We start from the raw sequence: 50,580 nt of genomic DNA, 5'->3' as shown, positions 1-50,580 counted from the left end.
GCGGCGCGGGCGGCGCGGGCGCGGGCGGGGCCGCCGCCGACCCGGGCCGCAACGAAGGCGAGGCGGAGGTGACCGAAAGCCTGGAGGACCTGCTCGCCGAGCTCGCCGGGCTGGTCGGGCTGGAGCGGGTCAAAAAGGACGTCGGCGCGCAGGTGAAACTCATGCAGACCGTCCGGCGACGGCAGGAGGCCGGCCTGCCGGCGCCGCCGCTGAGCCGGCACCTGGTGTTCGCGGGAAACCCCGGCACCGGGAAGACGACGGTGGCGCGGCTCTACGGCCGGCTGCTCGCCGCGCTCGGCATCCTCGAACACGGCCACCTGGTCGAGACCGACCGCTCGGACATGGTGGGCGAATACGTGGGCCACACCGCGCCGAAGACGCAGGCGGTCTTCCGGCGGGCGCTGGGCGGTGTGCTGTTCATCGACGAGGCCTACTCCCTCGTCCCGCACGGGCTGGGAAACGACTTCGGCCAGGAGGCGATCGCCACCCTGGTCAAGCTGATGGAGGACCACCGCGACCGGGTCGTGGTCATCGTGGCCGGATATCCCGCGGAGATGGGCAGGTTCGTGGCCTCGAATCCCGGGCTGGCCTCGCGGTTCTCCCGCACCCTCACCTTCGAGGACTACAGTTCGACGGAGCTCACCGGGATCGTGGCCAGCCAGTGCCGGCAGCACGAGTACCAGCTGCCAGAGCCGACCGTCGCGGCCCTCGACGCCTATTTCGAGGTACTCCCCCGCAACCGTGGTTTCGGCAACGGCCGGCTCGCCCGCCAGGTCTTCCAGCGGATGACGGAGAACCAGGCCCAGCGGGTCGCGGAGCTTGCCACACCGACCACGGACGACCTGCTGCGGCTGGACCCCATGGATCTGCCGAGCGGCGGCGCGGAAATCTGAAAAGGCCACCGGGCCGATTCTCGGCGACCTGATCAGATCTTTCCGGCTCGCGCCGGTCGTTCGGGAGCATCGGCGCTCCCGAACGACAGGCCCGCATCTCGGCACTTCCGACCAGGGCGGAAATCCTAAACAGGAAATGACCGCCGACCGCCCATCGTCCGAACACGATGTAACTTTTCTCCGCCAGCGGCTGAATTATGTTGAAACGGGTAGTCTGGCGCTACGCGGCCGGTCGCGCACGTCCGGTGGTGGTGTCCTTCCCTGACGAGGAGGGCCGGGAGGATGGCGGACCCGTCCGGCGGCACGGCCCCACCAGGCCGGGAACCCGCGGCCCGGTTCGTCCGGGCCCTCTTCGACGAGAACTCGGCGGACCTGCTCCGGTACGTCCGGCGAATCAGCCCGGAGGATCCGGGCCGGGCCGAGGACCTCGTCCAGGAGACGTTCCTGCGCGCGTGGCGCCACCGCGACGGCCTCGCCGCGCACGGCAGCGCCCGCGCCTGGCTGTTCCGGGTGGCGCGCAACCTCGCCGTCGACTGGCACCGCCGGCAGGCGGTGCGCCCCGGTGAGGCGGAGGCGCTCGTCGAGGACAGCACCCGGATGGCCGACCGGCTGGCGGAGGACAGCCTGGAGGCCGTCCTGCTGCGCACCGACCTGGTCCAGGCCCTGCGGACGCTCTCGGCTGCGCACCGGGAGGCCCTCGTCCACCTCCACCTCTTCGACCGCAGCCAGTGGGAGACCGCCAGCGTGCTGGATGTCCCCATCGGAACGGTCAAGTCCCGCCACCACACGGCCGTCCGGGCGCTGCGCCGAGCACTCGACCAACGCGGGATCGACGGCCGCTGACGAGGTCGGGTGCCGGCTCGCACCGCGGACGCCGACGAGGACGATCAGCGCCGGAGAGGCGTCGGCGGCCAGCGCCACCGGGCGCTCGTCCCCCGCGCCCACCCGGCCTGACAGGAGCACTCAGCCGACGAGCCGCCGCGCGCGCTGAACGGCCGGATCGGGCACGGGAATGGCGTCGACCAGGCGCCGGGTGTAGTCGGCGCTCGGCCGGCGCAGGACGTCGGCCGCCCGGCCGACCTCGACCACCCGGCCGTGCCGGAGCACGGCGACCCGGTCGGCGACCTCGTCCACCACAGCCAGGTCATGGCTGATGAACAGGCAGGCGAAGCCGTACTGTTCCTGCAGATCGCGGAACAGGTCCAGAACAGCGGCCTGCACCGACACGTCCAGCGCGCTCGTCGGCTCGTCGGCGACGAGCAGCTCCGGGTCCAGCGCGAGCGCGCGGGCCAGCCCCGCCCGCTGGCGCTGCCCGCCGGACAGTTCCGCCGGCCGCCGGTCCGCGTACGACGCCGGCAGCTGGACGGACTCCAGCAGTACGGCGACCCGTTGCCGGACCGCACGCCCCTGGGCTCGGCCGTGCACCTCGATCGGTTCGCCGACCGCGTCACCGACGCTGCGCCTCGGGTCGAGAGTGGTGGCCGGATCCTGGAAGACCAGGCCGATCCGGCTGCGCACCGCGCGCAGCCCACCCGCCGACAGTCCGCCGATGTCGGTGCCGAGCACCTCCGCCTGCCCCGCCTTCGGCCGGAGCAGGCCGACGACGACACGGCCGAGCGTCGTCTTGCCGGAGCCGGACTCGCCGACCAGGCCTAGCACCTCTCCGGGGGCGAGGGAGAGGGTGACGCCGTCGACCGCGGTGAAGGCCGGCCGCCCCAGCCGCCCGGGGTATTCGACGACGACATCGCGGAAATCCACCACCGGCCGCACGGCACCCGGCGCCTCCGTGGCCTCCCCTGTCACCGCGGCATCCCCTGTCACCGCGGCCTCGGGCGGTTCCGCGGAACCCAGCCGCTTCACCGCGCCCAGCGGTCTCACCGCGGCCGTCTTCCCGCCCGCCGTCGAGTCCGAGTCCGAGGTCGAGTCGGACGTCGAGTCCGTCGAGTCCGTCGAGTCCGAGGTCGTCGGGACGCGCGGGACGGCCGCGAGCAGCTCGCGGGTGTAGTCCGCCTGCGGCCGGGCGAACAGCTCGAGAACGTCGCTCGTCTCGACGACCCGCCCGGAGCGCAGCACGACGACCCGGTCGGCGAGGTCCGCGACGACGCCCATGTTGTGGGTGATGATCAGGACGGCCCGGCCGAGGCGGTCGCGCAGATCGTGCAGCAGCCGGAGGATCTCGGCCTGCACGGTGACGTCGAGCGCCGTGGTCGGCTCGTCGGCGATGATCAGATCCGGTTCGTTGGCCAGTGCGAGCGCGATCACAACCCGCTGCTTCTGGCCGCCCGAGAGCTGGTGCGGGTAGTAGCCCACCCGCTTCTCGGGCTCCGGAATGCCGACGACCTCCAGCAGTTCCACCGCGCGGCGCCGGGCGTCGGCCCGCTTCACCTTCCGGTGCGCGCGCAGCGCCTCGCCGATCTGCCAGCCGACGGTCTCGACCGGGTTGAGCGCGGTCGAGGGCTCCTGGAAGACCATCGCCGCCCGGCTGCCGCGCACCGAACGCAGCGCCTTCTCGTCGAGTCCGAGCACCTGCTGGCCGGCCAGATCGATGCTGCCGGTGGCCCGGGCCGTGTCGGGGAGCAGGCCGAGCACCGCCTTCGCCGTCAGCGTCTTGCCCGAGCCGGACTCGCCGACCAGGGCGACGATCTCCCCGGGCGCGACCTCGAACGACACGTTGTCGACCGCGCGCGGGTGGACGGCGGCGGCGGGGAACTCGACGGTGAGATCCCGGACACTCAGAACCGGTGTGGCCACGTCGTTCTCCTGTGCGGGGTCTGCGGTGCCGAGCGTTGGACGCGGGACGTGGTGGCGCGCCATCAGATGCGCCGGCGGGCGCCGACCGCCTGGGCGATCAGCTGGAAGCCGAGGACGAAGCCGGTGACCAGCAGCAGCGGTCCGACCGCCTGCATGGGCGCCGTGTCCAGGTCGGACACCGCGTCGGCGATGATGGTGCCCAGCGACGGCTCCGGCGGGCGCACACCGATCCCGAGGAAGCTCATCGCGCTCTCCAGGAACACCGCGATCGACATCGACAGCGCGAGCTGGACGAACAGCGGCTCGGCCGAGTTCGGCAGGATGTGCCTGCGCAGAATCCACCACCGTGAGGCACCGATGGCCTCCGCGGCCTCCACGAACGGCAGTTCCCGCAGCGTCAGGATGGACGAGCGCAGCAGCCGCCCGAAGTACGGGATCTCGACGGCCACGACGACCACGAAGATCGGCGTGATGCCGGCGCCCAGGATGGCGGTCACCCCGATCGCCAGAATGATCGGGGGGAACGCCAGGATCACGTCGAAGATGCGCTGCACGGCGACGTCCGCCGGCCGGATCAGCGCCGCGAGCGTACCCGCGGCCGTGCCGAGCAGCGCACCGAGCGGAACGGCGACGAACACCACCAGGACGTCCACCCGGATGCCGTAGAGGGCACGGGTCAGCACGTCCCGGTTGACCTCGTCCGTCCCGAACAGGTGCCTGCCGCTGGCTGGGAGGAGGTTCGCACCGGGGATCTGCTCGGTCGGGCCGTAGGGGGTCAGGAGCGGGGCGAACAGGCCGAGCAGCAGGATGCCACCCACCAGCAGCAGACCGAACAGGCCGCGCCCGTGCAGGAGAACCCGTCGGCGGCGCGGGGCGGTCGCGACAGCCGCCACGTCCTCTGCGGGGGTGACGCTCGCGGGGCCGGCGGCTGCGGGGGTGGCGGCTGCGGGGGTGGCGGTCGGGAGTTGCTGCTCGGGGGCCGTGGGCGCATCCGCCGCGGGCCTGGTGGGGGTCTGGACTGTGTCGGTCACTGGGCACCTCCGATGCGCACGCGCGGGTCGAGAAGGGCGTGGACGACGTCGGTCAGCAGCTGGATGACGACGAAGATGAAGACCGACAGCAGCAGAAGCACCTGGACGACCGGGTAGTCGCGCCGGCCGATCGCCTGTTCGATGAGCTGGCCGATCCCGGGCCAGGCGAAGATCGCCTCGACGAGCACGGCACCGCCGAGCAGGCTGCCGGCCTGCAGGCCGATCACGGTCACGGTGGTCGGCAGCGCGTTGCGCATCGCGTACCGCAGCAGCAGGCGCCGGCGCGGGACGCCCAGCGCGGTGGCGGTGAGGACGTACGGCTGGCGCAGCTCTGTCCGCAGCGTCTCGGCGAGGAAACGGGACAGCACCGCCGACACGGGCAGCGCCAGGCAGAGCGCCGGCAGCACGAGGTACTGCGCCGTGATGTCCAGGCGGGCGAACATCCCGTCCGGCGGAATGCCTGCGCTGGGCAGGACCGGGAAGATCACGGTGAGCAGCAGCACCAGCAGCACACCGCTGACGAACGTCGGCAGCGCCACCGAGATCGTGTTCACGACCGTGATCGCGCTTTCCAGCCAGTGATTTCGTGTTGTCGCCCAGATCGGCCCCACAACGGCCGCGATGAGAATCGCCAGCAGCAGCGCGCTGAGCGTGAGGATCACGGTGTTCCCGAAGCCGTCGGCGACGAGCGAGGTGATCTCGCCGCCGACGCTGTAGGACTGGCCGAAATCGAGGGTCAGCACGTTTCCGATCCAGCTCAGGTATTGGGACGGCACCGACTGGTCGAGGCCGAGGTCGTGCCGGATGGCGGCGACGGCCTCGGGACTCGCGTCGGATCCGGCGAGGCTGGTGGCGGGATCCCCCGGTATCAGCCGGATGATCGCGAATATCAGCACCGACGCCAGGAAGAGCACGAGCACCGCCGAGGGCACGCGCCGGACGAGATAACGCAACAACGAATGCCTCCGGGGCTCGATTCGGTACCGGTCGGGTCCAGGCTGGTCCGGATCGGGGTCAGGGATCCGGCCCGGTCAGGCGAGGTAGGCGTTGGTGACGTCGAGCTCCCAGCGCTTGGTATAGGAAAGCCCGGACAGCCGGGTGGAGCTCACCCACTGGAAGGGAATGACGCCGATCTCGACGAGGAACAGCGCCTCGAGCAGCTCGTCGCTGACCTTGGCGTATTCGGCGATGGCGGCGTCCGACCGGCCGTCGGGCTGCTTCCAGGCGGCCTGCGAGGCGCTGGTGTAGTCATCGGAGGTGAAGTGCGAGGCGTTGTGCAGCGCGTTGAACGGATACGCGCTGACAACCAGGGTCGAGGGCGTGTACTGCGCCCAGGAGTGGAACGTCGTCCAGATGCCCTTGAACTCGGCGCCGATGAGCTGCTTGACGAAGGTCGCCGCGTCGACCGGCTCGAGCTCCACCTTGATGCCGACGGCGGCGAGGTTCGCCTGGACGATCTGGGCGGTCGCCGCGTAGACGGGGAGTGCCGTGTTGTAGGTGTACGGAATCGTCGGCAGTGTGCCGATCTGCGCGACGAGCTCCTTCGCCTTGGCCTGGTTGTACGCGTACCGCTTGTTCTTCTCCGCGTCGTAGGCGACCGAGTACTTCGGCCACGGCAGGTTCGTCGCATAGCCGTTGCCGCGGAAGACCTCGGAGATGATCCGGTCACGGTCGATCGCGTACGCGATCGCCTGGCGCAGCCGGACGTCGCCGAGCGCGGGCGCGGTCACGTTCGTCCCCACATAGATCTGCTGCTCGGCGCCCGCCAGCGTGGTCTTGTTGAACTTCTTGGCGTCCTTGCTCAGTTCCTCGATGTCGCGCGGGCTGACTCCCTCGGCGAAGTCGACCTGGCCTGACTTCAGCTGCGCGGCGATCGCGTTGGTGTCGGGAACAATGCCGATCCGGACCCCGTCGAGATAGGGGCGGCCCGGCTGCCAGTACTTCGGGTTCTTCTCGAAGACCAGCGAGGAGTTCGGCGTCCAGGACTTGAAGGTGAACGGCCCGGTGCCGACGAATCCCTTGCCCGTCTTGATGTCCTCGACGGTTTCGCTGTCGATGATGAACACCGTGTCGAGCAGGTCGAAGATGTTGCCGAGCGGGTGCGCGAAGTGCAGCACGGCCTGGTGCGGGTCGGTGGTGTCGACCGAGGTGACGGCCTTGGCGGTGCTCTGCAGCTGGCCCTGCGCGTGCCAGCTCGCGTCGGCGTAGGCCTTGATCGAGAACTCGACGTCCTTGGAGGTGAAGGCCCGCCCGCTGTGGAACACGACGTCGTCGCGCAGCTGGAGGGTCAGGCTGAGCCCGTCGGCGCTCGCCGTCCACGACTTCGCCAGCCGCGGCTTCGGCTCGATGCTGTCGTTGGGGTAGCGGGTCAGGCTCTCGTATACCAGCCCGATCAACGCGGTGATCGCCGTGTTGGAGTTGGTGAAGAGGTTCTTCGGGATCAGGTCGTCCGGGATCGCGACTTTCAGGGTGCCACCGGCCTTGGGCGTCGGACCGGCGCTCGCGCCGCTGCCCGCCTCGTCCACCGCTGACGAGCAGGCGGCGAGGAGCAGTGCGCCGCCAGCCCCGAGGCCAGCCAGCAGGGACCGACGCGAGATGCCGTTATTTTCCATCGACATTGTAGGGAATCTTTCGTCACGATGCCAGGGCAGCAAGCCAGCATGAAGGCGGAGGCCCGCTCAGCCCGAGGCAACGCGACCGAGACGGGCCAGGAGGACGGACGGCCCGGGTGCCGCGCGGCCCACGATCAGGCTCGCGGCGGTAGTGCTCCTACCGACAGGATCGGCGGAAGTCCCACCGATGACAGCGCCGCCGACAACAGGACCGCGGCATGGGCCAGCGCGCGGCATCGGCGACATCGATCACGCCGGCATACAAACGCCGCGACACCGGAACAGTCAAGCGACATCACCATTTTGTTGCCTACTTCACTTTACCCATCAGTCCGATCGAGAAGGGGTTGTTAGCTCGGTACCGTCCCCCCAACCAGGACCGGGCACCCCCACCAGGAAGGACCAGCGGAGATGACCACACAGCTGCGCGCGTACCGGGAGACTGCCGCGGTCACCGGGTACCGTTCGATCACCGTCGACCGGGTCTCGGCGAACATCGGCGCCGTCATCGGCGGTGTCCGCATCGGCGGCGACCTCGACGCGACGACCGTCAGCGAGATCAAGCGCGCGCTCGTCGAGCACAAGGTCGTCTTCCTGCGCGGCCAGCAGCACGCGGACGACGCGACCCAACGGGCCTTCGCCAGCCTGCTCGGCACCCCGACCCTGCCCCACCCCACCGTCACCGGGGCCGACAACTCGGTCCTGCCGATCGACGCGGCCGAGGGCAAGGCGAACAGCTGGCACACCGACGTGACGTTCGTCGACCGCATCCCGTCCGCCAGCGTGCTGCGGGCGGTCACGCTGCCGCCCTACGGTGGCACCACGACCTGGGCGAACACCGCCCACGCCTACTCCACGCTCAACCCGGCGCTGCAGGCCCTCGCCGACCGGCTGTGGGCCGTCCACTCGAACCTCTACGACTACGCCGCCGAGCGCACCGAGAAGGCGATCGGCGGCATCGACGTCAAGGAGGAGGCGTACCGCGCCGAGTTCGGTCACATCGAGTACGAGACCGAGCACCCCGTCGTGCGGGTCCACCCGGTGACCGGCGAGCGCAACCTGCTGCTCGGCCACTTCGTCCGCCGGATCGTCGGCCTGTCCACCCGCGACTCGCAGGACATCTTCAACCTGCTCCAGCGCCACGTCATCCGGCTGGAGCACACCGTCCAGTGGAGCTGGCGCGACGGCGACATCGCCATCTGGGACAACCGGGCCACCCAGCACTACGCGATCGCCGACTACGACGACCAGCCCCGCCGCCTGCACCGCATCACCCTCGCCGGCGACATCCCGGTCAGCGTGGACGGCACCCCCAGCCGCCCGCTCAAGGGCGACGCCTCACACTTCTCCCCCATCGCGGCCTGACCCGCACCCAGCCCTCACCAGCTGGAACGCCCGACGAGCCGTGCCAGCCGCGCCACGGCTCATGCGGGTCACCGGCGCCGCCCGCACCGCCGAACCACACCGGGCCGTTGTCCGCGCCGTTGCCGAAGAAGAAGGAGAAGCCGGTCGCCGGGCTGCCGGGCCGCCTACCGACCGGCATCGGACCCATCCCCGGCGCCCGGCCGCCCTCGCGCCCGAACACCTCGGCCAGCCAATCTCGTCGGCGGTCCTGGCCCAAGTCACGGCAGCCCGCCACCGCGGGAGACGAAGACCATCCGACCTGCGGTGTCGCCGGCCCTGCGGCCTGGTGGGTCTGATCAGACCACCGGCCAGGTACACCGGTCACGCGCGACAGAAAAAATCAGCTCGACATCCTCGGCCGTCCACCGGCCCGCGACGCCGTCAAAAGCCTGGCGCAGATCGTCGTGGTGCGCCACGAGGACATCCGTGAGTGACGGCACGACCGTCAGGCTCTCCGCCTCGACGAAAGCCAGCACTCCGGCGACGCCAACACCGAAACCGCAGGCACGGCTCAGCGCCTCGGACGCACGCACCGCCTCCGCCCTGGCTTTCAGCACATACGGATGAAACCCGTCGCCCACCCGCACCGCGTCGTCACCCACCCATATTCGTCGACCGCGATGGTATTTCGTGTTGATGGTGAAGACGCCGCCCGGACCGATGAGAAGATGGTCGATATCGACGTTGCGCGGTAACGGAATCGAATGCAGCACCCGCCAGCCGCGGGCCGTGAGCGGTTCCAGCTCCGCCGCCACCATCTGTTCGCCGGCGAGCCCCGTGCGCCAGCTTTCCGTCTCCGGCCGGACGCGCCGCAGCAGGCGGTCCGCAAGCGCTCGCCAGAACCCGGGCCGCAGCTCGCGAAGCTTCGCGCTGACCGCCTCGCCAGGACGGTGGGCTGCGAGGTCCATCGGGTGTGCCGTCGCCGCCGGGAGGTTCACGGCCGCGGGGTCGGCGATCCGCCGCTCCGCCCGCGACCTGCCCACCCCACTCCTGGACGGCCCATGTGGCACAGCCATTCCGCCCGGCAGATCCGGCCCGACCGGCTCCGCGGGGCCGTCCGGCTCGGCCGGGCCGACGGGGGTGACGGGCACCGCGGACTCCGACACACTCACCCCGTGGGCCGCGAGCACCGCCAGCACCGCGTCGCGATCCACCTCGTCGAGCAGCATCGTGAGTTGACCGGTCAGATGGTCGAAGCAGGCGACGCTCCTGCCATCCGGAAGATTCACATAGAGTCTGTGCTGCCCGTACCGTTTCCACAGGCGCACCAGCAGCTCATCCATGCATCGCCCTCCAACAACTGCCCACAGCACGGGCCGCGAATTCCGCCGCCTGATTCGACCGGGGCCACCCGCCCAACAACCATGAACTGTCCGGCCGCATCACGTTATCCTCCCGGAGCCGACACAGGTGCCGAAGCGCGATTTTCGCTCCGACCCGAAGCGCGGGCTTCCCTGTCATCTCGACCGCGACCCGCGACCCGCGGCCTCCCATTCAGGCTGAAGCAACGAGTAGAGGATGCTGTCCCGCCAGGCGCCATTCGTGAAAACGTGATCCCGAATCCGCCCCGCAGCGGATACCCGGGCTGGCGCGGATGCGGGGTTTTCACGGCCCTACCGTCGCAGAACGGTCACCGCGGTGCGGGTGAGGCCCCCTTCCCGTTCCCGCGCGTCGGCTGACCCCACGCGGGCCGATCTACTGGGGCGGGCAGCCCCTTGACCTTCCAGGCGCAGCACGCAGGGCATGACCACGCCGAGCGGATCTAGCGGCGGACGGCGTCGACGACCTGCGGGTGCCCCGTGCCGCCGGGCGCGGCGAAGACACTCGGCCGCCAGGCGAACTCGGCCTCCGGGCTGAACCGTTCCTCGAGACCGAGGGCGAGCCCGCGCAGCGCCGCCGCGCCGTCGCCGCGGAACGACGTCCCGTGCATGACGGCGAGTGTGCGCGGTTCCAGTTCGGCGAGCAGTCGCAGGGTGGACGTCGCCGCCGTCAGGCAGGAGGTCTGCCGCAGGGCCGCTTCGGCGTCCAGGCAGCGTTCGACCAGGTCGGCCGGGTCGTCGTCGGTGACGGCGGGGCCGTCACCGAGCTGGGCGAACAGATCCCCGCAGAACAGCGTTCGGGTGGTCTCCTCGAACAACACCCGGGAGTCCCAGCCGTGCGGGACGTGCGGCGTGTCGAAATGGCGGGCCCGACGGCTCACCTGCCGGTCACCGAGGTCGAGGACCTCCCCGTGCGCGAGCGAGCGCGGCGGGCGGTCCGCGAGGTCACGCAGCGAGATCTCGCAGCCCAGCTGGCCGTGCGCGACCTGGGCGCGGGGCGCCGCGGCCAGGAACTCGTTCATGGCGCCGGACTCGTCCGCCTCCAGGTGGCCGAAGGCGATCCAGCGCAGCCGCTCGACGGGCACCACCTGGGCTACCGCGGCGGAGACCTCTGGGAAAAGCTGCCGCATACCGGTGTGGAACAGCAACGGTTCCTCGGCGGCGATCAGGAACTGGTTGAAGGTGAACCCGGCCGGCCCGGCCACCTTGGGGAAGAAGGTGGAGATCCGGTAGATGCCATCGGCGATCTCGTCGACCCTTGTGCCCATGGCGCATCGTCCTCCACTCGCGAGCCGCCCACGACCCGGCCGGACGCTACCCGCGCACCTCGGCCCCCGCTACCGGGGGCCGAACGGATCGAGCTGCGGTGCCCGGGGCCGCGGGAGGAACGCACCGACCACGGTGATCACCATCCCGACCGCGACCACCCATCGTCAGGGCGCCGAGCAGCACCACCGTGACGCCGGCGGTGCTCGGCCCGTCCCCTCCACCGCCGGCGCCCCCGCCCCCTCCCCCACCCGCGCCGGGACCGGGGCCCGGGCGGAGCTGTACCGGCCAACCGGACTCGGGCCCGTGCCAGCCGCGACCGTCGTCGATCTCGTCCGTCCAGCCGCTGCCGTCGAAATAGCGGTGGGCGAAGCGCCCCTGCGGGTCGGGATACCAGCCGGGTGCGGCGGGCCCGCCGCCCGGTGTGGTCACCGGCCGCGGTTCGCAACCGTGCGAGGCGACATAGCGGCCGAGTGTAGGGCGCAGGCGAGCCCGAAAACCCATCCTGGGATGGGGTGTCCGGATTCAGCTGATCACGATTCGATCGCGACATCCACTACGGAAAATCCATAGATTGCGAGGAAGCAATCAGAACAGTACGGCGACGTCCGCGGCCTTATGCGTTCTGGGCGAGCTCGGCCGGTTCGGGCAGTGGACGACCGTCGCGGGCACGGCGGCCGGCCGCATGGACGGCGCCGACCGCGACCAGAGAAGCGGCTCCGCCGAACCACATCGTGGCCCGCGCGTTGACCGCCTCGGCCAGCGCGCCGACCAGCAGCGAGCCCAGCGGCGTCGAACCGATCATGATGGTCGAGTAGATCGACATCACCCGTCCGCGGAACGCCGGGTCGCTGCCGAGCTGGATCCGGTGGTTCGCCGCCTGCGCGAAGAAGATCACCGCGAACCCGGTGGCGAACAGGCCGACGGCGGCGGTCGCGAACGTCGGGGCCCAGCCGGTCAGTGTCATCACCACGCCGAGACCGAGCGCCGCGCCGTTGACCAGTTCCGCCGACGGCCGGGTGCGGCGCCCGGTCGTCACCAGCGCCGCCAGCAGCGACCCGCCGGCGAAGGCGGTCGTGAGCAGGCCGAACGCGGCCGCGTCCGTGTGGAACACCGTCCTGGCCAGCAGGGGCAGCGTGAGCTGGAAGTTCATCGCGCACAGGCCGACCGCCCCGACGAGCACCAGCGGGAGCAGCAGGTCCTCGCGCGACCGCACGTAGCGCACCCCGTCGATGATCCGGGCCCGTGCCGCCGGGCGTGCGGTCCGGCGCAGCTCCTCGGGACGCATCATGCGCAGCCCGACCACGGTCGCCAGGTAGCTCACCGCGTTGAGGAGCATCACCGGCCCGGCGTCGACGGCGGCGATCAACGCACCGGCCAGCGCCGGCCCCACCACCCGGGCGACGTTGAAATACGCGGCGCTCAGCGCCGAGGCGTTCGGCAGCAGCTCCGGCCCGACCAGCTCGCTGATGAAAGCCATCCGGGTCGGGGTCTCCACCGCGCTCACCACACCCAGCGCCAGCGCGAACAGCTGGATCTGCCACAGGGTCACACCGCCGCTGAGCACCAGCACCGCGAACACCGACGCCACCACACCGGAGGCGACATTCGCCGCGGTGAGCAGAAGCCGCTTGTCGTAACGGTCGGCGAGCCGGCCACCGACCAGCATCAGCAGCAGCGACGGGGTGAACTGCAGCGCGGTCACCACGGCGAGCGCACTCGCCGAGTCGTCGCTCAGGTCGAGCACCAGCCAGTCCTGAGCGACCACCATCATCCAGGTGCCGGCGACGGAGAGGATCTGACCGGCGACGAAGAGCCGGAAGTTGCGCACGCGCAGCGAACGGAACGGGTTCACGGTCCTCCTCCACGCGGCCGACCGCCGCCGGCGGCGGGGGACGACCGCCCGTGCTCCAGATCCTCCCCGAGAATCCCGCGTTCCCGACCCGACCGGCCGGACGCCTGCGAAAGTCACATCATGGATGTCGATCCGGCGAGCACCGAAGTGCCTTCGGTGGCGGTGGCGGAGGGCGGCCCGCTCGACGGCCGACGGCTCGGCGATGCGCAGGCCGCGGAGTTCGAGGTCGTGATGGCCGATCGCTCACGCCATCTGTATCGCGCCACCACGAGCCTGGCCCGGGCGGCGCCGGCCGGCGAGCTGCACAGGATCTTCCGGTGGGAAGGCCGTGTCGATCGGGGCGGGCCGCCGGCGCAGAGCGGGCCCGCCGGCTGAGAGCGGGCCCGCGGACGCCGGTCAGGAAAGCGCGGCCAAGGCTCCGAGGGTGAAGCCGACCGCCGCGAGCCAGATCAGCGTCGGCAGCATCCGCAGCAGACCAGCCAGAGCGGGCGTCGGGGTTCCGGTCCCCGCGGGCGCGCCGGCCGGCTGTGGCGGCGGCGAGCCCGCCGGGCCGGCCAGGCCGCCGGGAGCCCCGGCCAAGGCACCGGCAGGTACCGCCGGGGGTGGCGGCGCCATCCGGGCGCCCGAACCGGCGAGAACGGTCTGGGCCTCGGAGTTGTCCTTCACCGGCGGTGCCGGCCGAGCGTCTCTCGGGTGGGGCTCGGGCCGCGGCTGCGGCGCCCACAGCACGATCCGCGGGCCGCTTGCGCCGCCGAGGTGAAGGACGACCTCACCGTGGACGACCACCTGTCGGGTCCGGGTTCCGTCCCGCCACATGCCGTTGGTGCTCAGGTCTCGGGCGATCCACCCGCCCGGCTCCGGGACAAGCTCGACATGACGGCGGGAGACCTTGGTGTCGGCCAACGAGACGTCGGCCTCCCGGCCACGGCCGATGACGTGCGAACGGTCCGGGCTCAGTTCCACCGTGCCCTCGGGCGTGATCACCCGGATGCTGGTCAGATTCACGTGTCCGTCTCCCTCTCAGGCACCGAAGACAGCACCATCACGCACGCTGACGTTGACCGGCGGCAGCTGTTTCCTGGCGGGGCCGGCCACCGGCTGACCGGTGGCGGCGTCGAACCTGCTCCCGTGGCACGGGCAGATGATCTGGCCCTGGGCGACCGAGGAGACCGTGCACCCCTGGTGCGTGCAGACCGCGGAGAACCCCTGCACGTTGTCCCCGCCGTCCCGGGTCAGGACGATTCCGGAGTCGCGCAGGACCAGCCCTCCGTTCTGGGGTACGTCGGCGAGCTGGGCGAGCACGCCCTGGGCGCCCGGCGCGGTCCCACCGCCGTTGGCAGCCGCGGTAGCGGGTTTGGCGTCCGCCGCGCTGCTGCTCCCCGCCACCGCGTAGCCGGCGGCCGCCGCGACCACAGTCACCGCGAGGCCGGGCAGCACGGCACGCCGTGTCGCTGCTTCCTGTGCCATGTCTCTGTCGGCCTCTCTCAGAACTTCGGAATGTCGGGGCGGGTGAAGAACCACAGGGACGCGCTGAGCCAGAGCACGAGCAGGCACAGGAGAACCGTGGAGCCGAGGACCGGCAGGGCCCAGGCGGGCAGCCGGCGGGTCCGCAGACCCAGCATCTTCGCGGCGTAGGCACCGTAGAACCCACAGCCCACGAGACTGTGGACGAGGGTGCGGGTCTCGTCGCTGGCGAACCCGAGCGCCCAGATGCAGTGCAGCGCCACGGGTAGCGTGAGCACGAAGGCCAGGGTGCCGCTCCACCGGTGCACCGGCGCCGTCCACGCCGGAGCGCTGCCAGCGCCGGGAAGCCGCCCCCACATCCACAGTGCGGTCGTGAGCTGCACGAGGAGGAGCACCGCCGCGGCGGTGGTGAGCCACGCCTTCATCGGAAGCATTCCGGAGAAGCCGAGTGTGAACAACGGACGCGCCGCCGGGTCGTGGGCCTTCGCGTACACACCCAGCGAGAGTGCGACCGCGGCGCCTGCCAGCAAGGCCACGGCGAAGCCGGCCCCGGCTGAGTGTGTCTTCTCCCCTGAGCGTGAGCCGTCGGTCTTGACGCCGAGCTCCATCCGCCCCCCTTCGGACAAGGATCATGTTCGGCGAACTATGCAGGAAAAGACGAACTCGAACGCGGGAGCGTCAATCGGACGACAGGCAACCCTAGGAAAAGAAAAGGTGCTGCGGCGTCGGCGGTCTCGGCGAGGTCCCGGGAGATCACCCAGCGTGGTCGGGCTGATGTGCGGACCACCGGCCCCCGGACCCCGTCCGGAGTTCCGCGACATGGCCGCGAAGCATGGTCTTCAGCGCACGGAGCAGCTCCTCGTCCCCGTTCGGGTCGGCCCGGAACGCCTCCTGGATGACGGCGTCGGTCGCCAGCTGCAGCACCTGGCTCACGCGCGGCAGGTCGTCGCCGTCGAGGCCGGTCACCTGCGCGACGAGGACGGCGAGCCGGCTGGCCATGGCCTGCTTGTGCGCGCGGTCGAGCTCGCGGGTCTCGGCGGTCAGGTGCCGGCCGAACCACAGGGCACGGAAGCCCGGGTGGGTGCGGTAGAAGTCGGCGAAGGCGTCGACGGCGTCGCCGACGAGGTCCGCCCGCCCCCACTCGCCAGCTTCGAACGCGCCGATCAGGGCTTCGAGCTGGGCTTCGAGCAGGCCGAGGTAGTGCTGGGCCAGCGCCTCGATGACGGCGCCGCGGTGCGGCAGGTAGCGGTACACGGTGCCGACGGAGATGCCGGCCTCGGCGGCGAGCCTGGTCGTGGTGACCGCGTCGGCGCCTTCGGTGGCCATGATCTGGTCGGCGGCGGCGAGCATCCGGGCCAGTTTCGCCCGGCCGCGGGCCTGCTGCGGTGTCGTACGCAGCGAGGGGAGCCGTGCCGTGGCGAGGGCCTCGCCGTCGGGTGCCGTCATCGCCGTGTCGCCTCCTGATGTCCTGTCGCGTGTCTGGTGTGTCCGGTATAGCCGGTCGCGACCGATGTCCTGGTCGCACCGAATGACGTACTTGAAGGTGAATCAGTTTCAGGTTAATGTCCCGCGCATCGTTCCGGCGAGGCCCAGCCCGGGACGGACCACCACCGACAGGACGCGCGATGAGCACTGCGACGTACACCGGCCGGTCGCCCCGCTCCGACGACCCGGCCACCGGGTTCGCCCGCCTGTGGCGGCGCGAGCTTGCCCACTTCCCCGCCCACCGGGCCCGGCTGACCTACCTGTCGATCGCCGTCCTGACGACGATCTTGTTCTACTACCAGTATTACCTGATCAGCGGCGTCAGCGAGCAGGTGCTGCAGAGCACCGGGATGTCGTTCCGCTTCTTCGTCAACATCAACGTCGTCTCGGCGCTCGCGAGCGCGCTGACGTCCGTCGCCGCCGGGGTCTGTGACCGCTACGGGCGGGCGAACGTGGTGACCGTCGGAGTGCTCCTCTGCGCGCTGACCTGCCTGGTCGGTTTCCCTCTCGCCAGCGGTGCGTGGGCGGTCGCGGTCTGCTACACCCTGCTCGGGGCGTTCGAGGGCACCGTGCTCGTCGCGACGGCCGCCCTCGTCCGGGACTTCAGCCCCCAGGTGGGGCGCGCCACCGCGATGGGGTTCTGGACGATCGGCCCGGTCGCCGGCAGCCTCGTCACCAGCGCCGTGGTGAGCAACACCGCCGACGAGATCCACGACTGGCAGGACCAGTACGTCATCGCCGGGCTCGTCGGGCTCGGCGTGTTCGTCCTGTCGCTGCTGTTCCTGCGGGAGCTCGCGCCGACGCTGCGCGACCAGGTGCTCGTCACCGAGCGCGACCGCGCGCTGGTCGAGGCGCGGGCCCGCGGGCTGGACGTCGAAGCGGCGCTGCGCCGCCCCTACCGCCAGATGCTGCACGTCGACATCGTCGGCTCGGCGATCGCGATCAGCGTGTTCCTGTTCATCTACTTCGTCGCGGTCGGCTTCTTCCCGATCTTCTTCCAGACCGTCTTCGGCTTCTCCACCTCGCAGGCCAACGCGCTCGGGAACTGGATGTGGGGAACCCAGACCGTGGCACTGATCCTGATCGGCCTGTGCTCGGACCGGCTCGGTGTGCGCAAGCCGTTCATGCTGGTCGGCGCCCTCGGCGCGATCGTCACCACGCTGCTGCTGATCGACCGAACCGGGCAGTCCGGGACGAGCTACTACACGTTCGTCGCGATCCTCGTCCCACTCGGGCTTTCGCTGGGGCTGGCGTTCGGGCCGTGGATGGCCGGGTTCACCGAGACGGTGGAGCGGCGCAACCCGGCGCTCACCGCGACCGGGCTGTCGGTGTGGGGGCTGACGATCCGCACCGTGGTGACCCTGTCGACGTTCCTTCTCCCGTATGTCGTCACCACCGTCAACCCACTGGTGCAGGACGGACCGGCAGTCCAGGCGATCGTGGCGGGCACCGACCCGCGCCTGAACGCGGCGCAGAACGCCGTGGTCAAGGCGGTCGCCGCCGATCCCGGCATCGTCGACCGGGCGCAGACGCTGGCCGAGCGCTACCAGGCGGAGATCACGACCGCGGGCGCGCTGAGCCGTGCCACCCAGGAGGCGCTCACCGCGAAGCCGGACGATCTGATGGTCCAGGCCGGCGCCGTCAGCGAGCTGTCCGGGCGCAGCGTCGACGATGTGGTCCGAGCGGTTCTCCTCAGCGAGTCACACGTCGACGAGACCGCCGCGCTGCGGGCACTCGACCCGGCGACCCGCCAGTCGCTGGTCGCCGACCCCGCAGGTCCTGCCGACTCCACCGACCCCGCCGTGCGGGCGAAGGCCGCCGACCAGCTCACCACCGGTCTGCGCCTCGCTCCGGAGCAGGCGCAGGCCCGGCTGACCGCCCTGCTCGCACTGCCCGGCGACGACCTGCGCTTCCTGCTCTCCGACGGCGTCGCGGTCCTGAAGTCCGCCGACGATCTGACGGCGCTGGCGGCGGTGCCCGCCGCCGACCTCGCCTTCCTCGACGAGTACGGCACCGCACTGGAGAACCCGACGGTGCAGGACGTCCTGCGCTACCTCGAGAAGCAGGGCCCGCGGGTGCAGCAGGCCGCCGAGGACTCGCCTGGTCAGTGGCAGACCTACTTCTGGATCGCGGTCGCCGGCGAGGTCGTGTTCATTCCGATGATCTTCCTGATGGTCGGGGCCTGGCGGCCGCGGACCGCACGCCGGATCGCCGCCGAGCACCAGGCAGTCGTCGACAGCGAGCTCGCCCGCCTCACCGCGCCCGCCACGCCGTCGACGGCGCAGGCTCCGCCCGCGCAGCAGCCACGTGAGGAGGACTAGGTGTCGTCGATGGACATCGAGGCCGCGCGGGCCGAGATCGCCGCGGCCTGCCGGAGCCTGGCCGCCCGCGGCCTGGTCGTCGGCACGGCGGGCAACGTGAGCATGCGCGTCGGCGCACGGCAGGTCGCGATCACCGCGACCGGGGCCCGTTTCGAGGAGCTGGCCCCCGAGCAGGTCACCGTCGTCGACCTCGAGGGCCGGATCGTGCACGGCGACCTCGCCCCGACCTCGGAGCTCGCCCTGCACCTGGGCATCTACCGCCGCTACGATCCCGGCGCCGTCGTGCACACCCACGCGCCGCTCAGCACCGCCGTCGGCCTGGTCGTCGACGAGGTCCCCTGCGTGCATTACCAGATGCTGCTGCTCGGCGGCAGCGTGCGGGTGGCGCCCTACGCCACGTTCGGCACGCCCGAGCTGGCCGAGGCCGTGCTGGCGGCTCTGGACGGACGGGCCGCCGCGCTGATGGCCAATCACGGCGCGGTCACCCATGCCGCCACCCTGCAGGGCACCGTCGAGCAGACCGAGCTGCTCGAATGGGCCTGCGAGCTGTACTGGCGCGCCGCGGCGATCGGCACCCCGAAGGCCCTGGACGCCGACGCACAGCTGGCGGTGATCAACGCCGCGGCGCAGCGTGGCTACGGCACCACCCGGTCCGCACATCCCACCGCAGCCGAGGAGCGTCCACCACGATGACCGCGACATCCGAGCCGGACGCACCGCGCGAGATGAACGTCGTGGCGCTCGGCGCGCATGTGCTCGACACGCTCGTGCGCCCGGTCGAGGGCATTCCCGCCGGGCAGGACGGGCTGCTGGTCGACCAGATCAGGGTGTCCGCCGCCGGCCCCGCCGGGGGCACCGCGCTGGTGCTCGCCCGGCTGGGCGCGCGGGTGCGCAGCGCCGGTGCCGTCGGCACCGACCCGATCGGGGACCAGTTGCTCGCACTGCTCGGCCGCGCCGGGGTGGACACGTCGCTGATCGTGCGGCGTGACGGGGCGCAGACGTCCGCCAGCGTGCTGCCGATCCGCCCCGACGGATCGCGGCCGGCGTTCCATGTGATCGGCGCCAACGGCACGTACGGCCCGGACGACGCGCCGTGGGACGCCATCGCCGCCGCCACCCACCTGCATCTGGGCGGGCCGGAGTTCATGGGTGGGGAGGCCGCCGGCCGGATCCTCGCCTTCGCCCGCGAGCACGGCGTGACGACCTCGCTGGACTCGCTCGCTCCCGCCGACCCCGGCATGCTCGACTGGATCGCGGGCGCCCTCCCGCACGTCGACTACCTGCTGCCCAATGATGAGCAGGTCCTCGGCTGGACCGGCGAGCCCGATCTCGTCGCCGCCTGCCGGGCACTGCTCGCCCGCGGTGTGGGCTGCGTGGCGGCCACCGCGGGTGCCGCCGGAGCCGTCGTCGTCACCGCCGACGAGGTGCACCGCATCCCCGCGTTCGCGGTCGACGTCGTCGACACGTCCGGCTGCGGCGACTCGTTCTCCGCCGGGTTCCTGCGCGCGCTCGCGCTCGGCCGGACGCCACGGGAGGCCGCCGTGCTCGGCTGCGCGAGCGCGGCGTTCACCGCGGGCGGTCTCGGCACCGACCACGGCGAGTTCGACCTGCGAACCGTCGAGGAGTTCGCCGCGACCGTCGCCACCGTGGCGCTTCCCGGCGGTACGGCGCTTCCCGGCGGTGCGGACGCGGTACGGCCATGACCAGCGGTGCCACCGCCGGCGCTGCCGTGGGCGGAACTCCGGTCAGCGTGCCGAGAAGGGTCGACGTCGCCGTGATCGGCGCCGGCCTCGCCGGGCTGACGGCGGCGGACGCGCTGACCGCCGCCGGCCGCGACGTCATCGTGCTGGAGGCCCGTGACCGTGTCGGTGGGCGCCTGCTCAACCACGATCTCGGCGACGGGCAGGTCGTCGAGGCCGGCGGGCAGTTCGTCGGGCCCACCCAGAACCAGGTGCTGGGCCTGGCCGCCGATCTCGGCGTCGCGACGTTCCCCGCCTACGCCCGCGGCGCCAGCGTGTACGTCCACCGTGGCCGGGCTCGCCGGTTCGGCGGCGACATCCCGCCGGACCCGCTGGCGCTGCCCGGCCTCGGGCTCGCGATGGCCCGAATGAACCAGCTGGCCCGCACGGTGCCGATCGACGCGCCGTGGACGGCCCGGCACGCCCGGCGCTGGGACGCGATGACCTTCGCGACCTGGCTGCGGCGGGTCACGGCCGGCACCGGCGGGCTGGAGCTGGTCGACGTCTTCCTCGGCTCGGCCTACGGCGGGACGGCGGCCGAGGCGTCCCTGCTGTTCAGCCTCCACTACATCGCCGGCATGGGCGACGAGCGCAACCCCGGCACGATCGACCGGGGCATCGCCGGGGCGGGCGGCGCCCAGGAGCTGCGCTTCCACGGCGGCTCCCAGCTGCTGGCGCTGCGCCTGGCCGAACGGCTCGACGGGCGGGTGCAGCTCGGCACACCGGTACGCGGCATCGAGCAGGGCGACCGGTCGGTCACCGTGCGCTCGGAGCGCGGCACGTGGACGGCTCGGCACGCCGTGGTCGCGACCCCACCGGTGCTCGCCTCGCGGCTTGCCTGGTCCCCGCGGCTGCCACCGCAGCAGGACGCCCTGTTCCAACGGCTGTCCTTCGGAGCGCTGGCGAAGTGCGAGGCCGTGTACGACGAGCCGTTCTGGCGGGCCGACGGGCTCAGCGGCCAGGGGGTGTTCCGCGCCGGGTCGACGGTCTGTTCGATGTTCGACAACTCGCCGCCCGGCGACGGCAGCGGCGACGGCGGCGGCCCGGGGGTGCTGATGGGCTTCCTCGGCGGCCCGCAGTGGCGGGCGTGGGCGCACCGGCCGGCCAGGGAGCGCCGCGGCGCCGTGCTGCGCGCGTTCGCTCAGGTCGTCGGCAGGCGGGCGCTGCGGCCCCGGTCCTACTTCGAGCAGGATTGGACGGCCGAGCCGTGGACTCTCGGCGGCCCCACCGCGATTGCCGCCCCGGGGGTGCTGACCGCGTTCGGGCCCTGGCGCGACCGGCCGTTCGGCCGGGTCCACTTCGCCGGTGCCGAACACGCCGACTACTGGAACGGCTACATGGACGGCGCGGTGCGCTCGGGCCGGGACACCGCCCAGGCGATCCTCGCCGCCACGGACTGACCCAGGATCACGTGCCACACCACCAACCGCCCAGCAACCGCGAGGAGCAACGAGATGAGTGAGGTGAGCGAGGTCAGCGAGACGGCCGTTCTCGCGGTTCCGGCGGAGCGGGTCTGGGAGGTCCTCAGCGCCACCGGCCGGTACGCAGAATGGGTCGCCGGAGTTCTGGAGGTCACCGACCACCACGGCGAGGCGACGGTCGGGCGCACCTACTCCGAACGCAACCGCACCGTCGGCCCGCTGACGACCCGATCGACCTGGACGGTCCGCGAGCTCGATCCACCCCGGCGGCGGGTCGACACCGGCACCGGCTTCGCGCCGATGCACGACATGACCAACGTGTTCGACGTCGAGCCCGTCCCGGTCGGCGACGGCCTGGGCACCAGGCTGACCTACACGGTGCGCTACCGGCCTGGCCTCGGCCCGATCGGCCGGCTCATCGACCGCCTGCAACAGCCCGGCCTGCGCCGGTCGTTCCAGACGTCGATGCGAGCCCTCGAGGATCTGATCATCGCCGAGGGCGACGAGCACGAAGGGCACAACGGCTGATCAGTCCACAGCCTCCAAGCCGACGAGCCGCACCTGCCGGAAGGCGGCGACCCGCTCGGCCTGGGCGTCGATCGGGGCACGCAGGACCTGGGTCAGCGGGCGCCACATCGTCAGGTTCAGCCGCAGCTTCCCGGCGGTCTGCCGCGGGCGCCACAGGCCGGCGACCTCCCCGCCGACGAGCACGGCGCCGGGCCGGCCGAGCACCGGCCACAGCGCCTTCGCCCGAGTCCGGTCGCCGACCAGCAACGCCCTGTCCCGAGCCTGCAGGAAACGGTCCGGGTGCCCCGGGTCCGTGGTCATGCCACCCCCGATGGCATGACCACAGGCCTGGGGCACCCGGCACCGGTGCCCGGGCGCCGGTGTGCCCGGCCGGACGGTCGCGCCGGGCCTGTGCCGGCCATCCAGGTGAGGTGGCCACGGCCGTGGCTGCACACGGCCGGCGCCTGGCGCGAGCCGTTTCACGGATATTCCTTCTCGACTTCTTCACGCCCGCCGGAACAAATTCCCTCGCGCCAGTTCCTCCGCAGTCCGAGGTGGATTTCCACACTTCACATCACACGTTTTGGAATTCCTTCGGGACACCCTCGGATGTTCTGGCCACCGGAGCCCGCCCGAAATTGTGTCAGCCGCGCGGCGCACGTGACAACGCGTCCGGGGCGGAGGCGCGGGATGGGACGACCGACCCGCACTGACCTGCGGTAATCTTGGCGATGTGGGACGTGGTCCGTCACTGACGCGACCCGACGGTAACAGGATGTCCACTGTTCGACACCGTGCGCATTTGCTGGGGGGCCAGTCCGGATGGCAAAACACTCCGAGGAGCTGGGTGCCCTCCTGTCGGAGCTGAAGCGGCGCAGCGGCCGCAACTACGAATGGATCGGCCGGAGAGTCAACGCGAGCAAGTCCACCGTGCACCGCTACTGCACCGGCCGGACGATTCCGGTGGAGTTCGGAACGCTGGAACGCATCGCGCGGTTGTGCGGTGCCGACAATGAGGAGATCGCCCGGCTGTTCCGGCTCTGGGAAGGCGCCAACGTGCCTCCTTCAGGCACCGGGCCGGCCGACGCTCCCCTGAATGACGGCCAGCCCGCGAGCACCCCGGAGCGGCCCGCCGGGAATCCGGCCGGGCCCGAATCCCCGCCCGAGCCGCCTGAGCACGAGCCATCCGCGCACGGGACGGCCACGCCTGGGGCGTCCGGTCCGCAGGCGGGCCGCGGCCGCCGGAGCCTGCGGACGGCGCTGGGGCTCGGGCCGGGCCCACGGCGTCGGCGACGTGGTGCCGCGCTCGCGGCCGTCCTGCTGTTCCTCGGCACCGCCGGCGCGGCCGTGGTGGTGACGGCCCTGCCCGACCAGGACGCGGCGGTGGCCGGGCCTGCCGCACATCCGCTCGGGCGTCCGCTCACCGCGGGCGGCGACTGGGCGTTGTCCGCCGTGTTCTCCGCGGACGGGCAGCTGATGGCCACCAGCAACCGGGACGGCGAGGTGGCGCTGTGGGACGTCACCGACCGGGCGTCGCCCCGGCGCCTCGCGCTGGAACTGACCGGGCCGCAGGCGGGTGTCACCACGGTCGCATTCTCCCCCGACGGGCGGACCCTCGCGGGCGGCGACTGGCAGGGCAACGTGTGGCTCTGGGACGTCACCGACCGCAGGAAGCCGACATCGGCGGGGCAGGCGCTCACCGGGCACACGAAACCCGTCTGGTCGGTGGTGTTCTCCACCGACGGGCGCACCCTCGCCACCGGCAGCGACGACCGGACGGTCCGGCTGTGGGACCTGGCGGGCAGTGGCACCCCGCGCCAGACCGCCCAGCTTTCCGGTGACACCACGTACGTCACCTCGGTGGCCTTCTCCCCCGACGACCGGATCCTGGCCGGTGGCGGCAACGGCGACACGATCCTGCTGTGGGATGTCTCCGACCGGCACGCGCCGCGCAGGCTGCCGCCGGGGCCCGCGACGCCGACGCCCGCCTACGCCGTGGCGTTCGCTCCGAGCAAGCCCGCGCCCACCACCGACGGCCCGGCGCGCACCACCGACGGCCGGCCACCCGCCGCGGCCAGCCGGGTGCTCGCCGTCGGCGAGGCCGACGGCTCCGTCCAGCTGTGGAACCTCGATGACGCCGCGCGGCCGCGTCTGCTCGCCGGTCCGCTGCGCGGGCACACCAACCGGATCTGGTCCCTCGCCTACTCCCCCGACGGCCGGACCCTGGCCACCGGAGGCTTCGACGCGGCGATCCGACTGTGGGACGTCTCCGACCCAGCCCGCCCGAAGCCGCTGAGCCATCCGCTGACCGGCCACAACGGCTGGGTGCTGTCGGTGCGGTTCGCTCCCGACGGCCACACCCTCGCCAGCGCGGGCATCGACCGCACCACCCGGCTCTGGTCGGTGCCCTGAACCGGACGCCGATCCGGTGACGTGCCAGGGCGCGGCGGACCCATCGGCGGCCTTGCCGGTTTCCCGGGAATGTCGGACCCTCCGGCTACGGTCCGTGGGGACGGCGCCCGCGGCGTCCGTCCGGCCCGCACCCACCGGCCTCGCACCCACCGGCATGGAGGAGAGCGCGTTGACGCCACCGACGCAGCCGCCGTCCGCCGTCGTGTTCGACTGCGACGGAACCCTGGTCGACAGCGAGATCTGCTGGCACCGGGCCTACACCACCCTGTTCGGCCACCACGACCGTGTCTTCACCCCCGACCATCACGACACGCTCATCGGCCAGCCGCTGCCCGTCGTCGGCCGCGTCCTCACCACCGCGCTCGGTGTCCCCGACCACCACGGCAGCAGGCTGATCGGCGACATCCTCGACCTCGTCACCGCCGAGCTCGCCGCCGGCGCGCCGGCCCGGCTGGGGGCCGTCCACCTGGTGCGCGAGCTCGCCGCGCTCGGTTACCCACTGGCCGTCGCCTCCAGCGCCCCCCGCGATCTCGTCCACCAGCATCTGGCCGGCGCCGGCCTGACCGACGCCTTCACCGCCGTCCTCGGCGGGGAGGACGCCGACCAGCCCAAACCCCATCCCGACATCTATCTGCGGGCCTGCGCCGCGCTCGGCGCGACGCCGGCACGCAGCATCGCCATCGAGGACTCACCTCCCGGGGTCGACGCCGCCCGCGCCGCCGGCATGTACGTCATCGGCGTGCCCGGGCGCCCGCAGCTCGTCCTGGCCTCCCACCTCACCGTCCGGGATCTCACCGCCCCGCATCTGCGGCGCGTGCTCGGCCTTCCGCCCGCCGCACCGACCGCGCGGCGGGCCGCGCCGACCGCACCGCCGACCTCGGTCGCGGGTGAACATCGGGCCGCTCACTAGGGTGGGGCTTATGGAGAAGCCCGAAATCGATTTCGTCGACCCGACCCCGCCGACCGACCTGGTCGTCCAGGACATCACCGTGGGCAACGGCGCCGAGGCCACCGCGGGGCAGACGGTCTCCGTCCACTACGTCGGCGTCGCGCACAGCTCGGGTGAGGAGTTCGACGCCTCGTACAACCGCGGTCAGCCCTTCCGCTTCCGGCTCGGTGCCGGCCAGGTGATCTCCGGCTGGGATCAGGGCGTGCAGGGCATGAAGGTCGGCGGCCGGCGCCAGCTCGTCATTCCCCCGCACCTCGGTTACGGCGCCCGGGGCGCCGGCGGCCAGATCAAGCCCAACGAGACCCTCGTCTTCGTGGTGGACCTGCTCAGCGTCAACTGACGCGCCGGGCATTCGTCCCGCCGGCCCGTTCTCGCCGGGTTCTGTCCACGCCGCACACCGTTGCGCGGGTGCGTGGCGCAAACGCGGGAACGGGCCGCGCCTTGCCTCGGGGGCCCGGCCGCGACATCGTCCGCGGGAGCGGGCAACGGCAGCCGTCCGGGCTGCCGTCGAACGCCCCGGACGGCACCGGCCGGCCGGCCAGCCGCGGCCGTCGCCCCGCCGCCGGCGGGAGCGACTCGAGGGAGGCTGGCCGGACGTGCCCAGTGCATCGCGGTCGTCGCCGCCCTCGCAGGCGGCGCTCCGAGCCGATCTCGTTCTCGAGGGCGGCGGGGTGAAAGGCCTGGCGACGGCCGGGGCGGTGATGCACCTGCTCGAAGCCGGCTACACGTTCGAACGGGCGGCAGGTACCTCCGTCGGTGCCGTGGGAGCCGCGCTCGTCGCCGCCGGGGCGGACAGCGCGGGCCTGCGGTCCGCCATCGACCGGCTGGACCTCTCCCGGGTCCCCGACCGGATGCCGCCCTGGCTGCCGGGCATCAGCGAGAGCCTGGGCCTCGCCACCCGGAGCGGGGCCTACCGGGGCGACTACCTGCACGGCTGGATGTACCAGGAGCTCGACCGGCTCGGGGTGACCACGTTCGGCCAGCTGCGCCGACACGATCGGGGTGCCGACGCGAACCTGCCGGCCGAGCACCGCTACCGGCTGGTGGTGATGGCCACCGACGTCACCCACGGCCGCCTGCTGCGCCTGCCGTGGGACTACCCCCGCCTCGGGCTCGACCCGGACACCCAGCTCGTCGCCGACGCCGTGCGGATGTCGGCGTCGATCCCGTTCTACTTCGAGCCGTGCACCCTGCACAATCCGCTGGAGGGCACCACGTCGACGATCGTGGACGGCGGCGTCCTGTCGAACTTCCCCATCGACATCTTCGACCGGACGGACGGGCAGCCCGCCCGCTGGCCCACCATCGGTGTCAGCCTGTTCCCCGATCTACCCGGAGGCCTCGGGGACCTTTCGCCGCTGCTGCGCCTTCTCCCGACCCCGGCGCCCCTGGATCTACTGAAGGCCGTCGTCGCCACCGCCCTCGTCGGGCACGACCAGACCCACATGGATCGGTTCGGGGTGCGCTACCGGACGATGGAGATCGACACCTCGGGCGTCGGCATCACCGACTTCGGGCTCAGCGCGGCCGGGCGGCAGATGCTGCTCCACCGCGGCCAGGCGGCTGCCGCCGCGTTCCTCCTGGATCCCGCCCTGCGCGGGCAGGAGGCCGCGGCCGCGGTGGACGCCGCCACGTCAGCCGCGGCGACGGCCTCCCTCACCGCGAAAGCATCCACAGCCGCGAAAGCCGCCGCCTCCTCGAAGGCTCCACGCTCCGCGACGTCGGCCCACACGACGACATCCGCCACCGGTGCCAAACCCGCCGCCCAAACCCGCCGCACAGGCGGCAAACGCGCTCCCGCCGGTCCCGGCACAACAGGCACGAGAAGCACGAGAAGCACGAAGAAGTCGCCGGAATAGCACTGCTCTCTCCGGGGGAGCCGTGGAGAGTCGGCCGGACGGTTCCACGGCCTGCCGCTTCAGAAGGTGCCGCAGGTGCCCACCTTCAGCCGGCCGAGCGCCCGTTTGACGAGGCGGCGGCGGTGGCGTCGCGCAGCAGTGCGGCGACGACGTCCGCGGGGAGGCCGACGACGTTGTCGTAGGCACCGTCGTAGTGCGCCACCAACGCACCGCCGGCGCCCTGGATCGCGTAGCTGCCCGCCTTGTCGAACGGCTCGCCGGAGGCGACGTAGGCAGCAAGCTCGTCGTCGCCGAAGTCGCGCATGGTCACCGCGGTGGTCGTGCTCCGGCCCAGGTCGGTGCCGGACTCACCGTGCACCACCACCACGGCCGTGATGACCCGGTGCGTGCGGCCGCGCAGGGCTCGTAGCATCCGCGTGGCGTCCTGCTCGTCCGTCGGCTTGCCGAGGATGTTCCCGTCGAGCTCGACGATCGTGTCGCAGCCGATGACCAGCGCGTCCCGCGCGAAGCCCGCCTCCGTACCCGCGGCAGCCTCCGCGCCTGCGGCAGCCTCCGTAGCCGCGACCGCCAGTGCCTTGCGGCGCGCGAGCTGCAGGGCGAAGTCCGGCGGATCGTCGTAGCTCTCGACCGTCTCGTCCACACCGCTGGTGACCACGGTGAAGGCGAGCCCCATCCTCGTCATGATCTCGCGACGGCGCGGCGAACCCGAGGCGAGGATGATCCGGTAGGCAGCCACGGCGCCCACGCTACCGGCAGCCCGCCTCGGGCCGCGAAACGGTCAGGCGTTGGGGTCGAAGGCTATTCCTGCCGGCTTCGCCAACGCGAGGTGGTTGTTGAAGTTGCCGTCCTTCAGGCCGAACACCGCGCTGCCCCAGTTGGCCCCGGACAGGGTGTCACGGATTCCGGCCGGGTAGCCGTTCCAGCCGACCAGGTCCGGGTACTGCCAGGTGTGGTAGGCGTTCTCCGGCGGCTCGTCGCCCGAGTTCGCGGGGCGGAAGCAGTGCGTGCTCAGACCGTCCTTGTGGTAGACGATCTTCGGGTGTGTCCCGTCCCAGCGGATCTGGCTGCTCGGGTAGATGTTGAAGTTGCCGTGTGCCGAGGTGGAGACATACAGCGCCTGGTTGTTCTGCACCCAGACGACGACGTGTTCCCAGTCGTGCCGGTGGCCCCCGACGGTGGCCTGGTCCTTCTCGAAGTAGAGCCCGTAGATGATCGCGCACCAGCCGTTGTTGCACTTGTACCGCGAATAGCCGTTGGTGTTGTCGAGGTCACTCGCGTCGTGGCACTGCCCGTTGAGCGCGCCCGACGGGTTGAGCCCGCCGTTGAGCACTCCGGTCGGGCCGATCGCGGGGGTGGGGTAGCAGCCGTCGGTGTCGTAGTCGTAGGCCGGCTGGAAGGTCTGCTCGAAGGAATCGGCATTGGCAGGCAGCGCCGCCGGCGGGGCCGCCAGCGCGACACCACCGAGGAAGCCCACCAGTGCGGCGGCGCAGCCGAGGACAAACGTGATCCTCAGCCGCCTTCTCTTTCTCGACACTTCTCCTCCTGGTCGACCGCGGCACGGGTCAGGCGGTCGGGTAGGCATGCGCCACCATTCTCTGATCAACCATCAGCCGCCGGAGACGCAAAACATTTCGCCATGATGAAGCGCGGGAGAATATTGGAAGGCCGCAGGTCGGAGCTGTACCGGAGAGCCTCGATCCGCTTTCCGGGCGCGCACGGCACCGGATTCACGGCCAGGCCACCGACACCAGCCGAAGAACACGGAAACGAATCGCGTACAGAAGATTACCGATGAGTTGGCGGAAGCATGCTCGCGGCCCAGGCCACGGTCGGGCAGCCACCTGGCCGGCCGCCACGATGCGTCACCGCATCCGGGGATCATCCGGCCGGCCACGGGCAGGCGCAGGTGGCCCGGCGCGGCTACCGTGAGGGGACGGGCAGTTCCCTTCCCAGCCGGACCGGTCGGAAATGGCGGGAGAAGGTGGGCCGGTATCGCATTTCGCGCCTTGATCCGAAAACTGGAATACTTTCGGTCGAAAGGTCACGGACGACGTGGCCGGGTGAGGTGTTGGTCGTGTCTTCACGGCAGACCCGCCGACGACGGCGGGTGACGTTGTTTCTGTGCGGCGACGTGATGCTCGGCCGCGGCGTGGACCAGATCCTGCCGCATCCCGGAGACCCGCGCCTTTCGGAACCGTTGGTCCGTGATGCCCGCGCCTATGTGGGAATGGCGGAGGCGGCGAACGGCCCGGTCACCCGTCCGGTCGGCTTCGCCTGGCCCTGGGGCGAGGCGCTGTCCGTGTTCGACGAGGTCCGGCCCGACGTGCGGGTGGTGAACCTCGAAACGAGCATCACTCGGTGCGACGACGCGGACCCGAGCAAACTGGTCCACTATCGAATGAACCCGGCGAACCTGCCCTGCCTGGCCGCTGCCCGGCCTGACGTGTGCGCACTGGCGAACAACCATGTGCTCGACTTCGGGCGGGCGGGACTCGTCGAGACCCTCGACGCGCTGTCCGCGACCGGGCTGACAGCGGCGGGAGCCGGAGCCCGTCTCGACGAGGCACACCGCCCTGCCGCGGTGGGGATCGGCGCGGGCCAGCGGGTGGTGGTCTTCTCCTTCGGCACGCCTTCCAGCGGCGTTCCGGCGACGTGGGCCGCGACGGCGGCCCGGCCCGGTGTCGACGTCGTCCCCGATTTCTCGGAGGCCGCCGCGGCCGAGGTCACCGCCCGCGTCCGGCGGGTGAGACACCCCGCCGACCTCGTGGTCGCCTCCGTCCACTGGGGATCCAACTGGGGCTACGGTGTGAGTGACGAGCAGATCGGCTTTGCGCACCGGCTGATCGACGGCGGTGTGGACATCGTGCACGGGCACTCGTCGCACCATCCGCGTCCGGTCGAGGTGTACCGGGACAGGCTCGTCCTCTACGGCTGTGGCGACTTCGTCAACGACTACGAGGGCATCACGGGTTACGAGCAGTACCGGGACGACCTGCGGCTGGCCTATTTCGTCTCCTTCGACGTCGACGCGGGCGACGCGGGCCTGGCCGGGCTGCGGATCGTTCCCCTGCGTGCGCGGCGAATGCGCCTGGAGCGCGCGGAGTCCGCGGATACCGTCTGGCTTCGTGCGCTCCTCGAGCGGATCAGCGGCGGCTTCGGCACCCGGTTCGCGGGGCCACCGCGAGACCCCCTGATCGACCGGCTCGAACTGCGGCTGCGGACATCGCCACCGGAACTCCGGCCATGAACCCGACGGGCTCGAGCCCGCGAGCCGAACAGCGTTGCCGGGTCGGTCCGGGGTGGGCCAGTCCGGGGTGGGTCAGTCCAGGGTCGGGAGCCGGGCGGTCACGAGGGTGGTGAGCTTGCCCGTCCCGGCGTCGGTGATCTCCACGTCGGCGAAACCGCCGTGGAGATGGGCGGTGGCGCGCGCCGGCCCGGTGGCGATCGGGCGCAGGTAGCGGACGTTCAGGGAGAGCAGTTCCGCCGGCTTGTCGAGCAGCGACAGCACCGCCTCCTCGGCGGCGAAGGCCACCAGGCCACCCTGGATCGCGCCCGAGGAGTTCAGCCCGTCCAGCCGGCGCGGCATCTCGATCTCACCGGGCTTGGTGACCGTGCGGCCGACACGGTCGGCGAGCGGCTCGGTCAGCACGGTGCTGGCCGAGCTCAGTTTCGGGAATCCGGCCGGGAATACGTGCGCCGGGTTCGGCGAGACGACGAACGACGCGTACGACAGCGCCGCCAGCTCCCCGGTGCGGCCGTCGAAGAAGCGGGTCTCGCACACCGTCACGGTCTGGCCGATCTTGACCGCGGTGGCCACGGCCTCCACCCGGTCACCGACCCGCGGCGTGCGGCGGACCTGCACCTCCAGCTCCAGCGTGACCGAGATGCGTGGGAACCTCGCCTGAGCGGCCACCGCTCCGGCCAGGACGTCCGCCCAGGTCGCGAGCACGGACGTCCGCAGCAGCGAGGTTCCCGGCAGGCACACCTCGGGCCTGACCTCCGCCTGCCCGCGCCGCGTCGTTCCCTCACCGGACGTCTGCATGCCGAGCTCTGCGACGATGTGGCGCCGCGGCTGCGCGTCCGTGCCGGTGGCGGCCTCGTCGGGCGCCGGGTCAGCGGGCCCCGCGGGCGCAGTCGATGTCATGGCGATTCCCCCGCAGGCCGTGAAAGGCGACCGATCGACAGTTGCCTGCTCCGCCCACCGTCGCACCCGCCACTGCTCACCCGCAAGCGACCCTTCGGTGGGCGACCGGGCCCCGCGGGCGGGACCGACCGCGAGACGGCGCCCACGCGGCCCGGCAACACGACCAAACGGCGCAACAAATCTTGACATTCATCAGTGCCAGCAATGGCACCGATAAGTGTCGGGAGCTAGCGTGGGTGAATGACCGTGACTGAACGGCCGCTCGCCGAGGCCAAGCGGCAGGCCGCGCTTGACCATGTGCTCACGGCTGCCCGGCGCTTCGTCATCGAGAACAGTCTCGACGCGACGATGGACCAGCTGGCCGAGGCCTCCGGCGTCAGCCGCCGCACCCTGTTCCGCCTCTTCGGCACACGCGAGAAGCTCATCGCCAGCGGCTTCCGCACGGCGATGGACGCCTACCTGCGGGAGCTGCCCGCATACGAGGGGGGCACCGAGCACTGGCTGCGAGCGACCTGTGATGCGGCCCACCGGATGAACGACTCGATCGGCCCCGGCTACTGGGAGCTGGCGTCGCGGTCCGAACTGCCGCCGGACCTCGCGGCCGTGCAGGCCGACCTGCTCCACCAGTGGCACACACGGATCAGCGAGATCACCCAGACGCTCTGGCAGGCGAGCGGCGGCGACGACCAGGATCCGCCCGCGAAGCTGGTCACGACCGTCAGCGCCCATCTCAGCTCGCATTTCACGGCTGCTGTCGTCACCGACGCCCGGCGGGACTGGCAGACCGCGAGCGCGCTGGCCTACGAGGCCATCCTCACCACGCTCCGCCAGCTCACCTCCTGACGCCAGCTCACCGCCTGACGCCAGCTCACCGCCCGATCAGACGGCAGGTGACAGGTAACCAGACACCGGTTCGGCGCGTGGCCGGGATTCCCGGTATATCCGTGGTGGCGGGCCGTGCCCGGCCGCTGTGCATCGACCAGGACTGACGAGGAGAAAAAATGAGCGAGGAAACGGAACGTTTCGAGGTGACGCGCCAGATCGCCGCATCACCCGCGCAGGTCTTCTCCGTGCTGTGCGATCCGCGGGGGCATGTCGCGATCGACAGCTCGGGCATGCTGCAGTCGGCGGACGGCGACCCGGTGGCGGGCGTCGGCGACCACTTCGTCGTCCACATGGACCGGGAATCCCTCAACGACTATCCGCTCGGGAAGTACGACGTCACGGTGACGATCACCCGGTTCGAACGGGACGCCCTGATCGAATGGACGATCAGCGGGCTGATCGACCCGCCGCTGCGCCACCTCTACGGCTACCGGCTCGCGCCCAGCGAGATCGGGACGGCGGTGACCTCCTACTACGACTGGAGCCAGATCGACGACGCCTACCGGGGAGCCGGCGTCTTCCCGGTCATTCCGGAGGCGGCGCTGCGCGCGACCCTGGGCATTCTGGCGCGCACGGTGGAGAGCCCCCCGCAGTCCGCGGGCTGACCCGCACCAGGACGGCTCTCCACACGCGTCGTCAGCTCAGCACACTCATCGCCAGCTCAGCCTGGCAACGCCCCGGCAGCCCGGCCCGCTCACCGGCTGGGCTCCGGCTCGGGGGCCCCGAAGTAGGCCTGTTCGAGGCGCCCCGAGTCCCCGGCCAGCTCGGCCGCCGGGCCGCTGAGCACGACATCGCCCCGGCGCAGGACGGCCGCCCGGGTCGCGACGCCGAGCGCGAGGTCGACGTGCTGCTCGACGAGCAGCACCGCGCAGCCGTGCTCGTCGGCGATCCGCCGGACGGTCCGGAACAGGGCCGCGACGACCAGCGGCGCCAGGCCCATGCTGAGCTCGTCCACGAGCAGGACCTTCGGCTGCTGGATCAGCGCCCGCGCCAGCGCCAGCATCTGCTGCTCGCCGCCGGAAAGTGCCCCCGCCGGGATGCTCCAGCGTTTCTCGAGGTCCGGGAAGATCTCCAGCATCGCCCTCGGTTCGGGCCCGCCGCGGCGGGCTGCGACGCGGAGGTTCTCCTCGGCGGTGAGCGTGTTGAACAGGCATCGATTGTCCGGGACGAGCACGACACCGGCCGCGTTGGCGACGTTCGGCCGCCCACCGCGCAGCGGCCTGCCGTCGAGGCTGACCGTGCCGCCCTTGACCGGCAGCAGGCCGGCCAGGGTCAGCAGCAGCGTCGTCTTGCCGGCACCGTTCGGCCCGAGCAGGGCGAGCACGGAGCCCGCGTCCACGGTGAGGTCGATGTCGCGGAACACGGTGGTCGCGCCGCGGCCACCGGCAAGCCCGGAACAGCTGAGCATCGTGGTCACCGCCCCACCGCCGCGGCCTCGGCCTCCGCCGGCCCGGCAGGCCCGCCCGATCCGTCTGCCCCGTCTGCCGCTGCCGGCCCGGCCGTGGTCGACGCGACGGATGTGTCCGGTGCGTCCGGTGCGTCCGAGTCGTGGACGGTGCCGAGGTAGGCGTCGGCGACGGCCCGGTCGGCGCGGATCGCCGCCGGGTCGCCCTCGGCGATGACCTTCCCGAAGTCGAGCACGTAGATGTGGTCGCAGACGCCGAGCACCAGGGCGACGTCGTGGTCGACGAGGAGCACGCCGACACCGGTCCGGGCGATGGAGCGGACCTTCGCGCCGAGCCAGGCCGACTCGGTCGTGTCAAGGCCGGCGGCCGGCTCGTCGAGCAGCAGGACCTCGGGCTGCGCCGCGCAGGCCCGGGCGATCGACACGAGCTGTCGTTCACCGTGGCTGAGCTCGCCGGCCGGGCGCTGCGCCCGGTCCGTGAGGCCGACCAGGGCGAGCGCGTCCGCCAGGGCGCGATGACGCCGTTCACCGCGGACGCCGTACAGGGCTGCGCTGACGTTCTCGGCGACGGTCAGGTCGTCGTGGAGCTCCAGGGACTGGAAGGTGCGTCCGAGTCCCTGATGGATCCTGCGGTGGGTCGGCTCGGTGTCGAGGCGCGCCTCACCCAGGCGGACTGTTCCGGTGGCCCGGGTGAAGCCGGTGATGGCGTCGATGACGCTGGTCTTGCCCGCGCCGTTGGGGCCGATCAGTCCGACGATCTTCCCCGGTTCGACGCGCATCGAGACGTCCGACACCGCCGTCATCCCGCCATAGCGGACGGTCAGGCCGTCGACGAGCAGCGGCCGCGTGTCCCGGCGAACCACTGTCTCCGGCTCCGCGATGGTCGTCGACGTGGTCTCCTCGGACGCCGGGGATGTCACGGACACAGCCGGCGTCCCCGGCGTCCCCGGCGTCTGCGCCGTCGGCGGGCTGCCGTCCGGGCGGCGCCGGGCGCGGCGTTCGGCGAGACGGTCGGCGAGGTCGTGGCCGCCGCTGGCGACACCCTCGGGGTGACCGATGAGAACGGCGATCACGGCCAGCCCGGACAGCACGGAGAACCAGTCACCGACGTGCACCCAGCGGTCGAACGCGATGAAGACGATGCCCGTCCCGGCGGTGATGCCCGCGGTGATCCCGCCGTAGACCGATGTGACACCGGCCAGGTAGGCGGTGGCCAGCAGGGTCAGGCCGCCGATCGCGGTGAACGAGTCGTAGGTGACGACGCCGCGGCGGTAGGCCAGCAGCGCGCCGCCGAGACCCGCGATGAAGGAGGCAAGCGCGAAGCTGATCACCTTGATCCGCACCACGTTCACACCGATTCCCGCCGCGGAGCGCTCGTTGGCGCGCACGGCGAGCATGGCCGAGCCGAGCGCGCTCATCCGCAGCCGGGCCACGCCCCAGCAGACCGCTACCAGCACGGCCAGGCACAGCAGGCCGAACTCGATCCGTGGGAAGGCCTTCCCGCTGCCGATCCCGAGGTCGAGGCCGAACAGCGACGGCTGGGTGACCCGGGCGCCCTCGGCGTCGACGATGTCGGTGTTGCGGAACCAGACGGCCTCCATCGCGTAGGCCAGTGCGAGCGTGACGATGCCCAGGGTCAGCCCGCGCAGCCGCAGCGCCGGCAGCCCGATGACGACGCCGAGCCCCGCCGCGAACAGGGCCGCGAGCAGCGGCGCGAACGGGAACGGCACATGCCAGCTCTGGGTCAGGCCGGACAGCGTGAACGCGGCGGCGCCGGCGAGCGCCAGCTGGGCGAGGGAGACCTGCCCGGCGTAGCCGGTCACCACGACCAGTGACAGGCCGATGATCGCGGCGATGAAGGTGCCGATCACCGCGGCACGCCAGGTGCCGTCGGTCGCCAGCAGCGCGACCACCGCGATCGCGGTGCCGACCACGGTGGGCATGGTCAGCGAGCGTGGCCGCGGTGCCCGGCCGAGCGACTGGCGGACGAGCCCGCCGCGGATCGGCATCGCCCGGCCGGTGGCCAGCAGCGCCACCATGATCACGATCAGTGGCACCAGCTCCGAGGAACCGGTCCTCGGCAGCCAGGAGTGGTCGCCGGCCAGACTGGTCGCCTCGGACTGCAGCATCCCCACCGCCAGCCCGGCGGCCACCGTGGGCAGCAGGTGCTGGAAGCCGCCGACGACGGCCGCCGCCAGCGCCGGCACGACGAACAGGGTGTAGGTGCTCGGCGCCAGCGGGCTCAGCGGTGCGATCAGGATCCCGGCGGCTCCGGCGACCACGCCGCTGATCATCCAGTTGTACAGTGCCAGCTGGTCAGGCTTGACCCCGCTGACGAACGCACCGGTCTGCGACTCGGCGGCGGCCCTGGTCAGCAGGCCGAACCGGGTGAAACGGAAGCCGGCCGCGAGGACGAGGGCGAGCGCCACCACCGTCACCGCGAGGTACAGCCGGTCGGACAGGACCAGCAGCGACCCGATCTCCCACCGCTCGGACGGGAAGATGTTGCCCACCGACACCGGCGCGGTGCCGACCCGGATCGCCAGCAGCGACTGGAGGACCACCAGGACGCCGAGCGAGGCCACCGCCCGGGCCAGCGGCGGCGCCTCCCTCAGCGGCCGGAACACCAGCAGGTAGAGCACCGCGCCCAGCAACCCGCCGATGAGCAGCGCGATCACCAGCGCCGGGGCCAGCCCCAGCGGCCCGCCGAGTTCGGCGTACGTCGGCAGGCCGGGCAGCAGCACCAGCAGCTGTCCGTCCCGCAGGGCGGCGTACGAGTAGGCGACGTAGGAGGCCACCGCCCCGGTCGCGAAGTTGATGACCCCCGAACTGCGGTAGGTGAGGACCAGCGCCAGCGCGAGCGCCGCGTACACCCCTCCGTTACCGAGCCCGAGCAGCAGTGAACCGACGTGTTCCATGGCGATCTCCTGATCGGCGTCCTGGGCGCGGGTCGGCTCAGCTCTCGATCGGCGTGGCGTTGACGGGCTTGTACTCGGTGGCGTTGCCCGAGCCGTCCAGCGTCGTGGTCAACCAGCCGCGCACGCACACCGCGGGCAGCGACGGGAAGGCCTTGCTGTTGCACCGGAACTTCAGGCCGCCGCCGGCGGGCAGCTCCGTCTCCGGCATCGCCCGGATCGCCTTGATGATCGACTCGCCGGTGATGTCCCCGGTGACGCCGTCGGCCGCGGCCTCGAACGCGGCGACCTCCATGAACATGTTCATCCCGGCGATGCGTCCGGTGTCGATGCCCTTGCCGTAGGTCGTCGCGACCGTGTTGTACAGCTTTGTGGACGGGTTGTCGGCACCGATCGGCGCCATCGCCGGGACGACCGCGCCCTCGAGGAAGTCGCCCGGCACGGCCTTACGGGTCTTGTCGGACATGCAGTTGGAGATCGGGGTGATGGCTCCGTCGTAGGCGACCGCACGCAGGCCGTTCATCGCCGCGATGCAGAATGCGTCGTTCCCGACGATCTGCACGAGCCCGGGCTTGCCGTCGGCCACGCCCTGCATCTGAGGTGTCATGTCGGCGGTTCCCGGCGGGACCGGAACGGACTCCAACTCGATGCCCACGGCATTGAACTTCGGTGCGGACGCGCGCAGGACGACCATCGTGGACGGCACGTCGATGGCGACGATCGTCACCTTCTTCACGCCCTGGCTCTTCGCCAGCTGTACGAGCGCGTTGATCGTGTAGGACGTGTCGGTCAGCGCGAACGTCGACTCGGTGTCCTTGAGCGGTGCTCCGGCCGCGTAGGCGAGCATCACCGGCATGTGGGCCTCGTGCAGGGGCTCCCAGATGGCCTCGGCGACGGACGAGGAGCCGACCAACACGGCCGCGACGTCCTCCTCGACCATCCGGTTCGCGCAGTCGGTGCCCTTGGCCGGGTCGGCCAGGGCGTCGCACTCGACGAGCTCGATCGGCCGGCCGGCGAGCCCGCCGCGGTGCTCGTTGAGGTACTTCACGGTCGCGTTGGCGACGGCGCCTTCGATCGACAGGTCGGAGACGGGGCCCTTGCCGTCGGAGATGAGCCCGATGCGCACCGGTGCGCCGGAGGCCGGATCCACCGGCCCGAGTAAGCCCGCGGCCGCGGTGCCGCTGCCGGCGGCGTCGGCAGCGGCGGGCTTGTCGCTGTCGCCGCCGCCGCAGCCGGCGACCAGCAGCAGCGTCAGGGCCGACAGGGCCGCGACGGCCCCCCGCGCGTGGACCGCACGGCTTCGGCGCCGCCGACGCGGGCTCGGTTCGGACGAGTGCTGGGTTCGCTGCATGGTCGACACTCCACTGTCGGTCGGGATGCGCAGGGTCGGTCGGGATGCGCAGGGTCGGTCGGATGTCGGGATGCGCCCGGCCCACGCATCGACACAGGCGTCGACACAGCCGCGTGGCCGGCCTCGGATCTCCAGAAGGTCCAGGTCAGCGACATCGAACGTCGTCCCCGCCGCCTGGGAGACCGATCGTGACAGCGGGTTTCATCAAAGTCAATATCGAGTTCGATATTGACTTTTTGCCCATGAGCAATCCAGAGATGCGACGGACCTCGGGCGGGTCACCCCGGCCCGCCCGGCACAGCCCTGCCCGGAACAGCCCGCACCAGCGGTGTTCAGCCAGGCATCTCCATGTCGATGAACTCGACGGGCCCGTAGCCGTCGAAGGTCTCGGTATGCCGACCCGTCTCGGTGAATCCGACCCGCCGGTACACCCGGACGGCGCGTTCGTTGAAAGCCGCGACGTCGAGCACGACGGAGCGCCGGCCGTGGATGGAGTGAGCGAACGCCAGCCCGGCACGCACGAAACGCTCACCAAGCCCGCGACCGGTGAGGTCCGGCCGCAGGCCGAGTCCGTAGAACAACGCGTCGCCGCACGGTTCGAAGAAGTAGAAGCCGACGAGGCCTCCCCACTCGTCGCGCACGGCGAGGAACAGCTCCGGGTTCTTCACGGGCAGCCCGTCGCTGTCGTAGAAGTCGTAGGGCGGGTCGTAACGCCAGGCGTCGCGTTCACGGAACATGGCGTCGTCCGCCGGTGCGATCCTCACCGCTCCCACCCTCCCCGAGCCTGCTCGGCCCCACCCACGAAAGCTCAGGGCAGGGTGAGCTCGCGGGCGTTGTCCACCATGATTCGCCGCTGCGCCCGCGGAGAGAACCCGGCCAGTCCGGCGAGGAAGTCCCTGGGCTCGCGCAGGCCCTCGGCATGCGGCCAGTCCGAACCGAACAGGATCCGCTCGACCGGCAGGTGGGCGGCCAGATCCTCGACCCGGTCCTCCACGAACGGAGCGACCCAGCAGTGCTCGATGAACTGGTCGACCGGTGAGGTGCGGAACATTCCCGGGTGCTGCGCGGCGAGCAGTTCCAGCCCGTGCAGGAGCGGACCCACCCAGGTTCCGCCGCTTTCGATGAAGGCGAAGCGCAGCCCGGGATGGCGCTCGAAAAGCCCATGGGTGACCAGGGCCGCGGCGAAGTCGTGCACGAGGCGGTGCTTCATCAGCATCTGCACGAACGGCTCGCTCACGGTGAGCGCGTTGGTGTCCCCGGTTCGCTCGGCGGCCCGGTAGCCCCAGGCCCGCGCGACGGCCATCTCCACCTCGCGATAGCCCTCGTCATAGCCGAGGTGCGGCGCGATGACAATGCCCGCCTCCTGCACCCGGGCCCAGAACGGATCGAAGACGGGATCCGCCGGCGAGATCGTGCCGTCCGGGGTGAAGGCCGGCCCGTTGCGAATGCTGACCACCCGCGCGCCGCGTTCCAGTGCCCATTCCAGCTCGGCGACGGCGCCATCCGGATCGGACAGCGACAGGAAGGGCGCGCCGAAGATCCGGTTCTGGTACGCGAAGCCCCAGTCGTCGTCGACCCAGCGGTTGAAGGCTCGCAACACCTCCAGCGCACCCTCGATGTCCGGCTGCATCGGTCCCTCGATGCACACGGCGTGGGACGGGAACATCCAGACCGCCTCGACGCCCTGGGCGTCCATGCAGGCCAGCCTGGCGTCACGGTCGAACCACTCCGGATGCTCGGCGGGCACCTCGCAGGAAAGCTCGTGGCCGACCGAGCCCTTGTCCGACCGCCCGCTGAAATAGTCGAACAACGCGCCCGGGCGCGGTCGCGGATGCGCGTCTCCCGGGCCTGGCAGGATGGGGTGCGCGCGATCACCGAGAAAATAGCGTGGGGTGCCGTCGACCTCGACCACACGTAGGCCACGGTCGGCGAACTTCGGGTCGCGGTGGCGGGTGAAGGCGTCGCTCGACTCCCAGTAGTGGTTGTCGGTGTCGAAAACCGTGTCGATACCCGATAAGTCGGTTCCTGCTGACATGACTCTCTCCCCCGCCGTCAGTCCGTGCCGTGGCGAAGCAGCCGGCCCGGCGTTTCCTGGGTGCATTCACCGTCGACGAACGTCGTCTTTCCGTTGACGATGATCCGGTCGTAGCCGACGGCCTTCTGGATGAGACGCCATTCGCCGGCCGGGTAGTCCCACACCCGCTCGGCGGGCAGGCTGTCCACGGTCTGCGGGTCGTAGACGATCACGTCCGCCGGCGCCCCCTCGGCGAGGAAGCCGCGGCCCTTCAGCCCGGCGGCGGCGGCCGGGTAGGCGGACAGCCGCCAGTGCGCCTGCTCCAGCGACATGATCCCGTGCTCGCGCACCCACAGGCCGAGCAGCTCGCTGGGGTAGCGCGCGGTGGTGACGAACTTCGTGTGCGCGCCGCCGTCACTGACGCCGGGCAGCGCGACGGGCGCGTTGGCGATCTCCCGCATGGACTCGGGCGGCGTCTCCAGCAGCGGCGTCGCGAACCCGACCCGCAGCTCACCGGCGACGGCGACGTCGAGCATGGCGTCGATCGGGTGCTTGCCCTCCCGGGCGGCGATCTCGCCGACGGTGTAGCCCTCGTACGTGTCCTTGAGGTGGCGGGCGCGGGTGACGTCGCTGGAGATCCAGTGCACCTTGATGTCGTCGAGCGGGTAGCCGGCGCCGAACAGTCCGCCCCGCTGCTCGTGGACCTCCTTCATCGCCGCCCGCCGGGCCGGGTCGGCCAGCTTGACCCGCTTCTCCTCGACCGTGCCGAGCAGTGCCTCCTTCCAGCAGGGGATCGCGTCGGCGAGGTTGTACTCCTCGAACGTGAACTCGGAGGCGAAGTTGGTGGTCAGGGCCTGCGCGAAGACGCGCACGCCCTCGTCCTCGTTGAGCTCGGCGAGACGCTTGAGCGCGTCCCGGTGTGTGATCAGCTGGCCGCCGTGCTGGTTGAGGGCGCCGTCGGCGAGCAGCGCGTTCCAGATGATCGGCCGGCCGCTCTCGCGGGCCATGAAGGCCGCCGTCTCCAGCGGGGAGGTGACCTGGGCGACGCCGCGGCCCAGCGAGCCCAGCGCCTGGCAGAACGCGCGCACCTCCCGCTCGCTCATCAGGTCGGTGACCATCGGGGTGCCGTCGTAGTCGAGCTGGACGTTGCCGACCTCGCCGAGGATCTGGGCGCTCAGCCCGCAGGCGCCGGCCTCCATCGCCTGGACGAGCAGCGCGCACATGCGGGCCAGCTCCTCGTCGGTCACCGTCCGGGACTTGGCCTCGTCCAGACCGACGACGTAGCCGTAGAGCGGGGACAGCGGCACGAACGACATCACGTTCACGCCCTTGGGCGTGCGGTCGATGCTGTCGAGGAACTCGGGGAAGGTCTCCCAGTCCCACGGCATCCCGACCCGCATCGTCTCCATCGGGACGGCCTCGTTGCGCGACAGGCTCAGCATCGCCCGCTCGCGGTCGGCCGGCTTGCAGGGCGCGAACCCGAAGCCGCAGTTGCCGATCACGACGCTCGTCACGCCGTGCCAGCCGGACATCGTGCACCACGGGTCCCAGAAGACCTGGCTGTCGTAGTGGGTGTGCAGGTCGACGAAGCCGGGCGCCACGACCTTGCCGGACGCGTCGACGACCTCGGCGCCGTCCGACGCGCTCACCCGGCCGATCTGCACGACCTGGCCGCCCCTGATGGCGACATCTGCCCTGTAACGCGGGGTCTGCAGGCCGTCGACGACGGTCCCACCCTTGATCACAAGATCGTATAAGGACATTGCCTCAGCGCCTCCCTCGGATGCGATCTCGCCCGGGGCCGAGCCGGAGGCAACACCAACCCGCTGCCACCTTCCGTGACACCCGACACAATGGGCATCGAGGAGTGTCGTATGTGGCACTCAGCAGTGTCAATACTGGCGCGGATGGTGGCGCTATGGTCGCGGACGAACGCGCGCCAGTAGGACCGTGGGAAGGATGCCGGCGAACGCGAGCCCGGCGGTCACCCACCACGCGTTCCGGAAGACCCCCAGCGGCACGCCCGCGTCCGCCGACGACCCACCGATCACGGCGATGACGACGGCCACTCCCAGCACGAAGCCGATCTGGCGGATCATGTTGACGACGGCGGACCCGGTCGCGAACGCCTGCGGCGGCAGCGACGCGGCCGCGGCGGCCATCAGGGTCGGCAGCGTCAGGCCGACACCGACCCCGGTGAGGATCATGCCGCCGAGCATGCCGGAGACGTAGTTCGGCTCGATGGTGATCGCCAGCGCCCACCAGGCCAGCCCTGCGCCGAACACAGCACTGCCGACAGCCATGACGACCGCCGGCCCGTACCGCGCGATCAGGGCACCGGCGACGCCGAAGGACACCAGCGGGACCATCAGCGGCCCCGGGGCGATCGCCAGGCCCGCGCGCAGCGCCGACCAGCCCCAGTACCCCTGCACCCAGAGCACGATCGACAGCAGCATCCCGGCGAAGGACGCCGAGAACAGGACCGCCACCGCGGATGCGCCGGTGAAGGCGCGGTTCGTGAACAGCGCCGGCGCGACCAGCGGGTTCCGACTCGCCGCGCAGTGCGCCGCGAACAGCGCCACCAGCACCGCGCCGCCGAGCAGGGTGGCGAGCAGAGGCGGCGACGACCAGCCCCAGTCACCGCCGCGCACGAGCCCGGCGGTCAGCAGCCCCACTCCCCCGGTCGCCAGCAGCACGCCGAGCGCGTCGGGGCGTTCCGTCGGCTGGCCGGCCAGGTGCGGCAGCCTGCGATAGCCGACCGCGAGGGCCGCGACGCCGACCGGGATGTTCACCAGGAAAGTCCAACGCCAGCTGGCGGTGACGAGCAGGCCACCGACCACCGGGCCGACCGCCGCCGCCATGCCGCCGAGGGCGGTCCAGGCCCGCACCGCACCCTGGCGGCGCTCGGCGGAATGGGTCGCGAGCACCAGGCCGAGCGAGGTCGGGGTGACCAGCGCGGCGCCGGCGGCCTGCAGCAGCCGGAAACCGACCAGCATCGCGACGCTGGTGGCCGCGGCGCACGCGGCGGAGGCCACCGTGAACACCGCGACACCGAGCAGGAAGCCGAGGTCGCGCCGGTACCGGTCGGCGAGGCGGCCGAAGAAGACCAGCAGCGCCGCGTAGACCACGGCGTACCCGTTCAGCACCCAGGACAGCGTGCCGAGGTCACGTTCGCCGAGGTCGCGGGCGATCTGCGGCAGGGCCACATTGACCACGAACAGGTCGAGGTTCACCAGGATCACGCCGGCACACACGATCAGCAGGACCTCACGCCCGGACGCCACCGCGATCCGGCCCGACGACGCGTCGCGCCGCCGCCCCACCATCAGTTCTGTCATAGGACTCACCGTAGGGGTTTGCAGTTCTATCAAGCAACCCACTAGCGTGAGGACATGGAGCGCAAGAGCTTCGCCGACATGCACTGCTCCGTCGCACAGTGCCTCGAGGTCATCGGCGAGTGGTGGACGATGCTGATCGTCCGGGACGCCTTCCTCGGCGTGACCCGCTTCGACGAGATCCAGCGGCGGCTCGGGATCTCCCGCAACGTGCTCAACCAGCGCCTCGCGGGGCTCGTCGAGGCAGGGGTGTTGACCCGGGTGCCCTACCAGGACCATCCGGTGCGGTACGACTACCGACTGACCGACAAGGGCCGCGCGCTGTGGCCCGTCCTGACCGCCATGCGGGAGTGGGGCGACCGGTACGCGGCACCCGACGGCCCGCCGCTGCAGTTGCGGCACACCGGCTGCGGGGAGATCATGCACACCGCCCTGACCTGCTCACAGTGCGGGGAGCCGGTCGGCCCGCGCGACCTACGGGCGGTCGCCGGCCCCGGCGACCACGACGGCATCATCGCCTCGACCCGCCACGGCACGACCGGTACCGAAACGGCGGCGAGCCAGGTCACCGACCGATAAGATCAGGAGCCAGGTCGCGTCGGCCGGAGGGTCCGGGCGCGAGGGTCACCGCAGCCCACAGGAGTGCATGCGTGCCCGACACGGATTTGTTGCTGGTGCGGCACGGCGAGGCACACTGCAACATCGCCTGGATTGCCGGTGGGGATATCGGCTGCACCGGCCTGACACCGCGCGGCCACACCCAGGCCGCGGACCTCGCCAGGGCCCTGCGGCCCCTGCACGACGACCGCCCCGTCGACGCCCTCTACGCGTCACCCCGGCTGCGGGTCCGGGAGACCGCGCAGGCCGTCAGCGACGAGCTCGCGCTGCCGGTGCTGATCGAGCCACGGCTGACGGGGCCCGATCACGGCGAGGCGGACGGCCGACCGTGGGCCGACATCATCGCCGAGTTCGGCGGGCATCCCTCCGACCGGCCCGAGGAGCCCTTCGCCCCGGGGTCGGAGAGCTGGAGCCAGTTCCTCATCCGGGCCGGCGGTTGCCTGCAGGAGATGATCAGCCGGCACGAGGGCCAGCGTGTCCTCGTCATCGCACACGGCGAGACGGTGGAGGCGGCCCATCGGCTCCACCTGGGCATCCCTTCAGGCGTGCGCATGCCTTTCGGTTTCTCCGTCGCCCACGCCTCGCTGACCTGGTGGTCCCTTCGGTGGTCCTCGGCCGGGGACACCAGATGGTCGCTCGTTCTGCACGGAGCTGTCAGCGGCTTCCACCTGATCCGTCCCAGCAGGGAGCTCCGCAGCTGAGCGCCGGTGGGTACTCGACCCTCGGCCAGGTCAGGGCACCCAGGGCTGGCCGACGGCGACGACCCGGCCCGCCTCGTCGAGCCGCAGCAGCATCAGGTTGGACGGTCGGTCGGCGACGAACGTCCGCAGGTCGGCGAGGGTGCCGTCCCGGTACATCTCGGGTTGCACGACCAGGGTGACCTTGACGGTCGATGCCACCGGGTACTGGCGCCGGCCCCCGTCCACCGGCTCGACGCGGTAACCGTCGAGGCACTCCTCCAGCTGGTTGGGCTGCGGTGTGCAGTGGATGTAGGCCAACCGGTCGAGAGTCAGCGTGGCACCACCGGCGGCGTCGGTGCCGGAGACAGCCGTCACGCTGCCGAAATCGTGCGCCGTACCGAAGCCGGGCAACGGCGGGTAGGCCGTGGTCGGCAATGGTGACGGCGGAAGAGCCTGCGGCGCCTGCGACGGCGACGGCGGCGGCGTTGGCGACGCCTCGCCGGTCGCGCTCGCGTCGGGCGCGTTCGACACCGTCGCGCGGGAGTCCGGCGCGCTTTCCCGATCGGATTCCCCGGAGCATCCCGCGAAGGCGACACACGCGACTACCGCCAGGCCAAGCCTGCTGGACAGAGCAATACCTCTGGACAGACCAAGAAATCCCCGACCACTCACAGTGACGACCCTAGCGACCACCACGGGATCGATGCCGGATCTGCGCGCCTTCTGTCCGCTTCTCGACAACACGCCGGCGCCCTGGCCGGTGTTCCCATGGCCTGGGCTCGGCTGGTTCCCCGCACCGCGCAGCGGCCGGACGGGGAACCAGTGGCTCTGCCGAGTGCCCGTGATCGCCGGTCAGGTACAGCGCTCCACCAGCTGCCGGGTGCTCGTCATCACCTCCGTGAGCAGGGCCGGTTCGTAGGTTCCGGCGTCCACCCGCAGCCGAAGGAAACCGACCGCGGTGGTGACCCGCTCCAGATCGCCGGCGTACTCCCCCGCGGCCCCGATCTGGTTGTAGAGCTTCTCCTGGGATGGGACGAGGTCACGGGCGAGCGTCGCGATCCCGTCCGCGGCGCCGGGCACCGACTGGGTGAGCCGCAGCGTCTCGATCAGGTCCGGGGCCAGGTCCCGGCAGACGCCGGCGGCGAACGCACCGGCCTCGGGCAACGGCGGTGGGCCGTCATCCGAGCAGGCCGTCGTTCCGGCGACGACGACGCCGAGAGCGAGGACGGCGGCGAGTAAGGATGCGTGGCGGCCGCGGTGGCCACCGCGCAGAATTGCGCTCATGTCGTCGCCGCCCGTCAGCTCGAGCCCGAGGTGGGCAGGCCGACATAGGGGAACCAGCCCCGGAAGCGCACATCGGGCCCGTCGACACCGTCACCGAGGCCGGTGACCGCGGCCGGCGGCTTCGGCAGCAGAGCACCTTCCACGGCCTGCAGCGAGATGTCGACGACGTCGTCACCGAGCCGGCGGCCGTTCGGGTAGCCGGCCGTGTCACCGCCGAGGACGCCAAGCCGGTTCGGCGTCGCGGTCGCCGGGATGGACATGTTCAGCCGCAGCTGTTCCGACGGTGCGATCTTCGCCCGGTCGACATCGGCGTTCAGCGCGTGAGCGTTCAGGTCGACCCCGAGGTTGTCCTTGCTGACACCGGTCAGGAAGACCGCGACCAGATCCTTGCGCGGCGTCGGTGGTGCGGGGATCTTGTAGATCGCCTGGATGAGCTTCGGCAGCTCGGGGTCGGTGACGAACTTCAGGAACTGGGCGTCGCGGGCCGGGGTGGAGGCGTTGAACCGGTCCTTCTGCCCCAGCGGCACGACCACCTCGTTGACCAGCGGCGCGCCGAGCCGCGAGACCTGCGACCAGCCACCGAAGGACAGCTGCTGGCCGGAGCCGTCGGTCGGCCCGTACAACGAGGCGCTGCGCCGCTCGGTGCTGCTCCACACCCCGATCACCGGGTTCCGCGCCGGGTCGCCCCTGAGCGCGAGCTCGGCCTTCGGCACCTGCAGCACGATCGAGTTCACGTTGAACCCGGCGAGGCTGTCCTGGCCGACCTCGGAGAGGTCGCCCCCGTACAGCAGGTCGAACACCCTCAGGTCCAGGAAGAACGGGTCGTCGGCCTGTCCGGCGAACGTCTTGCCGCCGCCCGGCAGCTGGGTGAGCGACGCCGTGCGCAGCGCGAGGTAGTCCGGCATCGACGCGTTGCCGACATACGACGGCGCGACCGGCACCTTGTCGGCGACCACCGTGGACTTCCCGCCGCTGATCCGTTCCAGCCGGTAGGTCTGGCGGAAGTTCAGGTCCGGGTCGTCGAGGGAGGTCACCGGCCCGGTGTTGTAGAGGAACGTGTTCTGGTTGCGGTAGCTGCTGGCGAAGGTCCAGCGGTAGGTGATGTCGGGCTTCGCGTCACCGTTGTTGTCGACGTTGATGTCGTACCGGGCATCGGTGGAGAACGGGTAGAAGTTCGGCCCGCCAGCCGGTTCCTGGAAGGGCAGCCAGTTGGCGACGAGCGTCACCGTGTTCGGGTCGTCGGGGCTGACGAAGGCGTAGGTGTCGGTGTTGTCGACCGCCGGGTCGCCGCTGATCAGCGGTGCCTCCCGGTGGCTCGACGCCTCGGCGGCGATCGGTGGGACCACCAGCGCGGCGGCCGTCGCGCCGACGACGAGCGCGGCCACGCCGACGACGCCACGGCGCCGCCGGAACAGCCGCGCCCGCCGCGGATGGCGGACGCCTGCGCCGGCGCGGGCAGCCTTCTGCCTGCTCATGCTTCCCCCTGGGGGATCGCGGGACCGGTCCTGAGCGCCGGTCCGATCAACGCCGGTGGTTCGGCGGTGGAGACCGCGCGGATCGTGTCGGCTACCCGACGTTTTTGGTCGCCGCCCGCACCGGTCCGCGGGCCTGACCGCGCCGAACCGCTGCCGGACGCCTGGCTGCACCGCCGGGCGCCTGGACGGCGGACGCGGACGCGGGGAGGACGGCCATGTGGTGGCGGCACGCAACAAGGGCTGCGAAAAGGGCGGGGCCGAGCAGGGCGTTGACGCTCACCGGCCTGGTCTGTGCGGTCGTCCTGACGGCGGGGGCCCTGACAGCGATCGGCGGGACGGCGGGCATACAGGCAGGCGAAGGCACCGGCTCCGCACCGCCGAAACCCCGAGCAGCCGGGGCACCCAGAACGGCCCGAGCGGTGACAGGTGCGCAGGACGCTTCCGTCGCACGCCTGCAGGACCGGCTGGGCCGGGTGCCCGGAGACTGGCCGGCCTGGGCCGAGCTCGGCCTCGCCTATGTCGAGCTGGCCCGACGCACCGCCGACCCGACGTCCTACCCCCGGGCCGAGAGCGCCTTCGCCCACTCGCTGGCACTGCGGCCCGAGGGCAACGACACCGCGCTCGCCGGGCGGGCCGCGCTCGCCGCCGCGCGTCACGACTTCCCCGGCGCGCTGCGTGCCGCGGACGCCGCCATTGCCGTCAATCCGTTCAACGCGACAGCTCACGGGGTGCGGTTCGACGCCCTCGTCGAGCTCGGGCGCTACCCCGAGGCCTGGCCGGCGGCACAGACCGCGGTCGATCTGCGTCCCGATGTGGCGTCGCTGGCCCGGGTCGCCTACGCGTACGAGCTGCGTGGGCAGCCGGAGCCCGCGGCCGAGACACTGCGGCGGGTCATCGCCGACGCGACATCCCCCGCCGACGCCGCGTTCGCCTACTTCCACCTCGGAGAGCTGTCCCGCAACCGCGGCGATCTCGACGGCGCGGCCGACGCCTACCGGCGCGGGCTCGTCCAGGACCCGTCGTCGGTGCAGCTGCTCGTCGGCCGTGCCCGGGTCGCCGCCGCTCGCGGTGAGATCGAGGCCGCGCTGGCCGACTACCGCGTCGCCACCACCCGCAGCCCGCAGCCGTGGATCGTCGCCGAGCACGGCGAGCTACTCGAAGCGGTCGGCCGGATGAACGAGGCGCGGCGCCAGTACGACCTGGTGCGCTCGACCGCGGCGCTGCTGCGCGCCCAGGGCGTCGAGGTGGACGTCGAGCTGGCCCTGTTCGAGGCCGACCACGGTGACCCGGCCACCGCGTGGGCGCCACCGGCCTCCAGCACCGCGCCCGACACGGGCCTCGGCGCGGAGCCGCGACGGGCCGGCGTGTTCGTCGACGACGCCCGCGGCTGGGTGCTGCACCGGCTCGGACGCGATGACGAGGCCCTGGCCAGCGCGGACTCGGCACTCGGACTCGGCCTGCGTCGCGCGCTGTTCCTCTATCACCGTGGCGTCGTGCGGGCGGCGCTCGGGCAGACCGACGCCGCGATCAGCGACCTGCGCACGGCGCTGGAGACCGACCCGCATTTCTCGCCGCTGCACGCGCCCCGGGCACGCACCCTGCTCACCTCCCTCGAAGGCGGCACCCGATGACCCGCACCGAGGCCCCGACCCGGACCTGGATCCCTCCCCGCCCCCATCCCCGCTCCTGGGCCCGGACCTGGACCTGGACTTGGCCGCGCCGGGCGGCCGCCCTCGCCACGGCCGTGGTCGCGCTGGTACTGGCGGGCGGCGGCGCCGCATCAGCGCATCCGCTGGGCAACTTCACGGTCAACAGCGCCAGTGTGCTGCGGGTCGGCGTCGAGACGGTCCACATCGACGTGATCGTCGACTTCGCCGAGATCCCGACCGCGCAGCTGCGGCCCGATGTGGACGCGCTGGGCCCCGCACGCTGGCAGGAGGCCGAATGCGCCCGGACGTCCAGGCAGACCAGGCTCGTGCTCGACAGCCGGGTCAGCCCGCTCGTCGGCACCGGCGGCTCGGTGACGTTCCCGCCCGGGTCCGGCGGGCTGGCGACGATGCGACTGGTCTGCCGGTACTCCGCCCAGACCGGTGGGCCGGTGAGCGCGGTCCAGTACCGGCTGGCCACCTACACCGACCGGATCGGGTGGCGGGAGACGGTCGCCGTCGGGGACGGCACGACACTGCTCGCCTCGGACGTACCCGACCGCTCGCCCACCGATCTGCTCACCCGATACCCGGACGATCCTCTGCGCGGGCCGTCGGACGTCACCAGCGCCACCCTGACCGTGCGTCCCGGCGGGCCCGCGGCAACGGACCCGCTGACAGGCCCCGCGGCCGGCGCCGGAACACCCGGAACCGGCACATCCGGAACCGGTGCGGCCGAACAGGCGCGGCGGGCACGGGGCGGGGACGGCCTCACCGGCTGGGTCGACGGCCTGGTCAGGCGGGATTCGCTCACCGTCGGGGTGGGCCTGCTCGCCCTGCTCGCCGCATTCGTGCTGGGCACCGCCCATGCGTTCGCCCCAGGGCATGGCAAGACGGTCATGGCGGCCCGGATCGTCGGAGGCTCGGTGACCGGGCGGCAGCTGGCCGCCACCGCGACGGCGGTGACGCTCACCCACACCTGCGGTGTGCTGATCCTCGCGATCGTGCTGTCAGCGTCAAGCGGCTTCGCTCCGGAGCGGATATACCCCTGGCTCGGCGTCGCGAGCGGCCTGCTGATAGCCGGGATCGGCGCGAGCCTGCTGCGATCGAGACTCGCCGGCGCATCCGGGCTGCTCAGCCCGTCGGTGGCCGGCCTGGACCACCAGGCCCTGGTCCCCGATCACACCCACCATCGCCACAGCCACAGCGATGCAAACGCGCACGCGCACGCGCACCCGCACGGGCACGGGCACGGGCACGGGGGGCGCTGGCATGCGCATCCACATCCGGCGGCCGACGGGTCACAGCTGCGGAGCCTGCTCGCCGCCGGATTCGCCGGCGGGATGGTGCCGACACCGTCGGCGATCGTCGTACTGCTCGGCGCGGTCGCGCTGGGACGGGCGTGGTTCGGGCTTCTGCTCGTCCTCGCCTACGGCGCGGGCATGGCGCTGACCCTGATCGGGGCGGGTTTCCTGCTCGACCGCACGCTCGTCCCCCTGCTGCACCGGGTGCGCGCCGCGGCTCCGGGGCTTACCGCGGG

The 50,580-nt window shown here is 71.7% G+C and carries 46 protein-coding genes and 1 pseudogene (1 of these 47 cut by a window edge); 20 read left to right on the top strand and 27 right to left on the bottom strand.

Going from position 1 to position 50,580, the window contains the following annotated elements:
• Positions 1-893: AAA family ATPase (locus tag FREUN1FDRAFT_RS02570; protein WP_006538374.1), on the top strand; the 893-nt coding region annotated here is incomplete at its 5' end.
• A gap of 282 nt (positions 894-1,175) precedes the next feature.
• Positions 1,176-1,736 carry a sigma-70 family RNA polymerase sigma factor gene (locus tag FREUN1FDRAFT_RS02565; RefSeq protein ID WP_006538373.1) on the top strand — a complete coding sequence of 187 codons (561 nt, stop codon included), beginning with the start codon at positions 1,176-1,178 and terminating at the stop codon, positions 1,734-1,736.
• A gap of 120 nt (positions 1,737-1,856) precedes the next feature.
• Here the strand turns inward: FREUN1FDRAFT_RS02565 and FREUN1FDRAFT_RS45785 are convergent, their stop codons facing one another.
• From FREUN1FDRAFT_RS45785 to FREUN1FDRAFT_RS02545, 4 genes are all read right to left on the bottom strand, one after another.
• Complete coding sequence (locus FREUN1FDRAFT_RS45785; RefSeq protein WP_006538372.1) at positions 1,857-3,644, bottom strand: ABC transporter ATP-binding protein; 1,788 nt, start codon at positions 3,642-3,644, stop codon at positions 1,857-1,859.
• Positions 3,645-3,706: 62 nt separating this feature from the next.
• The gene (locus FREUN1FDRAFT_RS02555) at positions 3,707-4,675 is read right to left on the bottom strand and encodes an ABC transporter permease (protein ID WP_006538371.1); all 969 of its coding nucleotides are present in this window, start codon (positions 4,673-4,675) and stop codon (positions 3,707-3,709) included.
• On the bottom strand, positions 4,672-5,631 hold the full coding sequence (locus tag FREUN1FDRAFT_RS02550) for an ABC transporter permease (RefSeq protein ID WP_006538370.1): 960 nt from the start codon (positions 5,629-5,631) through the stop codon (positions 4,672-4,674). The genes FREUN1FDRAFT_RS02555 and FREUN1FDRAFT_RS02550 overlap by 4 nt, the downstream gene beginning before the upstream one ends.
• A gap of 75 nt (positions 5,632-5,706) precedes the next feature.
• Entirely contained in the window at positions 5,707-7,293 is a 1,587-nt protein-coding gene (locus tag FREUN1FDRAFT_RS02545) for an ABC transporter substrate-binding protein (RefSeq protein ID WP_006538369.1), read from the bottom strand.
• A 405-nt stretch (positions 7,294-7,698) separates the two neighbouring features.
• Between FREUN1FDRAFT_RS02545 and FREUN1FDRAFT_RS02540 the strand changes: the two genes are divergently transcribed.
• A complete protein-coding gene (locus FREUN1FDRAFT_RS02540; protein ID WP_006538368.1) occupies positions 7,699-8,652 on the top strand; it encodes a TauD/TfdA family dioxygenase in 954 nt (317 codons plus the stop codon).
• A 335-nt stretch (positions 8,653-8,987) separates the two neighbouring features.
• Here FREUN1FDRAFT_RS02540 and FREUN1FDRAFT_RS02535 read toward each other — a convergent pair whose 3' ends face one another.
• The 5 genes and pseudogenes from FREUN1FDRAFT_RS02535 to FREUN1FDRAFT_RS02525 all read right to left on the bottom strand — a co-directional run bounded on the left by FREUN1FDRAFT_RS02535 (position 8,988) and on the right by FREUN1FDRAFT_RS02525 (position 13,131).
• Positions 8,988-9,974: a nuclease-related domain-containing protein gene (locus tag FREUN1FDRAFT_RS02535; protein ID WP_006538367.1), complete on the bottom strand. Its 987-nt coding sequence runs from the start codon at positions 9,972-9,974 to the stop codon at positions 8,988-8,990.
• Positions 9,975-10,148: 174 nt separating this feature from the next.
• Positions 10,149-10,259 (bottom strand): annotated as a pseudogene (locus FREUN1FDRAFT_RS47875) (GNAT family N-acetyltransferase); the annotation flags it as partial.
• Positions 10,260-10,453: 194 nt separating this feature from the next.
• A complete protein-coding gene (locus tag FREUN1FDRAFT_RS02530) occupies positions 10,454-11,278 on the bottom strand; it encodes a hypothetical protein (protein WP_006538366.1) in 825 nt (274 codons plus the stop codon).
• Between the two features lie 46 nt (positions 11,279-11,324).
• Positions 11,325-11,708 (bottom strand): DUF2510 domain-containing protein, encoded by a 384-nt coding sequence (locus tag FREUN1FDRAFT_RS40940; RefSeq protein WP_232295012.1) that lies wholly within the window; start codon positions 11,706-11,708, stop codon positions 11,325-11,327.
• 184 nt (positions 11,709-11,892) lie between these two features.
• Positions 11,893-13,131, bottom strand: coding sequence for an MFS transporter (locus tag FREUN1FDRAFT_RS02525; RefSeq protein ID WP_006538365.1), 1,239 nt, complete (start codon positions 13,129-13,131; stop codon positions 11,893-11,895).
• A gap of 120 nt (positions 13,132-13,251) precedes the next feature.
• Here FREUN1FDRAFT_RS02525 and FREUN1FDRAFT_RS02520 point away from each other — a divergent pair, with 120 nt between their 5' ends.
• On the top strand, positions 13,252-13,506 hold the full coding sequence (locus FREUN1FDRAFT_RS02520; protein ID WP_006538364.1) for a hypothetical protein: 255 nt from the start codon (positions 13,252-13,254) through the stop codon (positions 13,504-13,506).
• Between the two features lie 21 nt (positions 13,507-13,527).
• On the opposite strand, the gene FREUN1FDRAFT_RS02515 is transcribed toward FREUN1FDRAFT_RS02520, so the two are convergent.
• The 4 genes from FREUN1FDRAFT_RS02515 to FREUN1FDRAFT_RS02500 all read right to left on the bottom strand — a co-directional run bounded on the left by FREUN1FDRAFT_RS02515 (position 13,528) and on the right by FREUN1FDRAFT_RS02500 (position 16,041).
• Positions 13,528-14,136 carry an FHA domain-containing protein gene (locus FREUN1FDRAFT_RS02515; RefSeq protein WP_006538363.1) on the bottom strand — a complete coding sequence of 203 codons (609 nt, stop codon included), beginning with the start codon at positions 14,134-14,136 and terminating at the stop codon, positions 13,528-13,530.
• Positions 14,137-14,151: 15 nt separating this feature from the next.
• On the bottom strand, positions 14,152-14,598 hold the full coding sequence (locus FREUN1FDRAFT_RS02510; protein WP_006538362.1) for a Rieske (2Fe-2S) protein: 447 nt from the start codon (positions 14,596-14,598) through the stop codon (positions 14,152-14,154).
• A gap of 17 nt (positions 14,599-14,615) precedes the next feature.
• On the bottom strand, positions 14,616-15,203 hold the full coding sequence (locus FREUN1FDRAFT_RS02505; RefSeq protein WP_006538361.1) for a DUF6529 family protein: 588 nt from the start codon (positions 15,201-15,203) through the stop codon (positions 14,616-14,618).
• Between the two features lie 145 nt (positions 15,204-15,348).
• Positions 15,349-16,041 carry a TetR/AcrR family transcriptional regulator gene (locus FREUN1FDRAFT_RS02500; protein ID WP_006538360.1) on the bottom strand — a complete coding sequence of 231 codons (693 nt, stop codon included), beginning with the start codon at positions 16,039-16,041 and terminating at the stop codon, positions 15,349-15,351.
• Positions 16,042-16,220: 179 nt separating this feature from the next.
• On the opposite strand from FREUN1FDRAFT_RS02500, the gene FREUN1FDRAFT_RS02495 reads away from it, so the two are divergent.
• The 5 genes from FREUN1FDRAFT_RS02495 to FREUN1FDRAFT_RS02470 are packed head-to-tail and all read left to right on the top strand — an operon-like array spanning position 16,221 to position 22,089.
• On the top strand, positions 16,221-18,401 hold the full coding sequence (locus FREUN1FDRAFT_RS02495; RefSeq protein ID WP_006538359.1) for an MFS transporter: 2,181 nt from the start codon (positions 16,221-16,223) through the stop codon (positions 18,399-18,401).
• Positions 18,402-18,410: 9 nt separating this feature from the next.
• Positions 18,411-19,094, top strand: coding sequence for a class II aldolase/adducin family protein (locus FREUN1FDRAFT_RS02490; RefSeq protein ID WP_035948981.1), 684 nt, complete (start codon positions 18,411-18,413; stop codon positions 19,092-19,094).
• Positions 19,091-20,104, top strand: a complete 1,014-nt coding sequence (locus tag FREUN1FDRAFT_RS02485; RefSeq protein ID WP_006538357.1) for a carbohydrate kinase family protein — start codon at positions 19,091-19,093, stop codon at positions 20,102-20,104. Before FREUN1FDRAFT_RS02490 ends, FREUN1FDRAFT_RS02485 begins: the two co-directional genes overlap by 4 nt.
• Complete coding sequence (locus FREUN1FDRAFT_RS02475; RefSeq protein WP_006538356.1) at positions 20,101-21,540, top strand: FAD-dependent oxidoreductase; 1,440 nt, start codon at positions 20,101-20,103, stop codon at positions 21,538-21,540. The genes FREUN1FDRAFT_RS02485 and FREUN1FDRAFT_RS02475 overlap by 4 nt, the downstream gene beginning before the upstream one ends.
• A gap of 54 nt (positions 21,541-21,594) precedes the next feature.
• Positions 21,595-22,089: an SRPBCC family protein gene (locus FREUN1FDRAFT_RS02470; RefSeq protein ID WP_006538355.1), complete on the top strand. Its 495-nt coding sequence runs from the start codon at positions 21,595-21,597 to the stop codon at positions 22,087-22,089.
• On the opposite strand, the gene FREUN1FDRAFT_RS02465 is transcribed toward FREUN1FDRAFT_RS02470, so the two are convergent.
• Positions 22,090-22,389, bottom strand: a complete 300-nt coding sequence (locus FREUN1FDRAFT_RS02465) for a DNA glycosylase AlkZ-like family protein (RefSeq protein WP_006538354.1) — start codon at positions 22,387-22,389, stop codon at positions 22,090-22,092.
• A 501-nt stretch (positions 22,390-22,890) separates the two neighbouring features.
• Here FREUN1FDRAFT_RS02465 and FREUN1FDRAFT_RS39410 point away from each other — a divergent pair.
• The 4 genes from FREUN1FDRAFT_RS39410 to FREUN1FDRAFT_RS02445 all read left to right on the top strand — a co-directional run bounded on the left by FREUN1FDRAFT_RS39410 (position 22,891) and on the right by FREUN1FDRAFT_RS02445 (position 27,288).
• A complete protein-coding gene (locus FREUN1FDRAFT_RS39410; RefSeq protein ID WP_006538353.1) occupies positions 22,891-24,480 on the top strand; it encodes a helix-turn-helix domain-containing protein in 1,590 nt (529 codons plus the stop codon).
• Between the two features lie 169 nt (positions 24,481-24,649).
• Positions 24,650-25,390, top strand: a complete 741-nt coding sequence (locus tag FREUN1FDRAFT_RS02455) for an HAD family phosphatase (RefSeq protein ID WP_232295011.1) — start codon at positions 24,650-24,652, stop codon at positions 25,388-25,390.
• Positions 25,391-25,400: 10 nt separating this feature from the next.
• Positions 25,401-25,769, top strand: a complete 369-nt coding sequence (locus FREUN1FDRAFT_RS02450) for an FKBP-type peptidyl-prolyl cis-trans isomerase (protein ID WP_006538351.1) — start codon at positions 25,401-25,403, stop codon at positions 25,767-25,769.
• Between the two features lie 256 nt (positions 25,770-26,025).
• A complete protein-coding gene (locus FREUN1FDRAFT_RS02445; RefSeq protein ID WP_006538350.1) occupies positions 26,026-27,288 on the top strand; it encodes a patatin-like phospholipase family protein in 1,263 nt (420 codons plus the stop codon).
• 85 nt (positions 27,289-27,373) lie between these two features.
• Here the strand turns inward: FREUN1FDRAFT_RS02445 and FREUN1FDRAFT_RS02440 are convergent, their stop codons facing one another.
• Positions 27,374-28,024 (bottom strand): nucleoside triphosphate pyrophosphatase, encoded by a 651-nt coding sequence (locus FREUN1FDRAFT_RS02440; RefSeq protein ID WP_232295010.1) that lies wholly within the window; start codon positions 28,022-28,024, stop codon positions 27,374-27,376.
• Positions 28,025-28,066: 42 nt separating this feature from the next.
• Positions 28,067-28,822, bottom strand: coding sequence for an NPP1 family protein (locus FREUN1FDRAFT_RS02435; protein ID WP_006538348.1), 756 nt, complete (start codon positions 28,820-28,822; stop codon positions 28,067-28,069).
• A gap of 573 nt (positions 28,823-29,395) precedes the next feature.
• Here FREUN1FDRAFT_RS02435 and FREUN1FDRAFT_RS02430 point away from each other — a divergent pair.
• Positions 29,396-30,535 (top strand): CapA family protein, encoded by a 1,140-nt coding sequence (locus tag FREUN1FDRAFT_RS02430; protein WP_232295009.1) that lies wholly within the window; start codon positions 29,396-29,398, stop codon positions 30,533-30,535.
• A gap of 72 nt (positions 30,536-30,607) precedes the next feature.
• Here FREUN1FDRAFT_RS02430 and FREUN1FDRAFT_RS02425 read toward each other — a convergent pair whose 3' ends face one another.
• Entirely contained in the window at positions 30,608-31,432 is an 825-nt protein-coding gene (locus tag FREUN1FDRAFT_RS02425; RefSeq protein WP_006538346.1) for a hotdog domain-containing protein, read from the bottom strand.
• A gap of 240 nt (positions 31,433-31,672) precedes the next feature.
• Here FREUN1FDRAFT_RS02425 and FREUN1FDRAFT_RS39405 point away from each other — a divergent pair, with 240 nt between their 5' ends.
• A complete protein-coding gene (locus FREUN1FDRAFT_RS39405; RefSeq protein ID WP_006538345.1) occupies positions 31,673-32,275 on the top strand; it encodes a TetR/AcrR family transcriptional regulator in 603 nt (200 codons plus the stop codon).
• A 158-nt stretch (positions 32,276-32,433) separates the two neighbouring features.
• Positions 32,434-32,922, top strand: coding sequence for an SRPBCC family protein (locus FREUN1FDRAFT_RS02415; RefSeq protein WP_006538344.1), 489 nt, complete (start codon positions 32,434-32,436; stop codon positions 32,920-32,922).
• A gap of 89 nt (positions 32,923-33,011) precedes the next feature.
• Here the strand turns inward: FREUN1FDRAFT_RS02415 and FREUN1FDRAFT_RS02410 are convergent, their stop codons facing one another.
• The 7 genes from FREUN1FDRAFT_RS02410 to FREUN1FDRAFT_RS02380 all read right to left on the bottom strand — a co-directional run bounded on the left by FREUN1FDRAFT_RS02410 (position 33,012) and on the right by FREUN1FDRAFT_RS02380 (position 43,340).
• Positions 33,012-33,725 (bottom strand): ABC transporter ATP-binding protein, encoded by a 714-nt coding sequence (locus tag FREUN1FDRAFT_RS02410; protein ID WP_006538343.1) that lies wholly within the window; start codon positions 33,723-33,725, stop codon positions 33,012-33,014.
• A gap of 5 nt (positions 33,726-33,730) precedes the next feature.
• Positions 33,731-36,640 (bottom strand): branched-chain amino acid ABC transporter permease/ATP-binding protein, encoded by a 2,910-nt coding sequence (locus FREUN1FDRAFT_RS02405; protein WP_006538342.1) that lies wholly within the window; start codon positions 36,638-36,640, stop codon positions 33,731-33,733.
• A 37-nt stretch (positions 36,641-36,677) separates the two neighbouring features.
• Entirely contained in the window at positions 36,678-37,988 is a 1,311-nt protein-coding gene (locus FREUN1FDRAFT_RS02400; protein ID WP_006538341.1) for an ABC transporter substrate-binding protein, read from the bottom strand.
• A 332-nt stretch (positions 37,989-38,320) separates the two neighbouring features.
• Complete coding sequence (locus tag FREUN1FDRAFT_RS02395; protein ID WP_006538340.1) at positions 38,321-38,752, bottom strand: GNAT family N-acetyltransferase; 432 nt, start codon at positions 38,750-38,752, stop codon at positions 38,321-38,323.
• 44 nt (positions 38,753-38,796) lie between these two features.
• Positions 38,797-40,023 carry an amidohydrolase family protein gene (locus FREUN1FDRAFT_RS02390; RefSeq protein WP_006538339.1) on the bottom strand — a complete coding sequence of 409 codons (1,227 nt, stop codon included), beginning with the start codon at positions 40,021-40,023 and terminating at the stop codon, positions 38,797-38,799.
• A gap of 17 nt (positions 40,024-40,040) precedes the next feature.
• Positions 40,041-41,765: an amidohydrolase family protein gene (locus FREUN1FDRAFT_RS02385; RefSeq protein ID WP_006538338.1), complete on the bottom strand. Its 1,725-nt coding sequence runs from the start codon at positions 41,763-41,765 to the stop codon at positions 40,041-40,043.
• 153 nt (positions 41,766-41,918) lie between these two features.
• Entirely contained in the window at positions 41,919-43,340 is a 1,422-nt protein-coding gene (locus tag FREUN1FDRAFT_RS02380) for an MFS transporter (RefSeq protein WP_006538337.1), read from the bottom strand.
• A 54-nt stretch (positions 43,341-43,394) separates the two neighbouring features.
• Here FREUN1FDRAFT_RS02380 and FREUN1FDRAFT_RS02375 point away from each other — a divergent pair, with 54 nt between their 5' ends.
• Complete coding sequence (locus FREUN1FDRAFT_RS02375) at positions 43,395-43,916, top strand: helix-turn-helix domain-containing protein (protein ID WP_006538336.1); 522 nt, start codon at positions 43,395-43,397, stop codon at positions 43,914-43,916.
• 71 nt (positions 43,917-43,987) lie between these two features.
• Entirely contained in the window at positions 43,988-44,656 is a 669-nt protein-coding gene (locus FREUN1FDRAFT_RS02370; protein ID WP_006538335.1) for a histidine phosphatase family protein, read from the top strand.
• Positions 44,657-44,686: 30 nt separating this feature from the next.
• Here FREUN1FDRAFT_RS02370 and FREUN1FDRAFT_RS02365 read toward each other — a convergent pair whose 3' ends face one another.
• The 3 genes from FREUN1FDRAFT_RS02365 to FREUN1FDRAFT_RS02355 form a co-directional block, all read right to left on the bottom strand.
• Positions 44,687-45,166 (bottom strand): hypothetical protein, encoded by a 480-nt coding sequence (locus tag FREUN1FDRAFT_RS02365; protein ID WP_232295008.1) that lies wholly within the window; start codon positions 45,164-45,166, stop codon positions 44,687-44,689.
• Positions 45,167-45,487: 321 nt separating this feature from the next.
• Positions 45,488-45,919 carry a hypothetical protein gene (locus tag FREUN1FDRAFT_RS02360; RefSeq protein WP_006538333.1) on the bottom strand — a complete coding sequence of 144 codons (432 nt, stop codon included), beginning with the start codon at positions 45,917-45,919 and terminating at the stop codon, positions 45,488-45,490.
• 14 nt (positions 45,920-45,933) lie between these two features.
• Entirely contained in the window at positions 45,934-47,394 is a 1,461-nt protein-coding gene (locus FREUN1FDRAFT_RS02355) for a DUF4331 domain-containing protein (protein ID WP_006538332.1), read from the bottom strand.
• 419 nt (positions 47,395-47,813) lie between these two features.
• On the opposite strand from FREUN1FDRAFT_RS02355, the gene FREUN1FDRAFT_RS02350 reads away from it, so the two are divergent.
• Entirely contained in the window at positions 47,814-49,025 is a 1,212-nt protein-coding gene (locus FREUN1FDRAFT_RS02350; RefSeq protein WP_232295007.1) for a tetratricopeptide repeat protein, read from the top strand.
• Positions 49,022-50,580: the 5' portion of a nickel/cobalt transporter gene (locus FREUN1FDRAFT_RS02345; protein ID WP_006538330.1), read on the top strand. It continues 91 nt past the right edge of the window; 1,559 of the gene's 1,650 nt are visible here — the first part of the coding sequence; the start codon lies at positions 49,022-49,024; its stop codon lies off the right edge, out of view. The genes FREUN1FDRAFT_RS02350 and FREUN1FDRAFT_RS02345 overlap by 4 nt, the downstream gene beginning before the upstream one ends.

This window comes from Parafrankia sp. EUN1f (assembly GCF_000177675.1).
In the GTDB taxonomy this organism is placed as follows: Bacteria; Actinomycetota; Actinomycetes; order Frankiales; family Frankiaceae; genus Parafrankia.
This window is presented reverse-complemented; position numbering and strand designations above follow the sequence as displayed.

Coding starts and splice junctions, on each gene's coding strand:
- FREUN1FDRAFT_RS02405 (WP_006538342.1), bottom strand. CDS start 36,640: ATGGAACACGTCGGTTCACTGCTGCTCGGGCTCGGTAACGGAGGGGTG.
- FREUN1FDRAFT_RS02425 (WP_006538346.1), bottom strand. CDS start 31,432: ATGACATCGACTGCGCCCGCGGGGCCCGCTGACCCGGCGCCCGACGAG.
- FREUN1FDRAFT_RS02410 (WP_006538343.1), bottom strand. CDS start 33,725: ATGCTCAGCTGTTCCGGGCTTGCCGGTGGCCGCGGCGCGACCACCGTG.
- FREUN1FDRAFT_RS02360 (WP_006538333.1), bottom strand. CDS start 45,919: ATGAGCGCAATTCTGCGCGGTGGCCACCGCGGCCGCCACGCATCCTTA.
- FREUN1FDRAFT_RS02375 (WP_006538336.1), top strand. CDS start 43,395: ATGGAGCGCAAGAGCTTCGCCGACATGCACTGCTCCGTCGCACAGTGC.
- FREUN1FDRAFT_RS02510 (WP_006538362.1), bottom strand. CDS start 14,598: ATGGCACAGGAAGCAGCGACACGGCGTGCCGTGCTGCCCGGCCTCGCG.
- FREUN1FDRAFT_RS02485 (WP_006538357.1), top strand. CDS start 19,091: ATGACCGCGACATCCGAGCCGGACGCACCGCGCGAGATGAACGTCGTG.
- FREUN1FDRAFT_RS02545 (WP_006538369.1), bottom strand. CDS start 7,293: ATGTCGATGGAAAATAACGGCATCTCGCGTCGGTCCCTGCTGGCTGGC.
- FREUN1FDRAFT_RS02505 (WP_006538361.1), bottom strand. CDS start 15,203: ATGGAGCTCGGCGTCAAGACCGACGGCTCACGCTCAGGGGAGAAGACA.
- FREUN1FDRAFT_RS02495 (WP_006538359.1), top strand. CDS start 16,221: ATGAGCACTGCGACGTACACCGGCCGGTCGCCCCGCTCCGACGACCCG.
- FREUN1FDRAFT_RS02400 (WP_006538341.1), bottom strand. CDS start 37,988: ATGCAGCGAACCCAGCACTCGTCCGAACCGAGCCCGCGTCGGCGGCGC.
- FREUN1FDRAFT_RS02470 (WP_006538355.1), top strand. CDS start 21,595: ATGAGTGAGGTGAGCGAGGTCAGCGAGACGGCCGTTCTCGCGGTTCCG.
- FREUN1FDRAFT_RS02380 (WP_006538337.1), bottom strand. CDS start 43,340: ATGACAGAACTGATGGTGGGGCGGCGGCGCGACGCGTCGTCGGGCCGG.
- FREUN1FDRAFT_RS02500 (WP_006538360.1), bottom strand. CDS start 16,041: ATGACGGCACCCGACGGCGAGGCCCTCGCCACGGCACGGCTCCCCTCG.
- FREUN1FDRAFT_RS39405 (WP_006538345.1), top strand. CDS start 31,673: ATGACCGTGACTGAACGGCCGCTCGCCGAGGCCAAGCGGCAGGCCGCG.
- FREUN1FDRAFT_RS02475 (WP_006538356.1), top strand. CDS start 20,101: ATGACCAGCGGTGCCACCGCCGGCGCTGCCGTGGGCGGAACTCCGGTC.
- FREUN1FDRAFT_RS02450 (WP_006538351.1), top strand. CDS start 25,401: ATGGAGAAGCCCGAAATCGATTTCGTCGACCCGACCCCGCCGACCGAC.
- FREUN1FDRAFT_RS02535 (WP_006538367.1), bottom strand. CDS start 9,974: ATGGATGAGCTGCTGGTGCGCCTGTGGAAACGGTACGGGCAGCACAGA.
- FREUN1FDRAFT_RS02520 (WP_006538364.1), top strand. CDS start 13,252: ATGGATGTCGATCCGGCGAGCACCGAAGTGCCTTCGGTGGCGGTGGCG.
- FREUN1FDRAFT_RS02465 (WP_006538354.1), bottom strand. CDS start 22,389: ATGACCACGGACCCGGGGCACCCGGACCGTTTCCTGCAGGCTCGGGAC.
- FREUN1FDRAFT_RS02565 (WP_006538373.1), top strand. CDS start 1,176: ATGGCGGACCCGTCCGGCGGCACGGCCCCACCAGGCCGGGAACCCGCG.
- FREUN1FDRAFT_RS02540 (WP_006538368.1), top strand. CDS start 7,699: ATGACCACACAGCTGCGCGCGTACCGGGAGACTGCCGCGGTCACCGGG.
- FREUN1FDRAFT_RS02490 (WP_035948981.1), top strand. CDS start 18,411: ATGGACATCGAGGCCGCGCGGGCCGAGATCGCCGCGGCCTGCCGGAGC.
- FREUN1FDRAFT_RS39410 (WP_006538353.1), top strand. CDS start 22,891: ATGGCAAAACACTCCGAGGAGCTGGGTGCCCTCCTGTCGGAGCTGAAG.
- FREUN1FDRAFT_RS02355 (WP_006538332.1), bottom strand. CDS start 47,394: ATGAGCAGGCAGAAGGCTGCCCGCGCCGGCGCAGGCGTCCGCCATCCG.
- FREUN1FDRAFT_RS02530 (WP_006538366.1), bottom strand. CDS start 11,278: ATGGGCACAAGGGTCGACGAGATCGCCGATGGCATCTACCGGATCTCC.
- FREUN1FDRAFT_RS02415 (WP_006538344.1), top strand. CDS start 32,434: ATGAGCGAGGAAACGGAACGTTTCGAGGTGACGCGCCAGATCGCCGCA.
- FREUN1FDRAFT_RS02385 (WP_006538338.1), bottom strand. CDS start 41,765: ATGTCCTTATACGATCTTGTGATCAAGGGTGGGACCGTCGTCGACGGC.
- FREUN1FDRAFT_RS02390 (WP_006538339.1), bottom strand. CDS start 40,023: ATGTCAGCAGGAACCGACTTATCGGGTATCGACACGGTTTTCGACACC.